This is a genomic window from Clostridium cavendishii DSM 21758, assembly GCF_900141845.1.
In the GTDB taxonomy this organism is placed as follows: Bacteria; Bacillota; Clostridia; order Clostridiales; family Clostridiaceae; genus Clostridium_AG; species Clostridium_AG cavendishii.
Genome location: NZ_FQZB01000005.1, coordinates 346027 through 403697 on the forward strand (window position 1 = coordinate 346027; position 57671 = coordinate 403697).

Here is a 57671-nt window from a genome sequence, read left to right on the forward strand (position 1 = left end):
ATATTTCCTTCTATTTTTATAATTATACTTGGTCCAGCCGTTATAAAAATGATTAATATATTTGTTTAGGAGTGATAAAGGTGGTTAAAAATTTATTATACCAATCAAAAGTTATATCAGAAATATTTATAGCGGATAGCTTTATAAAAAGATTTTTAGGTCTTATGTTTCGTAAAAATCCACACCATGAAGCAATTTTAATTAAACCTTGTAATAGTATTCATACGTTTTTTATGAATTTTGATATTGATGTATTATTCATAAATGAAAACATGGAAGTGATAAAAAAAACAGATGCTCTTAAGCCAGGAAAAGTTGTATTTCCACAAAAAAAATGTAAAATGATTATAGAAGGAAGAGTAGGAATATTTAAAGACATTAAGGTTGGAGAAAAACTTGAAATACTAAGCAATATACAGTGAATATTTATATTAAGATATACTTTACTTATAGTATAAAACTACTTATTAAAATGCTAAAGGCATCTTGGTAAGTAGTTTTTATAATATTAAAAAGTATAACGAGTATTTGGAACTTAATATTAAGATATAGTATAATAAAAATTGTAAATTTAGTTATCAGGAGGAAAAATGGAGATTTTATTGATAGAGGATGATATAAAGTTAAAAAGGTACATTAGTGAATATTTAGAAGCTTATGATTATAGTGTTACTACAATTGAAGACTTTAATACTGTAATGGAGACTGTAAATGAAGTTAGTCCAAATTTAATAGTTTTAGATATTAATTTACCTAAGTTTGATGGTTTTTATTTCTTAAAACTTATAAGAAAATCATATAATACACCTATAATAATACTTTCAGCGAGAAGTGATGAAGGAGAGCAAATACGTGGAATGGAACTTGGTGCTGATGATTATGTAACTAAACCTTTTAGTGTAGGAATTTTACTTGCTAAGATTAATGCTTTATTAAGACGTGTATGTGAATATAGTGAGGTAGAGAATGAATGCCAAGGCGAATTGTTTTTAATTCATGAAAGTATGAAGTTAAAGTATAAAGATCAAATTATAGAGCTTACAAAAAATGAATATAGAATACTAAATATACTGATAAAAAATACTGGAAAAGTTGTTACAAGGGAAGATATGTTAGAAGCTTTATGGGATGATACAGTTTTTGTTGATGATAATACTTTAACAGTCAATATGACAAGGGTTAAAAAGAGATTAAGTGACTTAGGTATAAATAATGTTATTGTAACTAAAAGAGGTGTAGGTTATGTCTTTAATGGAATTGATAGTTAAAGTATTAAAGATAAAAAAGAGAGATTTTATAGCACTTTTTATAAATTCTTCATTGTTAATATTGTTTTATCTTTTGTTATTTGAAAATAGTGAGATAGTATATCCAGTTTTATTAAGTAGTTCAGTAATATTAGTATATTTTATATTTGAAACTATAAATTATAGAAATTTTTTGGAAAAGCTTGAAGATAGTAAGAAAAGTCCTAATTATAGAAATAATAAAGTTAATGCTAATGAGATGGAAATATTAAGTGTAATAAAAGAAATACATAATGACTATCTTAATAGAATATATTCGCTAGATCAAAGCATAAAGGATAGATATACTTTGTTTTCAAAGTGGATTCATAATATGAAGACTTCAATAACTGTAATAGATTTGGCTTGTGAAAAAAGTGCTCTGAATGGAGAAAATAATAAGTGCATGGAAGATATAAAGGAAGAAAATGCTACGCTTAAAAAGAATTTAGAAGAATGTTTAAATATTTTAAGATTAGATGACTTTTCAAGAGATTATATGACAGATTCTTGTAATCTCAGAATGATTATTAATGAAATAGTTAATGCAAAAAAAAGAGATTTTATATATAAAGGGGTATTTCCTAAGGTAGACATAGATGAGAGTATTTATGTTTATACCGATAAAAAATGGTTTTCTTATATGATAGAACAGATAATATCTAATGCTATAAAATATTCTAATGGTCATAGTGGAAGTTCTGTAAATATAAAAACTAATAAAGTTAAAAATAAAATAGAATTGATAATTGAGGATGAAGGCATAGGTATTAGTAAAGAAGATTTACCTAGAGTATTTGATCCATTCTTTACTGGAAATAACGGAAGAAAAGAAAGAAGTGCTACAGGAATAGGACTTTATATGGTAAAAATTATAGCGAATAAACTTGGACATGTTGTTGAAATTGATTCAGAATTAGGAGACAAAACACAGGTTAAAATAATACTTAATAATTAGAGGGTTATTTAAAGCTTTCAAGAATGTAAGATTATGTAAGGTGAATCCATTTCAGTATTACAGAGTCCTTTTTATAATAAGATTATAGTTTGAGTTTATATTTATTAGCTCATAATGTTAATCTTTAAAGAAGAGAGGTATAGTGAAGTGGATATTTTAAGAGTAAATAATTTAACAAAGGTTTATAATTCCTATAAAGGAGCAAAAGAAGTAGTAGCATTGGATGCTATAAGTTTAAACGTTAGTAAAGGTGAGTTTGTTGGTATAATGGGACCAAGTGGAAGTGGCAAAACTACACTACTTAATATACTTTCAGGAGTTGATAAGAGTACTTCGGGAGAGGTGATTATAAGTAATAAAGATATTAGTAAAATGAAAAAGGACGAGTTAGCCTTATTTAGAAGGACTAATATAGGTTATATATTTCAAGATTTTAATTTATTAGATAGTTTAACCTTACAGGAAAATATAGCTCTTCCTCTTATTTTAGATAAGGTAGAACCAAAGGATATTAATAAAAGAGTTCTTAATCTTATGTCTTTTTTTGATATAGAAGATCTAAATAAAAAGTATCCATATCATATTTCAGGAGGTCAGAAACAAAGGGTAGCAGCTGCAAGAGCATTAATTAACAACCCAAGTATAATATTTGCAGATGAACCAACTGGAAATCTTGATTCAAAATCATCTAATAATATAATGCAAACAATAAGTAGAATGAATAAAGAAATTGATAGTACTGTTTTAATGGTAACTCATGATCCATTTGCAGCATCATTTTGTAAGAGAATTATATTTATTAAAGATGGAAAAATAAAAATGGAAATAACATCAAATGGCGACAGGAAAAGGTTTTTTGATAAAATATTAGAGGTTCAAAGTGTTATAGGAGGGGATAACTAATGACTTTCTCTTCTATAATAAGAAAAAATTTTATTCATAATTTTAATAAGTATATTTCTTTTTATTTTGTTAATTCATTGATTGTAGCTATGCTATTTATGTATGGTAGTTTAGCATTTAACAGAATCATATTAGAAAACTCGTATAAAACATCTTTAGATAAGGTTGTAAATACTTCTTTAATGGGACTAATAATATTTTCCATAATTTTCATAACATATACTAATGTAGCTTTTTTGAAAAATAGAGGTAAAGAGTTTGGGATGTATATGACCTTAGGTATGACAACAAAGGACTTAAGTAGACTTATTATAGTGGAGAACTTAGGAATAATGCTATCCGCAGCAGGAACAGGGATTTTGTTTGGAGTACTATTTGGAAGGTTGTTTTATATGGGGCTAAATAAAATATTAAAGATAACTCCAGTTCCTTATGAACTGAATTATAAAAGTTTTTTATTGAGTTTAGGTGTTTTTATATTAATATTTTTAGCTAATGTTATATTCAATATGATTTATATAAGAAGGGTATCTATAATAAATGTTATAAAATCATCAAAGAAAAAGGAAATAGGTAAATCAAATATTATTTTAGGAATAGTAGCATTAATATTATTAGTAGTATCGATTTATTGTGTTCCTAAAACATTATTAAAAGAAATATTTAAGGACCAGCAATATATAATTTGGGTATTTATAAGTTTAACTATAATATGTCCATATATTTTAATAGGCTCTCTTATATCAATAGTAAAAAATATACTAAGTAAGTTTCCTAGGACTTACAATAAAAATATACTTGTACTTTCAAATTTATCACATAGATTTTTAGCATATAAAAATGTTTTATATATGCTTTCATTATTAGTAGCTGGAGCTATGTTTTTTGTAGGTTTTAGTTATTCACTATATACTGCAACTAGGGAATATGTGGAGAAAGATCGCCCATATGATATTTTTTTTGTTGAAACAAATGAGTATAATAAGGTAAAAAAAGATGATGTAGAAGAGGTTATAAAAAAAAATAATGGTGTTGTAAAAGATTATAAAGTATTAGAACAGTTAGCAGTGCCTAGTTTTATAATTGAAGATTCAAAATTATCTTTAAATAGTGGTAAAGATTCTGTTATAAGTGAAACAAATTATAATAAGCATATGGGAACTAATATAGATATTAAGCCTAATGAGGCTATGTATATAACAGTAGTTAATGAAAAAATGGAATTTGAGCAACCAACAGTTATTTTGGCTACAATTAACAAGACGGATTTAGAAAAAGTTAAAAACAATCCAAAAGTCAAAAATAATAAGATAAGTAAAGAAGAGTTTCAAAATATAATAGGACAAACCACGTCTTTATATTTAGATAAGAAAAATATAGAAGTAAAGAAAGGTGTTCCTTTTACAAATTTCGCGTATAATAGTCAATATTTATCGTTAAACGCGCTTGTATTAGATGATGAAGATTATAATAAACTAAAAAATAATTTACCTGCTTCATCAGTGGAAAAAACACATTTATTAAATGTTAAAAATGGTGATGATTCATTTAAAGGGTTAGTAAATTACTTAAGAGATGATAATGGATTAGATTATTCATATTGGAGAGAAGGCACAATTTCAAATGAAACTTTAAAAGGTGAAAGAGGTATTAAAGAGTGTTACAGACCAGTATATAATGAAGAATTAATAAGATTACAGTTAAATAGAAATGGGCTTATATTCTTTACAATGATATTTATAGGTGCATTGTTTGTAATATCTAATGGAGTGGTACTTTATTATAAAGTATTATCAGATATAGATAGTGAAATGGAAAGAATAGAATCATTAAATAGAATAGGTGTCAAAGAAAAAGAACTTAAGTCTACAATAAGTAAAGAATTAGGAATAACCTTCTTTATACCAATGCTTGTAGGTGGAGGACTTGGGACATACTATTTATATGTATTATCTTCTAATACAGGAATAGTAGAGTTATTAATGCAAAAGGCATTTTTAGTTTTAGGATTAGGTGTAATAGTTCAATTTATATTTTATTTAATAAGCAGAGAGAAATATATAAAAGAAGTTATATAAAAATATTTGTTAAAAAGCATACCTTCCTGTGAATTATAACGAGGAAGGTATGTTTTTTAATATTATAAATTTGATTTAATTTTAAATAAATATTGTTTATAAGCGCTTCATTTAAATGATATTTATTAATTAAATATAGGATAAATAAGATTGTTAAAATATAACGTCTTTAGTATCAATTTGTAGAGATATTTTAATGGGGTATCTCTTAGCGTAAGTGTGCTTATACCTAAAAGATTAACTTAATTTAAAATGTAGATTATATATGGTATTTTTGAATAAATTTAATTTGTTTTGGTTAAATTATTAGCATATTGAGTTTTTGAAAGGATTGATATTATGAAAAAGGAGACTATAATAGGCATACCACGAGCTTTTTTATATTTTAAATATAAGTATTTATGGGAAACTTTTTTTAAGGAATTGAACTGTAAAATTTTGATAAGTCCTGAAACAAATAGAAAAATATTAAAAGATGGTATTGCTAATTCAATAGATGAAAGTTGTTTATCTTCTAAGATTTATATGGGGCATGTATATTATTTAATAGATAAAGTTGATTACATATTAGTTCCTAGGATTGTTAACTTTGGTAAAAAGGATGTTGTTTGTACAAAGTTTAATGCATTATATGATATTGTTAATAACACTTTTAGAAATGTGAAATTGTTGGACTACAATATAGACATAGAAGAAAAACAAAGCGAATTTAAAGGTTTTATGAAAATGGGAAGAGCATTAGGGAAGGACTATATAAAAGTATTAAAAGCATATTTAAAAGCTAAAAAAATGGAAGATTATTATAATCATAAGAAAGTTAAAGTTCAGGAAGAATTATTAGAGAATAGTGATAAGTTAAAGATTTTAATAGTTTCACATCCTTACAATATATATGATAAATTAATAGGATATCCGATAATTAAATTTTTAGAAAGTTTTGATGTTGTACCTATATATTCAGATGTGGCTAATAAAGAAGAAGTAATGCAAAGATCAAAGGAAATTTCAAAAACTTTATATTGGATATATAATAAAGAATTAATAGGCGCGATGCAACATTACATAAATAAAATAGATGGAATTATATTTTTATCTACATTTCCTTGTGGGCCTGATTCATTAGTAACAGAGTTGTGTCTTAGAAAAATAAAAGGAATACCTATGACGAATATTATATTAGATGAATTACAGGGGGAGGCAGGAATCTATACAAGGATAGAAAGTTTTATTGACATAATTAAAGAAAGAAATAATAGGAGGAAAATAACTAATGGCAAATAAAGAAAGAATAATTAGTTTTCCACATATAGGTAACTATTATGTTGCAATAGAGTTTTTAATAAAAAATACATTAAATATGAAGATTTTAATACCGCCTCCAATAACAAAAAAAACTATAGAATTAGGTAGTAAATATAGCCCAGATTTTGTTTGTGTACCGTTTAAGTATAATTTAGGAAACTATATAGAAGCTTTAGAGGCTGGAGCAAATTTTTTAGTGCAAGCAGGTGGTGGTTGTAGATTTGGTTACTATGGAGAAACTCAAGAGCAAATTTTAAAAGATATTGGATATGATTTTGAATTTTTAAGTATTTTAAATACAGATGATTTAAGTCCATTTTCTACATATGGGATATTTAAAAATTTAAATCCGAAGCTTTCTTTAAGAAAATTTACATATTATTTTTCATTAACATTTAAAATGGTTGAAGTAATAGATAGCATAGAAGAATATATTAGAGAAAATATAGGGTTTGAAGTTAAGAAAGGAAGCTTTGAAAAATTACAAAAAAATTTTTTAAACGAAATAAAAACAATTAATAATTTTAAAGAGATTAAAAGCTTATATAAAAAATATGATACATTATTTAAAAATGTATCAATTAATAAACCTCAAAATCCAATTAGAGTTGGTATTGTAGGCGAATTGTATACTGTTATGGAACCATATGGCAGCTATTTTATTGAGAAAGAATTGGCTAAAAAAGGAATTGAAATAACAAGATTTATAACAGTAACGTATCTATTTAAAAAACATCCAAAAGCCAAAGATTTAATTAAAAATTCAGGTAAATATTTAAAGTATACAATAGGAGCGGATGGTACTGATAGTGTATCAAAAGCAAAACAACTTGCGGAAGCTGGCTACGATGGAATTATACATTTTAAACCATTTGGCTGTACTCCAGAGGTAAATGCAATGCCAATGTTACAAAATATAAGTAATGATTATAACATGCCAATATTATATTTTAGTTTCGATTCGCAATCATCTGAAACAGGAATAAAAACAAGATTAGAAGCATTTTATGATATGATTTCTATGAAGAGGGAGAAAGAAAAATGCAAAAATGTTATTTAGGAATAGATATAGGTTCTATATCAACAAAAGGTGTAATTATAGATAGCGATGATAATATAATAGCAGAAAAATATATTTGGACAGAAGCTGATCCTATTAATGCTGTTAAAAGATTAATACATGATTTAAAAAAGCAAGTAGAAGGAAAAGATATTAAAGTTAAAGCGGTAGGAACTACAGGGTCAGCAAGAAAGTTAATAGGTACAATTCTTAATGCACAAATTGTTAAAAATGAAATTACAGCACATGCTATAGGAACACTTTCTATTTATCCAGAAGTAAGAACAATTTTTGAAATTGGAGGGCAAGATTCTAAAATTATTTTAGTGCAGGATGGAATAGTTGTTGATTATGCAATGAACACTTTATGTGCCGCAGGAACAGGTTCATTTTTATCGTCTCAAGCTAAACGTTTGGGAGTGAAAGTTGAAGAATTTGGAAAGTTAGCATTAAAGTCAAAGAATCCAACAAAAATAGCTGCTAGATGTACTGTTTTTGCTGAATCAGATTTAGTGCATAAGGCTCAAATAGGTCATAAAAAGGAAGATATTATAGCTGGTTTATGTAGGGCTGTTGTTACAAATTATTTAAACAATGTAGGAAAAGGAAAAGCTATAAAAGCGCCAATAGTATTTCAAGGTGGAGTAAGTAAAAATGTTGGAGTAATAAGAGCATTTGAAGAAGAAACAGAAGAAAAAATATATGTGGATAAATATGGACACTTAATGGGAGCTCTAGGGGTAGCTAAACTTGCTAAAAACTCAGGAAAAGAACAAAATTTTGATTTTGATATAGCAGAAATGAATTTTGAAACCAGAGGAGTTGAATGTGGTAAGTGTGCTAATAATTGTGAGATTATTTGTATTTATAAAAATAACAATTTAATTGATGCTTGGGGAAATAAATGTGATAATGGAGCAGTTGTTTAGTATTCTTTAGAACCACTATAAAATGAGCAAATAGTTATATAGTTAATTATCTATACTTCTAAACATATTTAATGCAACTAATACTCATTGACATGACAAAGTTAATATTACCCAGAATCCAAGATTAAAGTATTTACTTATAGTAATATTTTAATTATAAATATTACTTCACTAAAATAATTGAGTGGTTATAAAATTATATTAAAAAATTTATAAGCAGGATTTTTCCTTGACAATATTTGTACTATAAATATATAATTAATTTAAATTAATATTTAAAGTCTAAGAAGAGGAAAGTAGCTTTAATGGTGATCTCAAGCGAATAGGGGTAGAGTGTAAGCCCTATAGATTATGTTTTAGTGAAGTAGAACCTTGGAGATGCTTTATGAAAGTATATATTATGTATAAGTAATAAAAGCCGTTAAATTCGTTAAGTTATTAAGTGGGTAGAACATTTCTACCAAATTGAGTGGTACCGCGGAACATAGTCCGTCTCTTTGAATAGAGACAGGACTTTATTTTTTTGTATCACATTTTTTAAATTTGTCAAAACTATTTCTAGGAGGAGATATTTATGGATTATAAAATTTTAGTTGCAGAAAGAATTAAAGAACATGTGGATTTAGAATTAGAAGTTATTAGTAAGCTTATTGAAATACCACCAAGACCAGAGATGGGAGATTTCGCTTTTCCATGCTTCCAACTTTCAAAAGTTATGAGAAAAGCACCAAATATTATAGCTACAGAACTTGCATCTCAAATTAATAAAGAAAGCTTTGAAAGAATTGAATGTTTAGGACCATACTTAAACTTTTTCGTAGATAAAGTAGCATTTTCTAAAAATATAATTGAAAAAGTATTATTAGATGGTGATTTATATGGTTCTTCTAAAGATGGAGAAGGTAAAAATGTTGTGGTTGAATATTCTTCACCAAATATTGCAAAGCCATTTCACGTAGGACATTTATTTACAACAGCTATAGGACATTCTTTATATAAAATGTTAAGCTTTGAGGGTTACAATACTACTAGAATAAATCACTTAGGTGATTGGGGAACTCAATTTGGTAAGCTTATATCAGCCTATAAGAGATGGGTTGATGAAGAAGCTTTAGAAAAAGAGCCTATAACTGAACTTTTAAGAATATATGTTAAGTTCCATGATGAAGCTGAAAAAAATCCGGAGCTTGAGGATGAAGGAAGAGCTTATTTTAAAAAGTTAGAACAAGGTGATGAAGAAGCCGTAGCTCTATGGAAGAGATTTAGAAATCTAAGTTTAAAAGAATTCAACAAAATTTATGATCTTTTAGGTGTTGACTTTGATTCTTGGGCTGGGGAAAGCTTCTATAACGATAAAATGGATGACATGGTTAAAGAGCTTGAAACTAAGGGTATACTTACTGAAAGCAATGGTGCAAAGGTAGTAATGCTTGATGAATACAATATGCCACCATGTATAGTGGTAAAATCAGATGGAGCTTCAATTTATGCTACAAGAGATTTAACAGCTGCTATGTATAGAAAGAAGGAATATGACTTCCACAAATGTATTTATGTAGTTGGTAAAGATCAAATACTTCATTTTAATCAAGTATTTAAAACTTTAGAACTTGCAGGACATGAATGGGCAAAGGATTGTGTTCATATACCATTTGGTATAGTTAAGTTTGCTGATAAAAAGCTTTCGACAAGAAAAGGTGATGTAGTTTTACTTGAAGATTTATTAAGTGAAGCAGTGGCTAAAACTTTAGAAACAATAAAGGAAAAAAACCCTAACTTAGAAAATAAAGAAGATGTAGCTAAAAAGATAGGTATAGGAGCTATATTATTTACTTATCTTAAAAATTCAAGAGAAAGAGATATAGTTTTCGATTGGAAGGAAATGCTTAGCTTTGAAGGAGAAACAGGTCCATATGTTCAATATGCTTATGCAAGAGCAAATAGTATACTTTTAAATGCAAAAGATATAACTGGAGAAGCTGATTTTTCAAAATTAACATCAAAAGAAGAATTTGAACTTGCTAAGACTTTAGAAGGACTTAATAAATCAGTTCTATATGCAATAGAAAAGTTAGAACCATCAATTTTAACTAGATATGTTATAGACGTGGCTAAGGCATTCAACAAATTCTACAATGCACATCATGTTCTAAACATAGAAGATGAAGGATTAAAGATTGCAAGATTAAAACTTATAGAAGCCACTTGTCAAGTAATTAAGAACTCTTTAAATCTTATAGGTTTAGATGTAGTAGAAAAGATGTAATAGATATGGAGATTATTAATAGGGTGATAAAATCACCCTTAGATAATATCCTTATAGATAAATATAATCTTCAAAATTCTATATTTTTTGATATAGAGACTACTGGATTTAATAAGGATGTAGATAAGATATTTTCAATATCTATAGGGAGATTTAAGGGGGATTTTTATAAAGCTACTGTTCTTTTTGGACTTGATGAAGAAGAGCTTTTAAAGGAGTTTATAAGATTAAGTAAATCAAAGGATTACTGGTGTTCTTTTAATGGATTGGCATTTGATGAGCCATTTATTTTGAGAAGATTGGAAATTTTGAATCTAAGCTCTATTTTAATTAATGAACATAAGGATTTTTATAGACTTATAGCACCTTACGAAAAAGGATTAAACTTAAAAGGAATGAGTCTAAAAGAAATAGAGTCTCATGTTGGGATATATAGAGAAGATTTGTTAACAGGACAAGAATGTAAAGAAGCATTTTTTGAATATTTAGAAACTAATGCTCAAGAATTAAAAAATAAAATAATGCTTCATAATATAGAAGACGTTTTATATCTTCCGTTGCTTTTTAAACTGTTAGAAGAAATAAAAAGCAGAAAATTAAAAAAGGAAAGCCTAGCATTACCTACTCAAAGATCCTTTATTAAAAAGTTAATAAAAATAAAATCTTTAAATTTATCTCATATAAATTATGAAGAATTATCTAAAAAAGATGCTTCTAGACTTATAAATGAGCTTAATCAAAAAGACTTAAATTATGATAATATAGAAAAAATAATAAAATCCACTATCTAACTAGATAGTGGATTTTATTATTTTTTATTTTTATACTTAGGACAATGAGAAGAACAGCTTCCGCAGTTACATTGTCCCTTAGATGAATTCTTTATATTTTTTAAAATTATAAATATTGCTAAAAGCACTATTAATATTGTTATGAAGATTTCCATTTTAAATCACCTTCTTTTAAAATTAAGGTCTATAGAATTAGAGAACCTAAATTGTAAATTATAAAGGCTACTATCCAAGCTAAAGTAAGTTGGTAAGTTATTGAAAATAAGGTCATCTTGTTTCCGTATTCTTTTTTCATTGCTCCTATAACTGATACGCAAGGTGTATATAAAAGAACAAATGCCATAAAAGCATATGCTGAAATTTGAGTAAAATAATTAGGAAGTACAGTGGATAAATCTCCTAAATAAATAACTTCCATTGTAGATAATACTGTTTCTTTTGCAAGTATTCCAGTCAAAAGTGAAACTGATGCTTGCCAAGTTCCAAAACCTAAAGGTTTAAATACAGGAGCTATAAAACTGCCTATAGAGAATAAAAAGCTATCATTTATATTAGATGTTATTCCATTAAAATTAAAATTTTGTAGAAACCATATTAAAACAGATACTGCGAAAATAACTGTTCCTGCTTTTTTTAAGAAACCTTTTCCCTTATCCCAAGTGTTTTTAATAACATTTTTGGGTTCTGGTAATTTGTATTCAGGTAATTCTATTATAAAAGGTTCTTCATCTTTTTTAAAAATTGTATTTTTAAATAATAAGCCTATTAGAAATGCCATAATTACACCTAAAAAGTATAATGATGCAACAACTAAGCTAGCGTGACCTTTAAAAAATACAGAAGCAAATATAGCATATACAGGAAGTCTAGCATTACAAGACATTAAAGGGACAAGTAATGCTGTAAGCTTTCTGTCTTTTTCGCTTTCTAGTGTCCTAGCAGACATTATAGCTGGAACAGAACATCCAAAGCCAACAACCATTGGTATAAATGCTTTTCCAGATAGACCTACTTTTCTCATAAGTTTATCCATTATGAAAGCAACTCTTGCCATATATCCGCTATCTTCTAATAGACTAATACAAAAGAATAAAGCAAGTATAACTGGTAACAATGCTATTATGCTAAAAACCCCAGCTATTATTCCATTAACTATTAAAGATTTAAACCATGGAGAAGTTCCAGTTAAAAGGTTACTTATAAATGGCGAGAGATTATTAGATACAAATTCCTTTAAAAGATCTGATAGTGGAAGTCCTACCCAGCTAAAGGTAAATTCAAATATAATAATCATTATTAATATAAATAGTGGATATGCTAAAAATGGATTTAAAAATACCTTGTCTATCTTTTCAGATGATTTCAATGAATCAGCGTTTTTATTAGATTTAATTGATGATTTTAGAATACTTTCTATATATCTATAGGTTTCACCTTCATCTTTAAAATCATAATTAATATCATCTTTAAATTTTTCAAAATTATTTGATTTTATAATATTTTGTACTTCAGAAATTCCCGTGCCTTTAGAAGCTACGAGACTAATGACTCTAACCTTAAGCTTTTTTTCAAGCTCGTCTAAATCCAATATAATTCCTTTCTTTTCAGCCACATCAATCATATTAACAACAAGTATTATTGGTTTTTTAAATTTCTTTAGCTGAAAAGTCAAGTATAAATTTCTATCTAAATTAGATGCATCTACGATATTTAAAATGGCATCAACTTGTTCATTTTCTAAAAAATTTTTAGATACTTTTTCTTCATTAGAAAAGGTGTCCATAGCATATATTCCAGGTAAATCTACAATTTTTATATTTTCATAAAAACCTTCTTTTTTTTCTACTGTAACTCCTGCCCAATTACCAACATGTTGATTAGAGCCTGTAAGTTCATTAAATAAAGTGGTTTTTCCTACATTAGGATTACCTAGTAAAGCAATAGTTGTCATTCAAACTCCTCCTGAAAATTAGTTATATTCTACAAAATAACTAGCAATATAATTTGCATATTTGTTTTATTATTTTTAAAATATAACTTATTTTATGAAAATATTTTTTGCGTCATTTTTTCTTATAGCTATATCAAAACCTCTAAGATTTAATACTATAGGATCGCCTAAAGGAGCAAATCTTTTTAATTGAATACTTGTACCTTCTATTAAACCTAAAGAAAGAAGTCTCTTTGCTAAATTTTCGTTTCCTAAAACATTATCTATAGTAGCCCATTCACCTGGTTTTAAATCGCAAATGCACATAATTAACACCTCACATTGAATATCATTATCATTATATAAATAATAACACTTTGTTAAACTAAAGTCAATATGATAAAATTAACATAAAATTATCCAAAGTGAATCTTACAAAGAATTAAAAGTTGAATTTCTTGCCTTTAAATTTATAAAAATTTAAAAATTAAAAACTTTTAATAGTTAGTTAAAAAATAAACAATTCTTGAAAAGAGTAATTATTAATATTTATAATATACTAATAGCAGGAGGTGATTTAAATGAAAAATATAGCAGCATTTTTTGATATAGATGGAACTTTATATCGTGAAGGTCTTATTACTGAAATGTTTAAAAAATTAATAAAATATGAGATTATTCAGCCAGAAAAATGGTATAATGAAGTAAGACCTGAGTTTTTAAAGTGGGATAAGAGAGAAGGTGACTATGACAGTTACTTATTAAAAATGATAGATATTTATATAGAAGCTATAAGAGGAATAAAAAAAGAACATATAGAATTTATAGCATCCAAGGTTATAGAGCAAAAAGGCGAAAGAGTATACACATTTTCTAGAGATAGAATTAAATGGCATAAGGATCAGGGTCATATACTTCTAACTATATCAGGTAGTCCGATAGAGCTTGTAAGTGAAATGGCTAATAAATATGGATTTGATAATTATAGAGGATCAATTTATAAAGTAGATGATATGAATAAATACACTGGGGAAGTGTATCCTATGTGGGATAGTTATAATAAGAATAGAGCAATATCAGAGTTTATTGAAAAGTATGATATAGATATATGTAAAAGCTATGCTTATGGAGATACCTCAGGAGATTTTTCAATGTTTAAAGCTGTTAAAAATCCATTTGCCATTAATCCTACTAAAGAGCTTTTAAATAAAATTCATAATGATATTGATGTTATGAAGAAAATAAATATTATTATTGAAAGAAAAGATGTTATATATTCTTTAGAACCTAATAAATTTCAGATTTTATAGAAAAGAGTGATAAAGTGATTATTAGAGAGAGAGAAGTTTTTGTTGATTCCATAACGGAAGAGTTAGTTTTAAACTTTGAGGGGGTAAAGGATTGCTATAAACAGGCTGTGTTTTTTGATTTAGAACACTATGTATATAAAAAACCTAAATGTGTTGGTGTCTTTGGTGCTTGTTATTATGATAATGAAACATCAAAACTTATGGTAACTCAATATATGATTGAGAATAAAGGAGAAGTTATAGATATATTACATCTAGCTAAAAGGTATTTTAATAGGTTAACAGAAGAGCTGAATAAAAAATACATAGTTACCTTTTCAGGGAATAATGATTTCACAGTTATTAATTACCTCTTTGAAAAATATGGTATAAATTATGATTTTAATCAGCATTTTACATCTATAGATATTCAAAAGATTTATGAACAGACTTTTAAGCAAGGTGTAGGACTTAAGGTTTTAGAAAAGAAATTTGGGATAGAAAGAGAAGGAGAACTTATATCAGGTTCGAATCTTGCTAAAACATTCCATAAAGTATTAAAGGATAGAGAATATTTTGAACGAATGCCAAAAGATAAAATAGAAAAAATTTTGATATATAATGAACAGGATGTAGTTAATTTATTTCATATATATGTACATTGGCAAAATCTTGTAAACAAAGTAGCTGAAGAAGCAAAATTAAATGAAATTGTAGATGAAGAATTAGAAGAAAAAGCTGATGTAAGTTGCATGGCATAAGCCATAAAAGCGACAGGCACTCAAAATTATTTTGAGTGCCTGTCGCTTTTATTAAATATGTTTATTTAGCTTTTGTTATAGAATGGCCATCTGAATTTAATGTTATAGTGCCTTCGTCACTTGTCATATAATATTTTATGCCACTTTTGTTTAAAAGGTTTATAGTTTCTTTATTAGGATGCCCATAATCATTCTTCTTTGCTACACTTATTATTGCTATCTTAGGATTAACAGCATTAAAAAAGTCTTTTGATGTAGAAGTTTTACTACCATGGTGTCCTAGTTTTAGTACATCGGCTTTAACATTTAAATTCTTATCTAAGACTTCCTTTTCTGAAATTCTCTCAGCATCACCTGTAAATAAAAAAGAATTGTTTTTATAAGTAATTTTAATTATAGGAGAATAGTTATTTAAGTTTTCATACTTTTCACTATTTGGAGCAAAAACTTCAAATTTTGTATCAGCTCCAAGATCTATATCAGGTTTAGAGTTACTATTTATAGTGTTGATTTTAAGACCCTTATTTTTTAACTCTGTAATCATATTTTGAAAAGTCTTAGTATTTGTTGTAACCTTTGGAGCATAAAATTTTCCTATATCAAAGGTTTTTATAATATCATCCATTGAACCTATATGGTCTTCGTGAGGATGAGTTGCTATTACATAATCTAGTTTTTTTATATTTAACTCTTTTATATCTTTAATCAATTCATCTTTAGCTTCTGATGTTCCTGCATCTATTAAAAGATTTTTATTATTAACTTGTACTAACATAGAATCACCTTGTCCAACATCAAAATAATGCACAGTTAAGTTTTTGTTATTTAAGGATTTATTAGTATTGGAATTACAAGCTAAAGCTATGGTTGATATAAGTATTAAAATTAAAATTGAATATAATTTTTTCTTCATTTTATTTTCCTTTCTTCTTGGTTAAATAGTTAAATAATTTTAATATTTTACTTAATTAATGTTTTCCTTACTCTCAATCAATTAGAGCTAAAGTTTAGAATGTCATTTAAGTATATTATAGCTTATTTTGTAAGAAATATATATTCTTGAACTTTATTAAAGATACAAGTATAATTATATGTGCTTAAACTTAAATACTCGGAGGTGAAATTAAAGTGAGAATTATCTTAATTGGTTTTATATATGGAGTATATATGATACATTTGTTTTTTGCAGGTGTAGGTATAAGAATGATGACATTTTTCGGAAATGGGAAAAGGGTGGAAGTTTATAAGACTAAAAAATTTTTAAATTGGGCAAAGTTTACTGTCAACATATTAGGGCTTAGGGTAACTTATGAGGGGCAGGATAATATACCAGATGAAACTTGTGTTTTCATAGGAAATCATCAGAGTATTTTAGATATACCAGTACTTATTTGTGGTGCTAATAGAAGAATAGGATTTATAGCTAAAAAAGAACTTTTGAAAGTTCCTATTTTAGGATTTTGGTTTAAAATAGTTCATTGCGTTCCTATTGATAGGGAAAATGTAAGGGAAGCAATTAAAGCTATAAATGAAGGTGTGGAAAATTTGAAGAATGGACATTCTATGGCTATATTTCCAGAAGGAACCAGGTCAAAAGATGGGAATATAAATGAATTTAAAAAAGGGAGCTTAAAGTTAGCAACTAAAGCTAATGTTCCAGTAATTCCTGTTACAATAGACGGTGCATTTAGAGCTTATGAAGAAAAAAAGAAATTTAAGAGTGCAGATATAAAGGTTATGTTCGGTAAACCTATATACCCACAAAATCTCTCTAAAGAAGAGATTAAAGACTTATCTAAAATAGTACATGATGAAATAGCAAACAATTTAAATAAGTTATAGTAATAAGGCACTATCTTTGTAGATAGTGCCTTTTATTTTATATATTTTTTAAAATCAAATATAAATTGAAAATTACTAAAGAAGATAATAGTAGGTTTGGAAATGCATAAATTTAGTAATATAAACTTCAAAAAGAAGTGATAAACTAATAATAATAAATAATAATTAAGGAAATATAAAGTTTTTAATGAAAAAGTTTTTAGAAAAATGAAAAAAAAAATTTCTAAAATTGCAAATGTGTGTTATAATTTAATGGTAATGAATGTAAAAATAAAAGGGGGCAATAGTACATGAAGAAATCATTTTCTATGAGTAATGATAAGGTTACTATTAATTTTACAACAAAATATTGTGAAAGCTATGAAACTTTGTTGAATAGTGAAGGATTTAAAAGAATTTTAAATTCATATTTAACTAGATCAATCAATAGAAATAATCATAATTTTAAATTTTTAGCTTCAAGTTTGGGGTCTGAAGATAAGAATTTTATAATGAATGAGCTTACAGTAATATTTAAGCTTTTAACTGTTATGGAACTTAAGGAAATAATGGATTCCAATGAAAATGCAAAGAAGCTTTTAGAAAATAAAGAGGCGTTTATAAGTGTAGTAGAAGATCTTTATTCATATTGGAGAAGACTTGAAAGATACACTGTTATTTATAATAATAGAATAAAAGAAGGAATAGCAGCAGTTTCTTTTGTGGAAGCTAACATTCATTTTTGTAATCTTATTTTAAGTCTTTATAGAAGAGTAGAAAAAAATGTTTTGGGACATATGCCTAATGTATTCAGGCAATTACCAGCTGGTGGAAATGCTTGTTTGCTACTAAGCAATGTTATTTGGCCAATACCTAAAGAGTATGAATCATTAGAAGACATACCATTTGTAGATAGTATATCATTAGAAACTCCTTTTATAACTTATCCTAAGAAAAATACACGAGATGGTATGTTTAAAGAAGTTTTTGAAAATCCATTAGATAAAGCTACAATAAATAAGGATCATTGGTTTTGTTATCCTGCAAAAGTGGGCGAGCTTTTAGCTTATATATTTTTCCATAGAGATTTCATGGATCATGGTATAACTTTAAGTAATTTATTTGAAATGGCTAAGGTTGAGGAATATAGAGGAAGAAAGCCAGATATAGTATATGTATTTGGTGGGAAAGAACGTGATGGCGAGCTTAAAACAGTTTTTTATGATGATTTAAAAAATGATATTATGTTAGGGTATGTAAATCACCATGAAAGGATTGACTATTTTGGATATATGAAGAAAATGATACTAACTCTTCATAATCTAATTATGATAAAAAGAGGGTATTTACCTATACATGGAGCAATGGTAAATATAATACTTAAAAATGGAAAAGAAGCTAATGTGATAATAATGGGCGATAGTGGAGCAGGTAAGTCAGAAAGTCTTGAAGCCTTTAGAGCTTTAAGTGAAGAATATGTAAGTGATATGACTGTAGTTTTTGATGATATGGGAACTATAAAGTTAAAAGAAGATGGAATTTATGGTTATGGCACAGAGATTGGAGCTTTTGTAAGACTTGATGATTTAGATCAAGGATATGCTTTTAAAGAAATAGATAGAAGTATTTTTATGAATCCAGATAAAACTAATGCAAGGCTTGTTATGCCTGTAGCTAGCTACAATGAAATAGTTAAGGGGTATAAAGTAAATTTATTTTTATATGCAAATAATTATGAGGAAGTTAAAGAAGGATTAAAGGCTATAGAATATTTTGATAATGTGAAAGATGCTATAGAAGTATTTAAAGATGGCACAAGAATGGCTAAAGGAACCACCACTGAAAAGGGATTAGTTAAATCGTACTTTGCAAATCCTTTCGGACCAGCTCAAAAACAAAAGGAGACTGATAAGCTTTTAAATTACTATTTTGGGAAAATGTTTGAAAACAATGTTAAAGTTGGACAAATTAAAACTAGCTTAGCTATAGTTGGGTTAGAAAAGGATGGTCCTAAAAATGCAGCTTTAGAATTATTTGATATTATTAAAAATTTATAAAATAAAAAATAAGGTGAGATTTTCTCACCTTATTTTCTTTCATCTAATTTAATTATATCTGAAATCTCATCAATTACATCATCCTTGTTTTTTAATAATTCTAATCTCATAGAGTCTCTTATTTGAATAAATTTATCTTTCATTTGTCTAACAATCTTATCAAGAATTAAAGTACTTAGAGATGGAAAGGCTTGAAGTAGCCTTTTATGATTGAAATTCAAATTATTATAGTAATTATTATATTTTATTACTAAATCCTTCACTCCTACTGTTGGAAAATCAAGCTTATCTATGGTTTTTTCTTTAGTTATTGCTAAAAGAGTAGCATACCTATTTTTTAGTTCATTAGTTATTTTTGATAATTCTATAATTATAGGTTTAAGTTTGATTAAGGATTTAAGTGTAAATATTAAGTCAATCATCAAAATAGATAATATTATTACAAGTATAATATTTGAAGTTTCTATACTTAATAATGAAATAGCATAGTTTATAATTGGATGAATAATTTTTATTAAAATTGTAGTAGCTATTCCCCACATTATAGAAAAATGGAGACAAATTCTTCCATGAAGGTTAAAGGGATCTTCAGTATAGTCCCACCATTTTGATTTGAAGACTTTTTCTAAAAAGAAACCAGTAACATATTCCAAAAATGAGGTTATAATAGTAGCAAATAAAAAAAGCAAGAAAATATTATCCTTTACTGAATTAGTCAAAACTATTATACAAACTAAACTTCCGCCATAAATTGGACAAATAGGACCGAATAAGAAACCTCTGTTTACGAAAACTTTTCTGTTATGATAGGCATAACAGATTTCGGCTATCCATCCTAAAAAAGAATATATAAAAAAGAAAAAAATTATCATATAAAATGGAATTCCTAAAATAGTAAATCTAAACATAATACCTCCTGTGTTTAATAGTACTATATCATTATATAAAATATTTTAGTATTCATATATACAAAATAGAAAAATTTATATAAAATTAAGGATTTTTAATATAAAATTAAGATTATATTAAGATTATAAAGATAAAAGTTAAATTCCCTCCTAATTTAGAAGGGGAATTTAACCTTTTTTAATTATTCCATGTCTTTTGTTCTATCTTTCGCTAAGAATGAGATAGAATATAAACCGGCTAAACCAACTAGGGCATATATAATTCTACTCATAAGCATAGTATAATCACCAAACATAGCTTCAACAAGATTGAATTGGAAGAAGCCTATTAATCCCCAATTGACAGCGCCTATAATTACAAGTATAAGTGCAGTAATATCTAGTGCTCTCATAAAGTTACACTTCCTTTCATAAAGTTACAAAACTTATTATTTCCAATCTTTAATTTAATATACATATAATAAAAGCTATAAAAAAAGATGCTTTAAAGCATCCTTTTTTATAGCTGAATATTTCTATCAATTGGTTGAGATAATGAAATAAAAGTATCCGTTTTTTTGATTCCTTGAATTACATTTATTTTATTCATAAGTAAATCTTGAAGATCCGTTATGTTTTTGCATATAACTTTAGCGAATACTGAATATTCTCCGGTTATTAAATGAAGTTCAACGACCTCTTTAATTTTTGAAAGCTCTTCAAAAACTGATGTATATGAAGATGTTTTGTCAACATGGATACCTACAAAACAACATACATCATAACCCAATTTTGAAAGATTTAATAGGATTCTAGTTCCTTTTATAATCCCTAAATCTTCCATCTTTTTCATTCTTACATGAATAGTTCCACCAGAAACATGACAAATTCTTGCTATTTCTAGATATGGGGTTCTACAATCTTTTATTAGTATGTCTAATATTTGTAAATCTAGCTCGTCTAATTGAGTTGTATTAATTAAAGACATAAACTCACCTCTTATGTTTATAAATTTATAAAAACTTCCTTTTCTATTTTATCAAAAACTAATGTATATTTCTAGTAAAAAATAAAAAAAAAATAAATTGTTTTTTATTTTTTTAGCATATTAATAAAAATGTTTAAAAGTAATGATTTAAACTTTACAAAATTCATATATTTTCTTGAAATTATTAAAAAATTAAATTAATATATAATTATAGGTTATAAAGGGGGGATTTAACATGCAAATATTTTGGGTAATCGCAAGTATTGTAATATTTGTAGTATTAGTATTTCAAGTTTTTCAATTATTAAATAAACATATATTTAATAGAATTAGAATAAACAAATGGATATTATTAGCGATTTCATTAGGGCTTTTAGTTTTTCAATTTGTTTATAAACCTACAAATTATTGGGAAAGATATGCTTTATCAGCTGTAATTGTTATTTTCTTTTTATGGTTTTTAGAAATTAAACAATTTGGAAATCCAAAACAAGAACAAAAAGTTGTTATAAAATCTAAAGCAAAACCTAATAGAATTAAAAATATAAATAAAAATAAAAAAGCTCCCTAAGGAGTTTTTTTTATTTTATAAAAATAGGAGAACTTAAAGCTTCTTTTTTATCGTCTAGAAAAACTTTTATTATATACCATGAATTAAATTTATTTAATTTCAATTGATACATGTATTTTATTTTTTTTAAGTTTATATCACAAATCTCATGGATAACCTTTCCTCCATTTGATATTATTTGAATCGTATTTATGATTCTTTTGCTATCTTCAGCGTAAACATAAAAATTCAATTCATCAAATGAATTTCTATCTATACTTTCTCCCATAAAAACTGAATTTATAGTAAAATATAATTTTAAAGTTCTAGATTCAGTGGCGTAGGTTCTATGTTTTTTGAAGGCATCTATTATTGATATAGTATCTAGATTATTTGCAATTAAACCAGTTAAATTTTCACTTTCACCAAAGTTTATTCTATGATTATCCTCTGAATTAATAGCTCCTAACTTAAAACCTTTATCAAGTAAATTATAGTAATATTTATCATGCCTTGAATATTTATGAGGCGGGGAACCATTTCCCACTTCTATGGTTTTTAAATATTCATTTAAATATGGACTTATGGGAAGTTTTTCTATAGATTTATGAGGATGATTAATTGATACTATAGCTGAACCATCAGCTATGAGCCAAAGTAATAAACTATTTATATTATTAACTATACCCGTAAAATATGTTTTAGGATTTAGTATGTTTAAATCGCCAAAAGGTTCTGATCTAGTTTCGAAACCAGGGATTGCTACAAAATCTTCGTTTTTTTTGTTGAACTTCTCAATGCTTCTAATTAAAAATCTCCATTTTGTTATAACTGTTTCTTTGTCTAAAATATTATCATATAAATAACCATTGTGATCGGTTATTATCATGAAGTTTAATCCTTGTCTTTTGCCGTATTCTAATGCTTCATAGGGTGTACCTCTTCCAGTTGATAAAATTGTATGACAATGAGGTATTCCATAAAAAAAATTTAGATTATTAAAATCTAGTCCCAAAGGATTTGGTCTTCTCTTTTTTTTGCCCAATATAAATATACCTCTCAAAAGTGTTATTACTATATAATATTACTTAATAAGTTAAATGTTGAAGAATTATATAATAATTTTTAATATATTTAAACTTTAGTTTGTATAAAATACTTTGAGTATGATAAAATGATAGGTAGTATTTTTAAGAGGTGATACATATGATTTTAGAGTTTTTAAACAAAACACCTAAAATAGATAGTGACGTATTTATTGCTCCTTCTTCAGATATAATAGGAGATATTGAGATAGAAAAAGATGCTAGTATATGGTTTGGTGCAGTCTTGAGAGGAGATGTTAATAAAATAAAAATCTCCAGGGGAGTAAATGTACAAGATAATTCAGTAATTCATGTAGATGAAGATTATGAAGTTTTCATAGGTGAAAATGCAACAATAGGGCATAATGCTATAATACACGGAGCTACAATAGGCAATAACAGTTTAATAGGAATGGGTGCTATTATATTGAATGGTGCTAAAATAGGTAAAAATTCAATAATAGCTGCTGGAAGTTTAGTACCTCAAAATAAGGAAATACCTGATGGTGTTTTATGTATGGGAAGTCCTGCTAAGGTGGTAAGAAATCTTTCAATGGACGAAGTGGAAAAAATAGCTAATTCAGCTAAACACTATATTAAAATATCAAAAAAATATACAATTAAATCTTAGGAGGAATTATGAAAGTAAATTTAAGAAATGTAAAATTAGGAGATTTTAATCTTTTAAAGATAGTTAGAAAAGCAGATTTTGGATATTATTTGGATGCAAAAACAGGTAACACAAATGATGATATATTACTTCCAAATGGAAGTATAGAAGGAAAAAATCTAAGTATAGGTGATGAAGTAAATGCATTTATATATAGAGATTCAAAGGATAGAGTAATAGCAACATTGAAAGCACCACTTGCTAAAGTTGGGGAAGTTGCTTATTTAAAAGTAACTTCAAATACTAAAATAGGATCATTTGCAGATTTTGGTCTGGAAAAAGATATATTAATACCTTTAAGAGAACAAAAATATAGGTTAGATGAAGGTCAAAAATATCTTTTGTACATTTATGAAGATAAAACTGGTAGGCTTGCAGCTACAACAGATATAGATAAATACTTAGAAGAACTAGAAATAAATCAAGGTGAAAAGATATCTGGTATAGTATATGGATTCCAAACAAATGGTTCTTTAAGAGTTGCTATAGATGGAAAATATAAGGGTGTTGTACTTAAAAATGAATATTTTACAAATTTCAAGATAGGAGATAAGGTAGAAGGTGTTGTAAAAAGAATTTATGATGATGGTATAGTAGGTATAAGACTTAGAGCTACAAAATTAGAGGAGAGAAGTGAACTGCAGAAAAAGATAGTTAAATATTTAGAGGAGAATGATGGAGTTATGAAGTTTAATGATAAGTCTTCTCCAGAAAGTATAAAAGAACAATTTAATACATCAAAAAATTATTTTAAAATAGCTTTAGGTGGATTAATGAAGCAAGACGTAATATCACAGGATGAATTTGGCACTAAACTAAAATAATTGAAAAATTATTAAATAAATATAATAAAAATATTAAGAGAGTAGTCTTCTATATTTGTTATAATTTAGCAAGCTTTAGGGTATTCTAAGTTAGTAATAGATACTAGGAGGCTTTTTTATGAAAAAAATAAATAAAATAATAATAATTTTTATAATATTAATGTTTTCTTTTGGAAAAACAACTTATTCTGTGGCAGAAAATCCTGTTAAAGTTAGTTTTATAGGATTAGATAATATTAATAGTGTTTTAATAAAGGGGCATAATAGTAATGTGCTTATAGATACTGGTGACTATGATGATATAAATGTATTAGAGAAATATTTTAAAGGTGAAGGAATAGATTCGTTAGACTTAATAATAATAACAAGTTGTAATTCTAAATATTATGGAGGTTTAAAAAAACTTTTAGATGATGTTAAAGTTAAGCATGTTATTATACCTAAGTATTTTATAGATTGTGAATCAAATTTAGAATTACAAGAAACTTTGAAATCTAAAAGTGTACAATTTACTCCTGTGAGTTCTGGATTTATTTATAATCATGAAACTATAAATCTTGAAGTTATAAGTCCTAGTGAAAAATCATTTAAGGATAAGGATAATACTTTAGCTATAAAAGGTATTATAGATGAAGTTTCATACCTATTTTTAAACAATGTCAGCAATAATACAATCAAGAATATCATTAATTCAAAAGAAACACAGGAAGCTAAAGTTATAAATATAAGTGCAGATGAAGAGTTAGAAGGAATTTATAAAAAACTTATGAAAAGAGCTAGGCCTTTTGATATAATTGTAGGAGAAAATATAAATAATTATTCAAAGGTAAATTTTAAAAATGCTGTTGGTAAAAGATATAACACCTATTTCTTTAAAGATTTTAAAGTTGTTACAGTTAATAGACAACTTGGAAATAAATCTTTAAAAACTATTTTAAATAATAATTTTTGATTTTAAAGCCGTTATTTATTTGGTATAATGTGAATATAAACGGAGGTGTATTGAAATGGAGATTTCTAGAATAAAGACAAAGGCGCCTATAACAAGAGAAGATAAGAAGGTGGATTTAAAAAAAGATTTTTCTCAAAGTTTTAATCATGCAAGAGATAGGAAGTCAGAAGAACAGCTAAAAAAAATGATAGATGACATAAAGAAAAAAGGAAATAGATTAGTAGTCACTAAATGTTATGCTGATGTGAGGGCTTATAAAAGGATGATAAAAGAATACTTGGAAAATATTTTGAGTTATATGTATGATATAAAAAAGGATGTTAGTTTTTGGCAGACTCAATATTTTGTTACTGTTGATACTATAGATTTAAAATTAGAAGAATTAACACAAATCCTTTTAAAAGAGGAAAAAGATAATTTAAATATAGCAGCAACTATTGATGAAATACAAGGATTAATAGTTGATATATACAGATAAAAAGCTTGGTTAGACTTTTTAATAGTTCTAACCAAGCTTTTTATAATTTAGATCATATAGTTTCTAATTAATTCTTTTTTACCATTGACCAGGGTAAGCTACTATGTGTAAAGTTACAGGCCTTCGTCCCCAATTTAAACATTGAGACTCTGTATCCATAAAAAGATCTATTATATTTCCTTTTATAGCACCACCTGTATCAGAAGCTATAGCAAATCCATATTCGGGAATGTAAACTTTTGAACCTAACGGAATAACTTTAGGGTCTACTGCTATAGTGCTTAATCCACCAACAACTCTAACTGGTTTAAGACCCATAGCAGTTGTACCGTCACCATAATATGCTGTTGCAACCATTTGATAAGTTGCCTTAAAAGTTTTATTATCTACAACTAAAGGTTCTGAAGGATTAAAGTTTGTATTTAAGGAATTAAGCTTAGAAATTCCAGAAGTTATAGCAGAGTTTACAGTATCTTTTACAGACTGAGTATTTAATTGAGGCAATAAATCTTTTAGATTTCTTACAGAAGCTTTAATATCTTCAGTAGTTGAAGATTGGTTGTTAATTATTATTATTGGATGAGAAATTAATATTTCTTCATTTTCTTTAATTATTTTAGCTACATTTTCTTTTTCAGCATTTAGTCTTTCGATTAAATCATTTTGTCGTTCTTGCTTTTCTTTAGTATCCTTTATATCTTTTTCAATATCAAATTGAAGCTTTAAAATATCTTTTTCATTTTTAGCTAAATTATCTACTTCATCAGCAAGTTTATCTTTATCTTTATTTAATTTATCTATTAATTTATTATCTATTTCTATAATTTTAGAAATAGCTTTAATATTAGCAAGAACTGTAGAAAAATTTTTACTAGTAACAAGTACATATAAATAGTTATTGTATGTACCTGATTTATATATTTCACAGATACGAGTATCTAAAATTGCTTGTTCTTTATCAATCTCGTTTCTAGAACGATTTAAATTTTCTTGAGTTGTTTTTATTTTTTCTTTTAATTTTTTTACTTTCTCGGTAGTTTCATTTTTTTCCTTAATTAATTTTTCTATCTGAGTATTAAGTGATGCTATTTCAGAGTTATATTCTTTAATCTTAGAATCTAATTGTTTGTAAATAACAACATTTTCACTTATATTTTTTTTCTCTTCAGTATTAGAAGATTTTTCATCAGATAAAGCTATAAAACTATTACTTATAAATAAAGTAACAGCAATAAAAAATGATAAAAATTTCTTTTTCATAAAATATACCTCTTCTAGCTAACTTTTTTTTACAATTTATATTATTATATCATAATTATTAAATTATGTAATCTTTAATTTGAATCATCAAAACTAAATTATACCTTTGATAAATATATTATAAAATTTAGAATATTATTATGTATATTTTAAATTTGAAAAAATTTTTATACTATTGGCTAAAATATAAACTGTCTGTATATATTAGTATAAAGCTTTATATACTATGTTTAAATTGCTAGTGGATATTGGACTTAAAGAGCTAGAGGTAAGGTTCACAGAAGCTTCTAATACTGAATATACATTTATAGGTGCTTTTCCATAAATGCTTTAATTAGCACAATAAATAATTAAAAAACTCACCTCATATAGAATTTTATGAGGTGAGTTTTTATTATTTTAGAGTTTTAGTTAATTTAGAAGCTTTTCCTAGATAATTATTTAGTTTGTATTTATAACTTTTCTTATTTTTATTATGTACGCTGAGTGCAGTTATACCTACAGCGCTAAGAGCTAAAGCAGCAGTTATACCTGAGTAAATAGCAATCTTTTTCTTTTGACTTTTACTCTTACAACAGCAAGCTTTTTTATCTTCTCCTTTTATGAAATCTTTGATTGCTTCAGACATTTGTTTTAAATTACTACTTTCATGGTTTTCATGAAATTTAGAATGAGAATAATTATGTTGCATATAATCTTTATTATTTCTTGGTTTTGGCATTTTGATATTTTTCATTATAAATTTTAGTTCTTTATCTAAATTTACGCCTACATTATGTTTCATATTATCACCTCTATATATATTATTTACAGAAAAATATATATTATTTCAAAAATTCTATTGAAAATTAATGAAATATTTACTATTTATAAAGACGAATATAAAATTGATAATAAAAACAATTTATATATAGTGTTAAGTTTAGTTGTATAATTTGAAAAAAAACTCTATCTATATTATAGTATAAGATAGAGTTTATTTATTTTGGAATAATTTTTGAAAATTTATTTATTTCAAAAATAAATGGACAAGCATATTGAGAATGTATGTTAAATTTTTTGGGGGGAAAATAATAAATGGAAACGGAATATTTATATAATTCAAAAGGAGATTGGATAGGTTTTAAAGTAGATAAATACATATTTGATGATTATTCTAATTGGATTGGATGGTTACCTTGGGAAGATAATGATGTTGTTAGCGTTAAAGGAAAATATTTAGGAACAATAGTTGATGATAGATTATTTTTTATCAAATCCAAAAATCATAAGAAATCGTATGATTTTCCGGGATATCCACCTTATGAGGATTTGAAACCGTATCCACCTTCAGTATCAATGGTTTTTTTACCAGATGAAGCTAAAGATATAAAAACTAGAAAACTTGCTAATCTATAAATTTATAGTAAACGTTTCTAGTATAATTAAGTTCAAATTTGATAAAATAATATTAATAATTTGGAGGTGATTTTTATGGAAAATAATAAAGAAAAAATAGGCAGATTACCAAAAAATATTAATAAAGAAGTAATAGAACCTAATTCTAATGCTAAAACTATAAGTAAGTTAATAAAAGAATCAGGTGCAGTTGTAGGGTATGAATTATCAAATGGAGAACAAATATCTAAAGATGAAGCAATATCTCAAACTAGAAGAGGTGAAATAGCTGGTGTAGCTATTGCAACTAGAAAAGGTGAAGAATATTTAAGATCTTTGCCTGATGATAATGAAAATAATAACTTAAGTAGTTTACCGACAGCTAATAAATAAATCAGAAATTAAAAAAAGAAACTAGTTGTAGATAATGTTTAGAAAAAAGAAATTGTATCAAAATAATTTTTGATATAGATTTAAGAAAGAGGATAAAAAATCCTCTTTTTTTATTTTATATTTATGTTATAAAAAATTATAAATAAAGTAATATTTATATATTTTTTATTAAAAGAAGGATTTAAAACGAAAATATAGAATTTAAATAAAAATATAGAATTTAAATAAAAAAATTAAGTATGTAAATTTTGGGAGGTAAGATGAAAATAGAAAATAAAAAAGTTTTAGATGAAGTAAGAAGTATTGTTTTGTCATTATTTGGAACATTAATTTTAGTTGTTACATTAAATACTAAAGTTTTTGCAAATGTAACTGTAGAACAATGTTCAATGGAAAATACATTAATAGGTGGTGATACATTAATATTAAATAAACTTTGTTTTAAACCTAAACAAGGTGATATTGTTGTTTTTTTAAATAAAATTCAAAAAAGTAGTTTTTTTGATGACTTTAGAATTTATTTTACTGATTTGAAGGAAAGAAAGAATGAGAAAAATAATAAAACAAATGTAAGGTTTATAAAAAGAGTAATAGGTGTAGAAAATGATGAAATAGATATTAAAGATGGATTTGTATATGTAAATGGCAAAAAGTTAAAAGAAGAATATATAAAAACTGAGACAATACCAAGAGAAATTAAATTTCCTTTAAGAGTACCTAAAAATCAAATTTTTGTATTAGGTGACAATAGGGAAGTGAGTAGTGATAGTAGAGATTTTGGTTGTATTTCTTTAAATCAATTAGAAGGCAAGGCTGTTTTTAGATTAACTCCTTTAAAAAAGTCAGGGTTTTTAAAGTAATAAAAAGTAGCGTAAAAGCTACTTTTTTATTGCAAAAAATTATTTTGTAAGCATTTTTATTAATATATCTATTATAGCTTTATTTTTTTTAAGATTATCTACATAATCGGCTACGTGAGTTTTATAATATTCAATACCCCTATCCGTTATTTTATATAATTTTTTTGCTCTCTTATTTAAAAATTCATCACCTTCCCATTCACTTATAACATAGCCTCTTTCTTCTAAATCATAAAGAGTTTCATAAACAGTACTAGATGAAATTGAAAAAGGAAGGGGGGAATTATTAAAGGCGTTTTTAAAATTGTCCATAACTTTATTTCCAAAAATAACTTTGCCTTCTGATAGTTCCTTTAATATATAAAATACATATATTTGTTTTGTATTTACAACATTTCTAGGGGCTATTATCCTATTTCTAGCTTGGCTCATTTTTGCACCTCCGAAACATATGTTTTCTTAAATTATACTATATAATTTTCAATAATAAAACTATAAATATAATTAAAGTTAGCAATTTTTGATGAACAATATTTTTTAGGATGTTTAAGAATTTGATTTTTTTATAAACAATGAAGATTTAATTAACAAAAATGCCAATACTTGAATAATATGTATTAAGATTATAGAGATATAATCAAATCTACTAAGGAAATAGGAGTGATATACATGTCACATCATAGAAGAAATAATTGTTGTTGTAATTCTTGTAATAGGTGCAATTGCTGTAATTCTTGCAATAATTGTTTAGGCGGTTGTGGGTTAAATTGTTTTGACGGTTGTGGATTTGGTAATGGATGCGGCTGTGGTTGTGGAGGTTTTAATAATCCATTATTATGGTTACTATTACTAGGTGGCGGCTGTAGATTTTAGTTTTTGACTAAAAGCTCTAGTTTTTTCTAGGGCTTTTAATTTTTCTTTTATTTTAAAATAGGAAATTTTTTATTACCTGAAGTTTATATACTAAGTGAAAAAATCTATAAGGTTACTTTGCTTTGCTATTGAAACTTTAAAATATTTTATTTAAAATTAATGGTACTGATTAAATTGTACTTAGGAGTGATAGTTGATGGAAGAAAGATTACAAAAATATATGGCTAGATGTGGAGTTGCATCTAGAAGAAAATGTGAAGAATTAATTATACAAGGTAATGTTAAGGTTAATGGGAAAGTGGTTACTGAGTTAGGTGTTAAAGTTTTAGAAGACAGGGATGAGATTACATATAATAATTTAGTTATAAGACCAGAGGAAGAATTAGTTTATATTATGCTAAATAAACCAGAAGGTTATATTACGTCAAATAGTGATGAAAGAGGCAGAAAAACAATCTTAGATTTAGTAAATATAGATAAAAGGATATTTCCTATTGGAAGGTTGGATTATGATAGTTCAGGACTTTTGCTTTTGACCAATGATGGTGAAATATATAATAAGGTTATACATCCTAGGGTTAATTTAAACAAAACTTATATAGCCTTAGTTAAAGGAATATTTACAGAAGATGAAATTAAAAAATTCAAAACAGGTGTAGATATTGGTGGATATATAACATCTGATGCAGATATAAAAACATTAGAAAGGTATAAAGAGAGCTCTAAGATATTGGTAACTATTCATGAAGGGAAGAATAGACAAATAAGGAAGATGTGTTCTGCTTTAAAGCATGAAGTTGTAAGTTTAAAAAGAATTTCAATAGGAGATTTAGAATTAGGTGATTTACAGAAAGGAAGTTGGCGATTTTTAAGTAAAGATGAAGTTTTTTATTTAAATAATTTATAATTTGATGAATGGATACTTCTTATAAATTGCAAAATGATATTAGTATAAGACCTTTTAAAATTTATAATTTAGCATATATGAGGATTTTATCTTTGAAATCAATTAAAGAGTAATATTTAGTGATTGAAAAATGAATATTTGCTTGAATAGAACTTCATTTAGTGGTAAAATGAAATAAATATTTCATTTTAGGATTAGTATCAAGGAAGGAAAGTTAAATGGATAATAATAAGGATTTGATGAAGCTTATTCAAAATAAATTCTCGAGGCTTAGCAAAGGACAAAAACTTATAGCAGAATATATTTTAAAAAATTACGATAAGGCAGCTTTTATGACAGCAGCAAAACTAGGAATAAGTGTTGGGGTTAGTGAATCTACGGTTGTTAGATTTGCAAATGAATTAGGATTTAGTGGGTATCCCAAACTTCAAAAGGCACTTCAAGAGCTTATAAAGAACAAGCTTACTACAGTGCAACGTTTAGAACTTTCAAATGATTATATAAGCGAAGAAAATGCATTAAAGGGAGTTCTAAAAGCTGATATTGAAAATATAAGAGCTACACTTGAAAAGATAAATCACAAAACTTTTGAAGAAGTAGTGAATAAAATATTTACATCTAAAAGAATATATATTATAGGACTTAGAAGCTCAACAGCGCTTGCAGAATTTTTAGGGTTTTATTTAAATTTAATACTTGAAAATGTAAAAGTTGTGGGACATGGTATGAGTGATATATTTGAACAGATGATAAGCGTTGGTGAAGATGACTTAGTAATAGGTATAGGTTTCCCAAGATATGCTACAAAAACTATAGATGCATTAGAATTTGCTCAAAGTAGAAATTCACAAGTGGTTGCAATTACAGATAGTTTGCTTTCCCCACTTGCAACTAAAGCAGATTTTACATTAATAGCTCAAAGTAATATGGCTTCATTTGTTGATTCTTTAGTTGCACCATTAAGTGTTATAAATGCACTTATAATTGCAGTAGGAATGAGAGAAAAAGATAAAATAACTACAACATTTAATGCATTAGAAGAAATCTGGAAAGATTATAATGTTTATTCATATAATTTGAACAATATAGAAGATAGATAGAAGCATATGCTTCTATTTTTTTTGTTTATATTAATAAAATAAAAATTATTTATACTAATATTTTTAAAAATTATAATAGAATAATATCTATAATAATTGATACTGTTATATTATTGCATTTAATAGGTTAACTCTTATTTGACAAATGTAAATTATGTGTATATTATTATGTTGGTTTAATATGTTTAAGGAGCTGATTTAATGGCTAAAGTTATTGTTATTGGTGCAGGTCCCGCGGGGATGATGGCAGCAATTTCTGCTGCAAACAAACATCAAGTAATTTTACTTGATAGCAATGATAGATTAGGTAAAAAATTATTTATAACAGGAAAAGGTAGATGTAATGTTACAAATGGAAAAGATATAGGAGATTTTTTTGATAACATACCAGGAAATCCTCACTTTTTATATAGTGCATTATATACATATACAAATTTGGATGTAATGAAATTTTTTGAAGATCGTAATGTTAAGCTTAAGGTAGAGCGAGGGGATAGGGTTTTTCCACTTTCAGATAAATCTTCAGATATAATTTCAGCATTATCTAAAGAGTTAGCGAATAAAAAGGTTGATGTTAGATTAAGAAGCAAAGTAAAATCTTTTGCTTTAGAAAATAATAAGATAACATCAATAATTCTCGAAGATGAAAGTAAAGTTGTTGGCGACTATTTTATACTTTGTACTGGAGGAAAATCTTACCCACTTACAGGTTCAACAGGAGAAGGGTTTATTATGAGTAAGGCAGTAGGACATAATATAATTACTCCAAAACCTTCTTTAGTACCAATTGAGCTCAGGGAAGAATGGATTAAATCACTTCAAGGTTTATCTCTTAAAAATGTGGAACTTAAAATAAAGGAAAATGGTAAAGTTAAACACAAAGGCTTTGGAGAAATGATTTTTACTCATTTTGGAATATCAGGTCCATTAGTTTTAAGTGCTAGTAGATTTATAAAAGAAGGAAAATCTTATTCTATATCTATAGATTTAAAACCAGCTTTAGAAATAGCAGAGCTTGATAAGAGAGTTCAAAAGGATTTTTCCAATAACTTGAATAAAGATTTTAAAAATTCTTTAGATGATTTATTACCAAAAAAGCTTATAGAAACAATAATAAAATTATCTAATATAGAAGAAAGTAAAAAAGTAAATTCTATAACTAAAGAAGAAAGAAGAAATTTGGTTAACTTACTTAAGAATTTAGAACTTTCAGTTAAGGGATTAAGACCAATAGAAGAGGCAATAGTTACTGCTGGAGGTATAGATGTAAGAGAAATAGATCCATCTACTATGAAGTCAAAAATTATAGATAACCTTTCTTTTGCTGGGGAGGTTATGGATGTAGATGCTTTTACAGGTGGCTATAATGTACAAATTGCTCTATCTACAGGATATTTAGCTGGAGAAAAAATAACGGATTAACATTATTAATTAAAAATAATTATTAGCTGAAATAAGAAAATTATGTTATAATGGATTTAAATTTTAAAGAAACCCATAGAAAGGTGTGATATTAATGAGAATTTCAGTAGCTATAGATGGACCTGCAGGTGCTGGAAAAAGCACTATTGCTAAAATTGTTGCTAAAAACTTTAATCTTATGTATATAAATACTGGTTCTATGTATAGAGCAGTTACACTAAAATCAGTTGAGGCTAATATAGAACCTGAAGATATTCAAAAAGTTTTAAAAATAGTAGATAATATGGAAATGCATTTTGAAAATGATGAACTGATTTTAAATGGCGAAAATATAAATGATAAAATAACAACTCCTGAAATTAGCAACAAAGTTTCAGCTTATGCTTCAATTAAGGAAGTTAGAGCAAAACTTGTACTTCTTATGCAAGAAATGTCTAAAAAATATGATGTCATAATGGATGGTAGAGATATAGGAACTGTTGTTCTTAAAGATGCTACTCATAAGTTTTTTCTAACAGCAAGTCCAGAAGAGCGTGCTGAAAGAAGATATAAAGAACTTATAAATAAAGGTTTAGAAGTAAACTATGAAGAAATCTTAAAGGATATCATTAGAAGAGATTATCTAGATACTAACCGTGAAGCTGATCCTCTAAGGAAGGCGGAAGATGCTATAGAAATTGATACAACTGGTCTTAATATACAAGAAGTAGTTGATAATATTTGTAAGCATATTAAGTAAAATATATATTACAATAGAGGTAGATTCTATTTTAATCTTATTTAAACTCATTTAAAATATGGTAGATTTTTATTCTCCATTTTTTAAGGTAACGTTATGAATTGCTATAGGGGAATTTGAAAATTAGTTATAAGCTAAAATAATTTATATGTAGAGGGCAAAATTATGAGAAAAGTAGAATTAGCAGAACATGCTGGATTTTGTTTTGGAGTGAAAAGGGCAGTTGATGAATCTGTAAAAACTCAAAAACAATATAACAAAAAGATATATACTTTAGGACCACTTATTCATAATAATGATATGGTTAAATTCTTAGAAAAAAACAATATTTTTGCAATAAATTTAGAGGATGTAGAAAAACTAGAAGCTGGTGAGGTTATAGTAATTAGATCTCATGGGGTTAGAGAAAGTACAATAAAATACTTAGAGGATAAAGGAATGATAGTTGTTAATGCTACTTGTCCTTTTGTTACTAACATACAAATCAAGGCAAATAAACATTCAAAGGATGGTTATAAGATTATTATTATAGGTGATGAAAATCATCCAGAAGTTCAAGGAGTTAATGGTTGGTGTGATGATTCAGCCTTAATAACCATGAATGGAGAGTTTGATTTTAAAATTCCGAATAAAGTGTGTGTAGTTTGCCAAACTACACAAAAAAAAGAGATTTGGACTAAAACAATAAATAAAATATCAGAAAATGCTAAGGAAATATTAGCTTTTAACACTATTTGTTCAGCAACAGAGGTTAGACAAAAAAGTGCTGATGATATATCAAAAAAAGTTGATGTTATGATAGTTGTTGGTGGAAAAGAAAGCTCTAATACTATAAAGCTTTATGAGATTTGTAAGAAAAATTGTGAACGTAGCTATCATATAGAAAATGTAAATGAACTTGATATGAATTGGCTATATAAAGATGATTTAGTTGTTGGGGTCACAGCAGGAGCTTCTACTCCAGATTGGATAATAAAAGAAGTAATAAAAAAAATTCAAATTAATTAATTATAAGGTATATTATTTTATTTTTTAAAATTTTAACCTATAAAGCAGTGCCTATATCTTATGTTACATAGTAATTAAAGATATAGGCTAATTTATTATTTTATTATGATTTATAAATATAAATTAATAAAGGTAAGAAAATATTAATCGATTTATTTATATATGGTTAAATTATATAGGGCACCTTTTTATTGAAAAAATTTCCATTTTATAATATAATTTAATCATGACAAAGTGGGGTAGTGGTATGATTAATATTAGAAAATTTTCCTTAATAGATTTTATAAAAATTTCAAATGTGTCGGATAATTATATAGCTGATTATTTTAACAATTTAGTTGGAAAAAAATCTATGTTAGAAAAATTAATGGCTGTTGAAAATATTTTGCTTCTATTAGAAGAAAAAGAAATAAAAGGTTTTATTAAGCTTGAAAATTATTATGATGATATATATATACTTAAAGATGTATATATCAACAATTTATTAAAAAAAAATATAGATAAGATTAAAATATTAAAGATTCTTAGTGCAAGTAAAATTATCTACGAAGAAAGTTTGCAAGATAATTTTTTTTATGAACTTTCTGTCCTTGGATTTAGAAGTGTGAACAAAACTATATTTATGTCAATTAACTTAAATAATTTTAATTTAGATATAGATAGTTCTTATGATAAAAGTATAAAATTATTTATAAAGGGTAAAGATGAAAAAATAAGATGTATCCTTCAAAATCAAATTTTTAATGAAGAAGGAAGAATACCTTTAAGTGTTGATGATATATTTTGGGACGAAAAACAAGTTTATTATTTAGAAGATATGAATTACTTTATATTTGATAAAGAGATTCCTGTAGGATATGGACAAATAATTTTTAATGATAATAAATATATTTTATGCAATTTTGGTATCTTGAAAGAATATAGAAATAAAGGGCTCGGAAAAAGACTTTTAACCTCTTTGCTTAAAATTGCAAAAGCAAAGAATATGGAAACTATATATATAAAAGTCTTAGATAAGAATGTACATGCTATTTCACTATATAAAAGCATTGGATTTACCGTTGAGTCAATTATAGAGAATTTCGAATTAAAATAGAAAATAATATTCTTAATAAAAAGTAGGTGAAATTATGAGAAAATGTGGTGGGATGCCTTACCAGTGAAGTATTCTTCACAGAAAGGCTGTGATTTTATTGAGTAGAAGTTATAAAAAAGTTTGCTGTTGTCCAGATAAGAATTCTAAATTTGGAAAACGCATGGCGAATAGAAAAGTGAGAATTTACAAAGGAACTATTGCAAATGGAAAGTCACATAGAAAACTTTATTGTTCATGGGATATTAGAGATTATGTATTTAGACATACTTTTGAAGAGTATAAAAGAAATTTCTATGGTAAAAGTAAAACAGAAAAAGAACTATACAGATCATGGTATAAATATTATAAAGCCAAATAAAAAAGTAGCAAATATGCTACTTTTTTTATTTTAATCGTAAATTAGAATCTAATGAGTTTCTAAATATTCATTAAGAGCTAGCATTAGAATTTTAGTTGCTTTTTTTAAAGTTTCTTTATTTACACAATAAGATATTCTTATTTCATTTCTGCCAAGTCCTTCAGTTGCGTAAAAACCTGCTGCTGGAGCTACAACAATACTTTCATTATTATAGCTGAAGCTTTCTAAAAGCCATATCGCAAAATCATCTGCATCTTTTATAGGTAGTCTTACTATTATATAAAAAGCACCTTGTGGCCTATATAAAGTTAAATTAGGTATAGATTTTAGTCCATTATATAATATATTTCTTCTTTCTTCATATTCATCATGAACTTTTTCTAAATAACATTTAGGAGTTTTTAGAAGAGCTATAGCAGATATTTGTTCTAATGTAGGTGAACAAAGACGTGCTTGACATAATTTAAGAATGTTATTCATAACGTCTAAATTTTTTGAAGCTACAAGTCCGATTCTAGCACCACAAGCACTATAACGCTTAGAAATACTATCTATTAATATAATTCTATTATGAATTTTTTGAAGCTTCATACAAGAAATGAATTCTATATTATCATAAACAAACTCTCTATAAACCTCATCTACTATAAGAAATAAATCATATTCTTCTACAATTTCTTCAAGTATTTTAAGCTCTTCTAAAGTATAAACCCTACCTGTTGGATTTCCAGGATTAGCTATCATTATAGCTTTAGTTTTACTATTTATATGTTTTGTTATTTCTTCTTTTTTAGGTAATTTAAAAGCTTCTTCAACTTTTGTTAAAAATGGTATAACCTCTACATTACTCATTTCGCAAAAACTATTGTAATTTGTATAAAATGGCTCTGGAATTAATATATTTTCTCCATTATCACAAATAGTTGTTATTATATATTGAATAGCTTCACTTCCCCCATTAGTAATTACTATCTCATTTTCTTCAAAGCTTATATTTAAACTTTTGTAATAATTAATAAATTCTTGTATAAGTTTTGAATTCCCCTGGGAATTTGAATAAGCTAAGGTTTTTTCATTAAACCTTTTTATAGCTTCAAAAAACTCTTTAGGAGTTTCAATGTCTGGTTGTCCTATATTTAACTTATGAAGAGTAATACCTCTTCTTTCAGCCGAATCTACATAATGCTGCAATTTTCTAATAGGAGAATATTGCATTTTTAGTATTCTGTTTGATAATTTCATAGCCCCATCCCCTTTTTTTAATTATAGTAATGAATCAGTTGGAATAATAGATGTTTTTGTACTCCAAGTATCATTTGTAAAATGATTTTTATAGTAGGATCTATCACATAGATTATTACTACTATATGATTCATTAGTTAAATCTGTTTGTTCATCTTCTTCTTTTTTTGCTTTTAAATCATACATTTTTATCCCTCCTTCTTAAGTATAGTATCTTCGAAAGAGAGACTTTTTATTAAAAATTAAATGTTAAATTTAAGAAAAGAAAAATATATTACCATAATTATGAAACTTAAACTATTCAATGTCAACGTCCACTTATAAGTTTTTTAGAGATGATAGTGGTATTATATAAAAATTAGTCAACAAATCAAATTTATTATAAAAGTAATATAGATTAATCTTACCAAAGAACTATTTATATGTTATAATCCATTATTGATAATAATTGTTTTTAAGTATATAAGGTACTTTAAAAAAAGTTATAAATTATATATAATAAGGTAATAAAGATATTATACAAAAGGAGTAGAGTTAATGAAGGATAAAAATTTAAAATATTACATAGAAACATATGGTTGCCAAATGAATGAAGAAGACTCAGAAAAATTATCAGGTATGCTTAAAAGAATAGGATATAAACCATGTGAAAGTAAAGAAGAAGCTTCAATTATTATATTTAATACATGTTGCGTAAGAGAAAATGCTGAAAACAAAGTTTTTGGAAATTTAGGACATTTAAAAGCAGCTAAAGAAAAAAATCCTAATCTAATAATAGCTGTTTGTGGCTGTATGATGCAACAAAAAGGAATGGCTGATAAATTATTAAAAACATACCCATATGTTGACATAATATTTGGAACTCATAATGCATATAAATTCCCAGAGTATTTAAATAGAGTACTTCAAGGTGGAGTTCAAGTAAAAGAAATTGTAAATAAAGAAGAAAAAATAGTTGAAGGAATACCAGTTGATAGAAAAAGTGATATTAAAGCCTTTGTTACAATTATGTATGGTTGTAATAATTTTTGTTCTTATTGCGTAGTTCCTTTTGTTAGAGGTAGAGAAAGAAGCAGAAAACCTGAGGACATAGAAAATGAGATAAAAGAACTTGTAAGTAAGGGATATAAAGAGGTTACTCTTCTTGGACAAAATGTTAATTCTTATGGTTTAGGATTAGAAGAAGAGATAAACTTTGCAAAATTACTTAGAAGATTAGATAAAATAGATGGCCTTGAAAGAATTAGATTCATGTCTTCACATCCAAAAGATTTAACGGATGAAGTTATAATGGCTGTTAAAGAATGTGATAAAGTTTGTGAACAAATCCACTTACCAGTACAAAGCGGGTCTTCAAGAGTTCTTGAAGCTATGAATAGAAAATATACAAGAGAACAATATTTAGAGCTAGTTAGAAAGATAAAAGCCGAAATACCAGATGTAGGTTTTACAACTGATATTATAGTTGGTTTCCCGGGAGAAACAGATGAAGAGGCTGATGAAACAGTAAGTCTTATAAAAGAAGTTGAATATGATTCAGCATTTACATTTATATATTCAAGAAGAAATCATACACCGGCTGACAGAATGGAAGATCAAATAGATGAAAAAGTTAAGCATGAAAGATTCAATAAGCTAGTTACTGAAATGAATGATATAATATCTAGAAAGAATGCAGAATACATGGATAAAGTTGTTGAAGTTTTAGTTGAAGGAACTAGCAAAAATGATGAAACTAAACTTACTGGAAGAACGAGAAATGGAAAGCTTGTAAATTTCATAGGTTGCAAAGATTCTATAGGTAAATTAGTTAATGTTAAGATAACTAAACCACAAGCATTTTCTCTTTATGGAGAACAAATTTAAAGCTCTTTTTATAAGAACTTTTTAAAGGTATAAGAAAACATAAAATTATTTATATTTTGAGTAAAAATTAGCTGTTTTATATAGTAAAATTATAGTTTCTTTACCTTTATTACAAGAGTGGGCTTATATAAATTTTCTACTATTTTGAGCCCTAAAAAAGGGTAGAATAAGAGAATTTATATGCTCACTTTTTAAATTTAAGGAGGATTATTATGGCTTTAACTCCCATGATGAGGCAATATTTTGAAGTAAAAGAAAATTATAAAGATTGTATTTTGTTTTTTAGATTAGGTGATTTCTATGAAATGTTCTTTGAAGATGCTGAAACAGCAGCTAAAGAACTAGAACTTGTACTTACAGGAAGGGATTGTGGGCTCGAAAATAGGGCACCTATGTGTGGAATACCATTCCATGCGGCTAATAATTATATAGGAAGACTTATAAGTAAAGGCTATAAGGTAGCTATTTGCGAACAAGTAGAAGATCCAGCCTTAGCTAAAGGAATTGTAAAAAGAGATGTTATAAAGGTAATAACTCCAGGAACGTATATAGACTCTAGTTTTTTAGAGGAAAGCAAGAACAACTATATTATGAGTATATCAATAAATAGCTCTCTGAACATATGTTCAGTAGCTCTGTCTGATATATCTACTGGTGAATTTTTAACTACTGAATTTAAATTTTCATGGAATACAATATTTGATGAAATAGCAAAATTTGCTCCAAATGAAATAATTATAAGTAAAAGTACGTCTGAAGATGACTTGAAAAATTTGAGAAATTACTCTAAAGCACTTTTAACAACCAGAGACGAAATTTATTTTGAAGAAGATTTTAGTAATACTTTAAAAGAGTATTTTAAAGATTATAGTGGAGAGTTGTCTGAAATTCAAGAAAGTGCTGCGGGTTCACTTATGAAATACATAAATGAAACTCAGAAAATATCTTTAAGTAATATAAATAAAATTACTGTTTATAATATATTTGACTACATGACTATAGATAACAATACAAGACGTAATCTAGAGCTTACAGAAAGTCTTTATGGTAAAGGCAAACAAGGATCTCTACTTCATGTTATGGATAAAACAGAAACTTCTATGGGAAGTAGGAATCTTAGAAAATGGATAGAACAACCATTATTAAATAAGAAACACATAGAAGACAGATTAGATGCTGTTTCAGAACTAACAAATAATCTATTATTAAAGGAAGAACTTAAGACTAATCTTAAGGATATTTATGATATAGAAAGAATATTAGGGAAGGTTTCAAATAAGAATGTAAATGCTAAAGATTTAATATCGTTAAAAGTATCATTAAGTAAAATTCCTGATATAAAAAGAAGTATTAAAGATTCAAGCTCTAAGCTTTTAAAATACTATTATAATAATATAGATGAACTATCTGATTTACATGAGCTTTTAGATAAAGCTATTCTGGATGATCCAGGCTTAACTATTAAGGATGGTAATATCATTAAGGATGGTTATAATGAATCAGTAGATGAGTTAAGAGTGGCTAAAAAGAGCGGAAAACAATGGATTTCTGATTTAGAAAATAGAGAAAGAGATTTTACAGGAATTAGATCTTTAAAGGTTGGGTATAATAAAGTATTTGGTTATTATATAGAAATATCAAAAGCTAATTATTCTTCTATTCCAGAAGGAAGATATATAAGAAAGCAAACATTATCAAATGCTGAAAGATATATAACTGAAGAACTTAAGACAATGGAAGATAAAATACTAGGCGCTGAAGAAAAGTTAATTTCACTTGAATATGAATTATTTAATGAAATTAGAGATCTTGTAGATAAAGAAATTGATAGACTTCAAAATACAGCAAGACAAATAGCTGAATTAGACTCAATAGCTTGTTTTGCAACATTAGCCCTTGAAAATAATTATGTAAAACCAACTATAAATACTGAAGGTTTTATAGACATAAAAGAAGGAAGACACCCTGTTGTAGAAAAGGTTATTCCAAATGGTGAGTTTATATCAAATAACACTTTAGTAAATAAAGATGATAAACAACTTTTACTTATAACAGGACCTAATATGGCAGGTAAATCTACTTATATGAGACAGGTAGCCTTAATTACATTAATGGCTCAAATGGGTTCTTTTGTACCTGCAGAAAGTGCTAATATAAGCATAGTTGATAAGATATTTACTAGAATAGGTGCATCGGATGACTTAGCAGGGGGGAAATCTACCTTCATGGTTGAGATGTGGGAAGTATCTAACATACTTAATAATGCAACTAAGGATAGTTTAGTATTATTAGATGAGGTTGGAAGGGGAACTAGTACTTACGATGGATTAAGCATAGCTTGGTCAGTTATAGAATATATTTGTAAGTCAGAAAACCTTAGATGTAAAACTTTATTTGCAACGCACTATCATGAGCTTACAAAGCTTGAAAATGAGTTAAGAGGTGTTAAAAATTATTCTGTTGCAGTAAAGGAATTAGATAATACTATAGTATTCCTTAGAAAGATAATCGAAGGCGGTGCAGATCAATCTTATGGTATTGAGGTTGCGAAGCTTGCAGGCTTACCTAAGAAAGTTATTGATAGAGCTAAGGATATATTAAAACACTTAGAAAATGAAAATGTGGCAGATACAAAGAAAATAGCTATTGAAAATAAAGAAGTTTTGGAAGAAGTGGCTACGGATATAAAAGAAGATGTAGAAGAGGTATATATAAACAATCATAAAACTAATAAGAAAAAACATAATCATGCTCAAGACAGTTTACAAATGGATTTTAGTTTAATTGCAAAAGAGAATTTAGTAAATGATATAGCTAAGCTTGATATTTTAAGCATGAATCCTATGGAGGCTATGAATAAACTATATACCATTGTAAGTGAAGCTAAGAAGCTTAAGGATTAGTTAATAAGGAGATGGTATAACTATGGGAAGAATAAATATTTTAGACCAGATTACTTCAAATAAAATAGCAGCAGGAGAAGTTGTAGAAAGACCTTCTTCTGTTGTGAAAGAACTTGTTGAAAATAGTATAGATGCTGGAGCTAAAAATATAATAGTAGAGGTATTAGATGGTGGGGAAAGTTTAATACGTATTATAGATGATGGCATTGGTATACATAGTGAGGATATGGAAAAAGCTTTTATGCCACATGCAACAAGTAAGATAAACAATGTAGAAGATATATATAAAATAAGTACATTAGGCTTTAGGGGAGAAGCTCTTGCGAGTATAGCCTCTGTAGCAAAAGTGCTCCTTAAAACAAAATTTAAGGAAGATGAATTTGGAAGTGAAATATATATAGAAGCGGGTGAAATAAAGCATAAGAGAGAAGCTGCTATAAATAAAGGAACATTAATAGAAGTTAGAGATATATTTTATAATGTACCTGCTAGAAAAAAGTTCTTAAAATCTATTTCTAGAGAAGGAGCTTTAATAAATGATATAGTAAGTAGAATTGCTTTAAGTAATCCTGATATATCATTTAAACTTTATAACAATAATAAGAGTATACTCCATACCTTTGGTAATGGTAATCTATTAGATACTATAAGATGTTTATACGGAAAGCAAATAAGTGAAAATTTATTATATTTTGAGCATCATACAGATGCTATTTCTGTTTTTGGTTATATAGGTAGAGAAGAAATAAGTAGAGGTTCTAGAAATAATCAATCTATTTTTGTAAACAATAGATATATAAAGAACAAACTTATAACTGTTGCAGCTGAAAATGCTTTTAAATCTTTTAGTACAGTTAATAAGTATCCTTTTTTTACTATATTTTTAGAAGTGTATCCTGAATTTGTAGATGTAAATATACATCCAACTAAAGCAGAAATTAAATTTAATGATGATAGGCAAGTTTTTAAAATAGTGTTTGATAATATCCATAACGTATTAAGAAAGGATATAGCAGATTCATTTTTAGTTGCAGAAAATTCTTCTGAAAATATTCAAGATGAATATAAAGTAGAAGAGATTACGTTTAATTATAATGCAATTAAGCCGGATTATAAGGAAGACTATAATAATGTAAAATCAAATAATGAAGAATTTAAGACTTATTCACCTTCTCCAGAAATAATTAATTCTTTTAATTTAAAAGAAGAAGAGGAAAAAGCTTTTCCAAAAATAATAGAGAAGGAAGTAGTATCTATACCCGTAGAACTTAAGAATGAAATTTATAATAGATATAATACTGATGATAAATTTAACAATATTAATAACGTTAATTTAGAGAACTCTAATAATATTAAGAAAGAGATAACTACGAATATTGAAGAGGATATAGATAAGCCTATTAAAATTCCTAAATTTCCAAAATTAAAGGTTATAGGACAATTTAACAATACTTATATATTAGGAGAATATGAATCTATACTATATTTAATAGATCAACATGCAGCCCATGAAAAAATTTTATTTGAAGAATATTTAAAAGCTATTGAAAATAAAGAAATCGTGGTTCAAACATTATTGATTCCTATAACTTTGGAATTATCTCTAGATGATTTTTCCTATTATGAAGAAAATAAAAATGTCTTCGATAATGCAGGGTTTATAATAGAAGACTTTGGATCTAATTCTATAAGACTTATTGAAGTTCCGTACTTTTTAGATAAGTTAAATCCTAAAGAATTATTCTTAAGTATATTAGATAATTTGAAATCATTAGGTTCTGGTAAGACTACTGAAGTTAAATATAATAAGATAGCTACTATGGCTTGCAAGGCGGCTGTGAAGGCAAATGATGTATTAAGTTATAATGAGATGGAAGCATTAATAGAAAGACTTAGATTTATAGATGATCCTTTTAATTGTCCTCATGGAAGACCAACTATAGTTAAGTTTACAAGCTATGAGTTAGATAAGAAGTTTAGAAGAATTGTGTAGGAGAATTTTATGAAAAAAAATATACTTGTTATTGCGGGACCTACATCTGTTGGGAAAACAGATATATCTATTAAAATTGCAAAAAAATTAAATGGAGAAATAATTTCTACCGATTCTATGCAAATTTATAAAGAAATGAATATAGGATCAGCAAAGATATCAAAGGAAGAAATGAATGACGTTCCTCATCATCTTATAGATATAATTGCTCCAGAAGAGGAATTTTCGGTATCTGAATATAGAGAATTGTGTCTAAAAGCTATTTCTGATATTCATAATAGAGGAAAACTACCTATATTGGTAGGTGGTACTGGACTTTATATAGATTCTGTAACATGTAATATGAACTTCACAGAAAGTGAAAAAGATGATGAATACAGAGACTATCTTTGGGCATTAGCCGAAAAAGAAGGTAATGAAAAATTACACAGTTTATTAAAAGAAATAGATCCTAAGAGTTATGAAAATATTCATATGAACAATAGAAAACGTGTAATACGTGCCTTAGAGGTATACAAAACCACAGGAAAGCCTTTTAGTTCATATAATGAGGTGAATAAAAAGTATGATGTTCCATATAATATATTTTATTATGTATTAAATATGGATAGGGTTTCTCTATATGAAAGAATAAATCACAGAGTAGATTTGATGCTTGAAAAAGGCCTTTTAGAAGAGGTTATAGCATTGAAAAAATCTGGCCTTACACCTAGTATGCAATCTATGCAAGGAATAGGTTATAAGGAGCTTATGTATTATTTAGAAGGCTCTATACCTTTAGAGAAAGCAATAGAAATGATAAAACAAGGAACAAGAAATTATGCTAAAAGACAGTTAACCTGGTTTAGAAGAGATAAGAGAGCTGTATTTTTAGATAAAGACATTTTAAGTGAAGAGGAAATTATAGATAAAATAACTAATGACATTATGAATTCTTAGGTTTATAATTAAATTATTATAAAAACTTTTATATGGTTTGGAGGGTTAATAATGAATAATAAGTCAACAAACAACTTGCAAGACATTTTCTTAAATAATGCTAGAAAGGGAAAAATAGCAGTTGTTATATATTTAACAAACGGATTCCAATTAAAAGGATATGTTAAAGGTTTTGATAGCTTTACTGTAGTATTAGATTCTGATGGTAAACAAATGCTAGTTTACAAGCATGCTATTACAACAGTAACTCCAGCAAAACCTATATTATTTAATAGTACACAAGTTGATGACAATTAAATATTAATACATAGGCAAACATTAATGTTTGCCTAATTTTTTTCACTATGTTAATATATTCTATGTTATAAGATTTTAAGGAGGTGTAACTAATTCAAAATGTTTTCTAAATTTTTGAATTAGTAATTAATATGTTAAAAGAAACTAATGAATTATTAAAAAATGTATATAAAATAAGTGATAGAACTTTAGAGTTATATAATAAAGCTATTTTGGATGTTGAAGAAGAGTTTAAAAAATATGATGAAATAAGAGAATTAAATCAAACTAAAGTGTTACATGCTTTGCAAGAGGAAAGAATTTCAGATACACACTTTACAAACTCTTCAGGTTATGGATATGGTGATATAGGTAGAGATTCTTTAGATCTAGTTTATGCTAGAATCTTTAATACAGAGAGTGCTTTGGTGAGACCGCATTTTGTAAATGGAACTCATGCTATAGGAGCAGCTTTAATGGGTAACTTAAGACCTAATGATACTATGCTTGCCATTACAGGCAAACCATATGATACTTTACATAATATTATAGGAATAAGCGGAGAGGAAAATATAGGTTCTTTAAGAGAGTATGGTGTTAAATATAAACAAATTGATTTACTGAACGGAAAGGTAGATTTTGATAAAGTTAAAGAAGCTTTAGAATCAGATAAATCTATAAAACTTGTACATCTTCAAAGATCTACAGGATATGGATGGAGAAATTCATTTTTAGTAGATGAACTAGGAGAGGTTATAAGTTTTGTAAAAGCTATAAGACAAGATGTTTTAGTATTTGTAGATAACTGTTACGGTGAATTTATAGATACAAAAGAACCAACAGATGTAGGTGCAGATTTAATAGCAGGTTCATTGATAAAAAATATAGGTGGTGGTATAGCACCAACTGGTGGTTATATAGCTGGGAAAAAAGAATATGTTGAACAAGCTGCTTACAGATTAACTATTCCTGGTATAGGAGGAGAGTGCGGCTCAACCTTTGGCGTTATGAGACAGCTTTATCAGGGGTTATTCTTGGCTCCACATATTGCTATGGAAGCTGTAAAAGGGGCTATTTTCTGTGCTAGAATAATGGAACTTGCGGGTTTTGAAGTGCTTCCAAAGTATAATGAAAAGAGGAGCGATATAATTCAAGCTATAAAATTCAATGATAAAGATAAAGTTATAAACTTTTGCAAGGGAATACAAAAAGGATCTCCTATAGATTCATTTGTAGAATGTGAACCATGGGATATGCCAGGTTATACAGATCAAGTTATAATGGCAGCAGGAGCTTTTGTACAAGGTTCTTCTATAGAACTTTCGGCGGACGCGCCAATAAGACCTCCTTATATAGCATACCTTCAAGGTGGACTTACTTTTGACCATGCTAAAATAGGTATACTTATAGCTCTTGATAAAGTTTTTAAGTAAATATTATGTAAAGTAAAAACATATAGATTTTTAAAGATTATATAAGTAATGTATATTGATAATGAATAAAACTAGGTGCACAGATATGTACACCTAGTTTTTAATATGATCTATAAAGACCTACTAATTTACCTAAAACAGAGCAGTTATCTACTAGTATAGGACCCATTGTTTTATTCTCTGGTTGTAATCTTATATGATCTTTTTCTTTAAAAAATCTTTTTAAAGTAGCCTCGTTTTCTATAAGAGCAACAATTATATCTCCATTATTAGCTGTTTGAGCTTGCTCTATAATAGCTAAATCTCCATCATTTATACCAGCTTCAATCATACTTTCGCCAGAAACTTTTAATATAAAAAGATCTCTATCATGTTTTATATAATCACTTGGAATAGGAAAAATATCTTCTACATTTTCCGTTGCTAATATAGGAAGTCCAGCGGTTATATTACCTATTATAGGGATATTTAATAATTCTTTTTTATTTGTAGAGAATTCTATTATTTCAAGAGCTCTTGGTTTTGTAGGATCCCTTTTTATTAGACCTTTTTTCTCTAATCTTTTTAAATGGCCGTGAACTGTTGAAGTTGAACTTAAACCTACAGCATCACAAATCTCTCTAACTGAAGGGGGATAACCCTTGGATTCGGTGTGTGCTTTTAAAAACTCATAAACTTCTTTTTGCTTATCTTTTATAATTTCACCCATTTTATACACCTCGCTATTCTTGTTTTATTATATCATATAATTGCGCTAACATCAAACTTATGTTCTAGTATTATAAAATTTGCTTATCCTTGTTACCTCTGCTATAATTGATTAGAAAACTATAAGAGAAGGTGAATTATATGAATATTTGTATTTTTGACAAAAACAAGGAATGTAATACATATAAAAATTGTGATAATTGCGATTTAGCATCTAAAAAGATTTTTGACGAATGTTTAAAATCTTTGGATTTAAATAGTGTAGATATAGAAGCTGTAAATATTGAAGGTATTTCTAAAGAAGTAGAGGAGAATGAACTGCTTTTAAGAGATAGCATGACTGAAGATTCAGAAGAAAGTTTGGAATTAGATAAAAAACTAGAAATAGAATTCGAGAATAATATTAATTTTGAAGGTGATGTTAACGGATTTGATATGAAAAAATTCAATGAAGAATTCAAGTTAACAGATGAAAATGGCGATGCTTGGGAACATATAGAGTACATAGATGATCTTCAAGATTTGCTTTTAGATAAAGAAGCAGTTGAAAAATATTCTGTAGAAGAATTCCCAGGTTTAATAAGAATAAATAGAGCAGCATTAGAAGAAGATATGAATCAATAGACTTAAAAGAAGTAGAGGAGAGTGCCCTCTACTTTTTTTAAGTCTATTGATATATAGAAAGCTAAATAAAATAATTCGTAAACTTAATTATTTTATTTAGCTTTTAACTTTACATAATATTTGTTATGTAATTTATTTTATATTTGCAAGCGGGTTAGAACTTACAGCGTCTCTTAAAGTTTCATCATCAACGTGAGTGTAAATTTGAGTTGTAGAGATGTTTTCATGTCCTAAAATACTTTGAAGACTTCTAATATCTACATTACCATGCTTGTACATCAATGTAGCAGCTGTATGTCTAAGTTTATGGGGAGTGCATTTAACATCAGTTATTCCAGCGTTTTTTATATGTTTCTTAACTAAAATTTCTACAGTACGCTTATCAATTGGCTTATTTCTGTTAGATAAAAATAAAATGTTTTTATATTCATTAGGAACTTGACTCGTATCTCTAATATTTAAATAATTAGAAATAGCATTCAAAGTAGCATTATTAAGATATACAGTTCTTTCTTTATCACCTTTACCTATTATTGTTAATGTATCACCTTTGATTTTATCTAATCTTATATTACAAAGTTCAGAAAGTCTTAATCCACAATTTAAAAACACAGTTAATATACAGTAATCTCTAAAATAATTTTTATTCTTTTTATCTAAAGATTTAAGGAGAGTTATACTTTGGTCAAGAGTTAAATAAATAGGGTGACGTTTATTTATTTTTGGACTTTCTAAATCTAAAGTAGGGTTCTCATCTATTATTTTAGCTTTGGTGCTTAAAAATTTAAAATAAGATTTTAATGTAGCTACCTTGCGAGCTCTTGCGTAACTTTCATTTTCTCTTTGTTTTTCTAGAAAAGACATAAATGCATAAAGATCTGTGAGTCTTATGGTTCTAATAAAACTATTATCTATATCACTTAAATCAACTTCATTAAAATCTATGTCTCTAGGACAATATCCTTTATATATTTTCATAAATCTATAGAAAATTATCAAGTCTATTCTGTAACCATCTATAGTATTAGTTGATTTTCCTTTAATAGTTTGTAAATAATTCAAAAAATCATCAACACTTTGAGGAAGTGCTTTATTTTCGGCTATTGGTTTAATATCATATATCATAAAATCATCCTTAAAATATAATAAATTCTAGAAAAGCATGAAAAGATGCTTTCTATAGGATAATTATACTATATAATATCTAAAATTACCATAATAATTTCGCTAAATGTATATTTAGCGAAATTATTATTAAGCTTCAAATAGTTTTAAAAAGCAACAAATTAATTAGTTTTCATTTAAATGTAAAAATAAGTATTTTATTACCGAAAACCCCCTTTTCTATTTCTACAAAAAAATCATTTTTAGAATCTTATAATTCGACCATAATCAAGTTTAATTCATTTTGAAAATATTTTTATCAAATAAAAGCATATACTGTCTAAAGCTAAAAATTATAAAATATTTTGCTATACATAAATTTTGCATAAATATATCCACAATTTTGTTATTAATTACGATATTGCTATGAATTAACATTTGCACAAGTTTATACACAGAATTATACGGTGATTAAATTTTTGATTTTTATAGTTAGATATTTTATTTAGCGCTATTTATAAATATAAGTTGATTTGGTATAATAAGGAGAATTGAATTTATAATATAATAAAGGAGACTTTAAAATGAGAGATATATCAAAAGACAAAGGGAAAATTTTTAGACACTTTAAGGGAGATTTATATCTTTTAGAGGATTTTGTAACTCATTCAGAAACTCAAGAAAAAATGGTTCTTTATAGAGCCTTATATGGAAGTTGTGGTTTATTTGTAAGACCATACTCTATGTTTATTGAAGAAGTTCCAGAAGATAAAGTTAACCCTACTCTACAAAAATATAGATTTGAACTTTTTGAAGTTAAAAGTGTCAAATAAGCGAGAATATATATTAATCATTATTAATATATGATAAGTTTTTAAAATTATGAAAGGCGTGTTTGGAATTTATGAATAATCTATTTAAATATAATCTGACAATCGACAAAAAAGAAGCTATGGTAAACATAACTGAATATGTTAATGAAGCTGTGTTGAAAAGTAATATTAAGAATGGAATAGTTGTAGTCTACTCCCCTCATACTACAGCAGGAATCACAATAAACGAAAACACTGATCCTGATGTTGTTACGGATATGCTTTACGGTTTTGAAAAAAACTTTCCAACAAAAGATAGAATTTATAGACACTATGAAGGAAATTCCCATGCACATTTAAAAACATCATCTGTAGGCGCGTCTCAATCAATAATATTAAATAAAGGCGAACTTATACTCGGAACATGGCAAGCAATTTATTTCTGTGAATTTGATGGGCCTAGAACTAGAAACTTTTTTGTTAAGGTATTAGAAGGATAAGAAAAACCTCCATAAATTAAATGTTTATGGAGGTTTTTTAGATCGAATCTTTTGAATTATTTACTATACCAATAAAATTTAATTTTGAAAATAAACTATTATTTAAATTCTTTTTATAAAAAAATAGTTAATTTTTTCAATTAACTATTCTCAACGTTTCCATTTGTTTTTCTTTTTAGAAATAGGCTTTATAGATTGTTGTAATGGTTCTTGGAATAAAGCATCATTTAATGTTATTGATAAACATGCAGCCACTCCAAAACCATAAATTCCTGCTTTTAATATATCATTAATAAATAAAAGTATTAATAATATCACTATTCCGCTTAAAACTTTACATAAATTTTTTCTTTTTAACTTATTTGTATAAGTTTGTATTTTGTTAAATAACTCTGAACTAATACTTAACATATTAAATATTGTATTAAATACAAAAAAAGAAACTACAACAACAACTAGTGTTATAAAAAATTGCATTTTATCTCCCCCTCTTTAACTGCGTGAAAACATATTCATATTATAACATAATAAATCTTTTATAACAACTAAGTAAATAAATAGAAACCTCTTAATTAATAAGAGGTTTCTTCTGTCTATTTAACTTTAAAATTCCACTCACCTTTTTGTATTATATTTAAAGCATTTATGTTAAAGTCAATATTTTCCGATAGCTTTTCTTTTAAATTAAGATCTTTTTCTTCAAAAGTATAAGTATATACAGATGAACCTTCGTTAGTATGACCTCCGTAATTTTTTCCTCTACATCTTATATCTGAAATTTTAGCATCAGTATTGCCAAAATCAATATCAACATCATCAATGTCTTCATTACTTCCGCAAGACCCTATTATAGACTTAGCTAAATAAAATACTGAATTCATATAAAAATCCACTATAGCTTCCATGGATTTTTTATTACCCTTTTTAACCTTTGCAAAATGTTTATTTATTATATCTTCCAAAGCTGTCCCTCCCATTTTTATACCTTACTAGCTAGTAAATTTTTTACTCTTCACTTATTAATACAACTTATTTTTAAAATTCCTCACATAATTTTAAGTGAAAGTCAAAATTTTAATTTTGTATCTCGAACTTACTACTTGGTAATTTTAATATTTGGTTGATTTAGTCATTTGAACTTACTCCGTAAGAGCACTTCTATGAATAATAATTAATATGAGCTTCGTTTTAAAATAAATTTAAAACCCCCATAAGTTTAACTTATGGGAGTATTTTTACTTAAACCCTATATTGTTTTTGATACACCAAGACTTTGCAAGTTCTATAAAAAAATTATCCTTAAAGTCAAACCATTCATTAGAACCTAATACTGTATCAAATTTACTTCTGATTTTAGAAATATCAGTATTTGTTTCTAATTCTTTATTTATTTCAGCTTTTAAATCATTTTCTAAGGTGTTAACATAGCTTTTTAAAACAGCTAAATCATCAAACTCATCCTTTTCAGGTAGTTCTATATAATCATCATTATTCTCTACGATATCATATGCTATTTCTACTGCTCCCTGTTGCCATTCCGGGAATGTATCTACAGGGACTTTAGTTTTCGCAGCTACTAACTCTCTGTAAACTAGAGATATTACATCTCCATTCTTTTTATTATAATAAGCGCCACCCTTTTCATCTAAAAAGTCCATAGCATATAATATATCTTCTAATATTACGTTCATAAATTAATCTCCTTTTAAATCAGAACGAAGCTTAAGTATTTCTTCATCCTTCTCTTGTATTACTTTTTTATATTTAATATCTAAATCCTTTAAATTTTTGCTAAGTAAATTAATAAGCGAAGCCATTTCATCTGCACTACCAGCAATTCTATTAAAAAGTAATAGATTAGAGGCTAAAACCTCTGGAATTTCTTTATGTGAATATCTAAGCTTATGATCTATTTCACCATAGCCTTCTTCAAAAATAGTTCTAACTTGTATTTCAGCTATAACTTTTTGGCTAGTTGGATAAAATTCTATAAGGTAATGAACAGAACGATAACCTGACTTTCTTGATTTAATTTCTATTCCTAATTCCTCGAAGCAACTTGTGTCATCTCCATCTCTTATATTAGCGGTTATTTCTATGACTTTCCAAGTATTTAATATAAATTTATGAATAGTTTCCCATTCTTCTTTAAATATATGTATAGCTCTAATACCTATTAAATCATTAATCTCTTCCTTGTAATTATCTACTGAGAACTTAAAATCTTCACCGTATTTTTCTTTTCTATCAGAAGTTTTTCTTATAATCTTTTCTATTAATCTCTCTGGATTCTTAACTCTAGATTTTACAGAGTGAATTTTAGGATGAGTTCTTAAAATAGTTGAAATAAATTCAGCTTGCGTTTCATAATTATCCCTAACTTTAAGAAAATCAGCATATATAGCATCTAATGCTTCTACGCTTATATTATTTTCGGATATTTCTCCACTTTCAAAAGGATATTTTTTCAAAAACCCTTGAAGATTAAATTTTTTATCCATACCTTCACTCCTATATATAAATTATTCCACTTTTATAGCATTATTAACCTTAGAATTATCTTTTTTATCTAATGACCCAGTATATTTTAAATTTTCTATAATACAATTTTTTTGAAGTACTATATTTTTACCTATAACTTTTTTAGCTTTAATATTAGTTAATACTATATCCTCACCTTCTATAGTATCGATTTCTAAATCATTAGAACCACTTGTAAACCTAGAAAAGATACCATTTAAAAGATTAATATTTATGGTTTCCCCTTTTATAAACTTTATATTACTATTTTTATTTAATCTTAAATCTATTTTTCCAGCATCTAAAGTTTCTATTCCAATTTGTCCAGAAGCAGTAATAGTTTTGGCTTTAACTTCAGTAGCGCCTGTATATTTTCCATCTGATATAAAATTTGTACATGTTACACTTCCTGAGCCAACAAGGGTTCCGTTTAAAGTAAAGTCTCTAAATTTAATATCACCATTTATTTTACTTTCTCCAACTATTTTAATTGTATTGCCACTAATATCACCATTAACAGTAGTAACACCTTTTAAATCCATTTCCCTTGTCTTTACATTCCCGTGTATTTCAGTTTCGCCTGTACAAAAAATTTTAGTTGCTTTTACATCCCCATTTAATATGGCGTTATACTCCATTTCTAAATAGTTATATTCTCCTTCAGATTCAAAAGTAGAAAATTGAAGTTTGGCGCTATTTATCTTCTTATATTTTCTCTCAGTATTTATATTTTCATTAACCATTATTTTTCCCCCTATAAATTCACCCATAGTATATTTTATATTATTCGATATATATTTTAACATAAAATATATAAAAAGACATCCATTATTTTCTATGGATGTCTTCTGAAATTTTAACTATTCATTTATTAAATAAAGTAATGTAACTACAGCTATATTTTTATAAATAAAAAATTTTAAGGATTAAGATTATTAAGGTTAATTATTGAAAAATGTAATTTGTTCATTACACTCTTCTGTTAGTGAGGATATAGATAAACCTATAAGCCTTATAGGTTCATTCAATTCTAAACTAAGTAGAATTCTTAACCCCTCTAAATAAATCTCCTCTTCATTATTTATATAATTATTTAATGTTTTACTCTTTGTATGATTCTCAAAGTGTGAAGTTTTAAGTTTTAATGTTATAGTTCTTCCTTTTAAGTTCTTTCTTTTAAGTAAAGATGAAATTCTACTTGAAAAGTATTCTAAATATACTTTAAGCTCTTCCTTATTATCAGTATCTTGCTTTAAGGTGGTTTCTTTACCTATTGATTTTCTTTCCCGTGTAATTATGACTTCCCTATTATCAATTCCTCTAATTCTTTCATAAATTTCAAGTCCAAATTTCCCAAAATACTCTACAAATAATTCTTTAGGAAGTTCTAAAAGTTCTTCTATCTTAAATATTCCTATATTATTTAGTCTATTTACAGCCTTAAATCCTAAACCATGTACTTTATTTATTGCAAGGGGTTTTAAGATTTCAGGAACCATATCTTCAGTGATAATTTTAAGTCCATTTGGTTTATTCCAATCTGAAGCGAGTTTTGCCAAAAATTTATTATATGATACGCCAACTGATATATTAAGTCCAAGATTTTTTTTTACCTTTGCTTTTATACTTAAAGCTATTTTTACTGGATCCTCTTCTAAATCAGTAACATCTAGATATGCCTCGTCTATACTAACACCTTCTACTTTATCTGTAAAAGAATATAATATTTCAAAAATCTTAAGTGATATTTCTTTATATCTATAAATTCTTGGTGTAATAAAAATTCCATTAGGACATTTATTTCTAGCAATAAATACAGGCATAGCAGATTTTACTCCATATTTTCTGGCTTCATAAGAGCAAGTAGATACAACTCCACGTTCAGAAGTACCACCTACTATTACAGGTTTTCCTTTTAAACTTATATCATCCATAATTTCAACAGATGCAAAAAAAGCATCCATATCTACATGTAATATGTTTCTTTCCATATAAACCTCACATAAAAATTTAAAATATATTTATAGTATACACTAAATTTAACAATAAGAACATATGTTTTAGCTGCGTATTTTTATCATTTTTATCAAAAAAGCACTCTAAATATTCATAATTTAGAATGCTTTTTTGATAAAGTTTACCTTTTAATCAAATACAATATGAGGTTTACTATAAGTGGTATAAATGAAAATATTAAAGCTACTATTAAAAATACAGAGATAAATATATTAAATACTAAAATCTTAGAATAAATATAATGTATATTAAAGTTAGCTAAATTTAATATTATGCTTAATATAAGCGAAAAAGTATAAATAGCTATAAGTCCACTAATACCTCCCTTAATATCAGCTTTGCTTAATGCCATATGAGATGCTATAGATATTATAATAAATAAAAATATCCAAAAGTTTATTGTTTTCAAATTATTAGTATTAAAAATATCTTTTACAACTTCATTAAATATAGATTTAAATATATCAAAGAAGCTTTCTTCCCCTCCAATATGCACCAACTTAGTTTCATTAAGCAAGAAGTTATAAAGTTTATTAAAGCTATCAGACAAAAATATTTTCATAGTTAAAAACATAGTTAATGAACCAAATACTAATGGTCCAATTGCTATAAAGAAGTTACCTATATTTTGATATAAGCTATTCTTATTAAAACTATGTTTTACATAGCCTAAAACACCGTCTTGCTTGCAAGCTTTTGGTCTTAGCAGCTTAACTTCAGTAACAGTGTGTCCAAAAATTATACACATAAGGAAATGTCCAATTTCATGAATTGGAGTTCCTATAAGCCCTGTGATAAGTACACCTTTAAATCCAATGGCTCGTTGAATAAAATAGCTTGCTCTTTTTTCGATTAGTCCAATTATAAATCCAAAGCCTACTATTATGCCTAAAGTATATACAACTTGAATAATACTTATTTTAAGTATATCAAAAACTATACTTTTCATTTGTAATCATCCTTCCATTTTTAAAATCCATAATATATATTATCATATATTTTCTTTTTATTTGTTAATAATTTATGACTATTAAAATTGAAAGCACTTATAACCAAGCCATAAAAACTATATTATTATAAATATATATGAATTAAACATAAATGGTGATTATAATTTAGTAAGTTTTTTACTTTAGACTTACAGTTATTGTTTACTAGTTATCTTTTTATCAACTCTAGAATTATAAAGTATACCTATAGTTATAATGATAGCACCAATTATCTTATTTGTTGATACTGTTTTAAGTAATATATAATCAATAATTATACCTGCTACTATTTGGCCTATGAAAAATAATAATGTACTATATACTACTGGTATTTTAGGTACTATTCTATTTGAAGAATAAACTACTGAAACACCTACAACACCACCTAAAAATATATAAAAAGGCATTTTACTAAAGTCATTTAAGCTTAGTTGCATTTTATTACCTATAAAAATTACAACAATACTAGTAGTAACTAATCCAACAAA

The 57671-nt window shown here is 26.5% G+C and carries 63 protein-coding genes and 1 other annotated feature (2 of these 64 only partly in view); of the genes, 40 read left to right on the plus strand and 23 right to left on the minus strand.

The annotated features are described in order from the left end of the window. The 11 genes from BUB01_RS05475 to BUB01_RS05525 all read left to right on the plus strand — a co-directional run. Positions 1–69, plus strand: the end of a protein-coding gene (locus BUB01_RS05475) for a type II secretion system F family protein (RefSeq protein ID WP_072985676.1). Its footprint begins 846 nt before the window's first position; only the last 69 of its 915 coding nucleotides appear in the window; its start codon lies beyond the left edge, outside the window; the stop codon is at positions 67–69. Positions 70–80: 11 nt separating this feature from the next. Then, entirely contained in the window at positions 81–422 is a 342-nt protein-coding gene (locus BUB01_RS05480) for a DUF192 domain-containing protein (protein WP_072985677.1), read from the plus strand. Between the two features lie 168 nt (positions 423–590). Further along, positions 591–1268: a response regulator transcription factor gene (locus BUB01_RS05485; RefSeq protein ID WP_072985678.1), complete on the plus strand. Its 678-nt coding sequence runs from the start codon at positions 591–593 to the stop codon at positions 1266–1268. Beyond that, positions 1243–2244 carry a sensor histidine kinase gene (locus BUB01_RS05490; protein WP_072985679.1) on the plus strand — a complete coding sequence of 334 codons (1002 nt, stop codon included), beginning with the start codon at positions 1243–1245 and terminating at the stop codon, positions 2242–2244. The genes BUB01_RS05485 and BUB01_RS05490 overlap by 26 nt, the downstream gene beginning before the upstream one ends. A 147-nt stretch (positions 2245–2391) precedes the next feature. Beyond that, entirely contained in the window at positions 2392–3147 is a 756-nt protein-coding gene (locus BUB01_RS05495) for an ABC transporter ATP-binding protein (protein ID WP_143152454.1), read from the plus strand. Further along, on the plus strand, positions 3147–5225 hold the full coding sequence (locus tag BUB01_RS05500) for an FtsX-like permease family protein (RefSeq protein WP_072985681.1): 2079 nt from the start codon (positions 3147–3149) through the stop codon (positions 5223–5225). The genes BUB01_RS05495 and BUB01_RS05500 overlap by 1 nt, the downstream gene beginning before the upstream one ends. 339 nt (positions 5226–5564) lie before the next feature. Continuing rightward, on the plus strand, positions 5565–6506 hold the full coding sequence (locus BUB01_RS05505; RefSeq protein ID WP_072985682.1) for an acyl-CoA dehydratase activase-related protein: 942 nt from the start codon (positions 5565–5567) through the stop codon (positions 6504–6506). Next, complete coding sequence (locus BUB01_RS05510; RefSeq protein ID WP_072985683.1) at positions 6496–7587, plus strand: 2-hydroxyacyl-CoA dehydratase; 1092 nt, start codon at positions 6496–6498, stop codon at positions 7585–7587. The genes BUB01_RS05505 and BUB01_RS05510 overlap by 11 nt, the downstream gene beginning before the upstream one ends. Next, a complete protein-coding gene (locus tag BUB01_RS05515) occupies positions 7569–8516 on the plus strand; it encodes an acyl-CoA dehydratase activase (RefSeq protein ID WP_072985684.1) in 948 nt (315 codons plus the stop codon). Before BUB01_RS05510 ends, BUB01_RS05515 begins: the two co-directional genes overlap by 19 nt. A 275-nt stretch (positions 8517–8791) precedes the next feature. Next, positions 8792–9016: a binding site (T-box leader), on the plus strand. A 74-nt stretch (positions 9017–9090) separates the two neighbouring features. Then, complete coding sequence (gene argS, locus BUB01_RS05520) at positions 9091–10782, plus strand: arginine--tRNA ligase (protein WP_072985685.1); 1692 nt, start codon at positions 9091–9093, stop codon at positions 10780–10782. 5 nt (positions 10783–10787) lie between these two features. Continuing rightward, a complete protein-coding gene (locus BUB01_RS05525) occupies positions 10788–11573 on the plus strand; it encodes a ribonuclease H-like domain-containing protein (RefSeq protein WP_084108393.1) in 786 nt (261 codons plus the stop codon). A 17-nt stretch (positions 11574–11590) separates the two neighbouring features. Here the strand turns inward: BUB01_RS05525 and BUB01_RS05530 are convergent, their stop codons facing one another. The 3 genes from BUB01_RS05530 to BUB01_RS05540 all read right to left on the minus strand — a co-directional run bounded on the left by BUB01_RS05530 (position 11591) and on the right by BUB01_RS05540 (position 13830). After that, positions 11591–11728, minus strand: coding sequence for a FeoB-associated Cys-rich membrane protein (locus BUB01_RS05530; RefSeq protein ID WP_072985687.1), 138 nt, complete (start codon positions 11726–11728; stop codon positions 11591–11593). A gap of 29 nt (positions 11729–11757) precedes the next feature. Then, on the minus strand, positions 11758–13524 hold the full coding sequence (gene feoB, locus BUB01_RS05535) for a ferrous iron transport protein B (RefSeq protein WP_072985688.1): 1767 nt from the start codon (positions 13522–13524) through the stop codon (positions 11758–11760). A gap of 87 nt (positions 13525–13611) precedes the next feature. Then, complete coding sequence (locus BUB01_RS05540; protein ID WP_072985689.1) at positions 13612–13830, minus strand: FeoA family protein; 219 nt, start codon at positions 13828–13830, stop codon at positions 13612–13614. Positions 13831–14084: 254 nt separating this feature from the next. Between BUB01_RS05540 and BUB01_RS05545 the strand changes: the two genes are divergently transcribed. Next, positions 14085–14813, plus strand: coding sequence for an HAD-IB family hydrolase (locus tag BUB01_RS05545; protein ID WP_072985690.1), 729 nt, complete (start codon positions 14085–14087; stop codon positions 14811–14813). A 14-nt stretch (positions 14814–14827) separates the two neighbouring features. Further along, complete coding sequence (locus BUB01_RS05550) at positions 14828–15553, plus strand: ribonuclease H-like domain-containing protein (RefSeq protein ID WP_072985691.1); 726 nt, start codon at positions 14828–14830, stop codon at positions 15551–15553. A gap of 61 nt (positions 15554–15614) precedes the next feature. On the opposite strand, the gene BUB01_RS05555 is transcribed toward BUB01_RS05550, so the two are convergent. Continuing rightward, positions 15615–16466: a ComEC/Rec2 family competence protein gene (locus BUB01_RS05555; protein WP_072985692.1), complete on the minus strand. Its 852-nt coding sequence runs from the start codon at positions 16464–16466 to the stop codon at positions 15615–15617. 215 nt (positions 16467–16681) lie between these two features. Here BUB01_RS05555 and BUB01_RS05560 point away from each other — a divergent pair, with 215 nt between their 5' ends. Both BUB01_RS05560 and BUB01_RS05565 read left to right on the plus strand, forming a co-directional pair. Continuing rightward, positions 16682–17395, plus strand: coding sequence for a lysophospholipid acyltransferase family protein (locus BUB01_RS05560; RefSeq protein WP_242958367.1), 714 nt, complete (start codon positions 16682–16684; stop codon positions 17393–17395). A 290-nt stretch (positions 17396–17685) separates the two neighbouring features. Continuing rightward, positions 17686–19431, plus strand: coding sequence for a phosphoenolpyruvate carboxykinase (locus BUB01_RS05565; protein ID WP_072985693.1), 1746 nt, complete (start codon positions 17686–17688; stop codon positions 19429–19431). 29 nt (positions 19432–19460) lie between these two features. Here BUB01_RS05565 and BUB01_RS05570 read toward each other — a convergent pair whose 3' ends face one another. The 3 genes from BUB01_RS05570 to BUB01_RS05580 form a co-directional block, all read right to left on the minus strand. Then, positions 19461–20339: a putative ABC transporter permease gene (locus BUB01_RS05570; RefSeq protein WP_072985694.1), complete on the minus strand. Its 879-nt coding sequence runs from the start codon at positions 20337–20339 to the stop codon at positions 19461–19463. A gap of 182 nt (positions 20340–20521) precedes the next feature. After that, a complete protein-coding gene (locus BUB01_RS05575; protein ID WP_072985695.1) occupies positions 20522–20731 on the minus strand; it encodes a DUF378 domain-containing protein in 210 nt (69 codons plus the stop codon). A gap of 107 nt (positions 20732–20838) precedes the next feature. Continuing rightward, complete coding sequence (locus BUB01_RS05580) at positions 20839–21306, minus strand: Lrp/AsnC ligand binding domain-containing protein (protein ID WP_072985696.1); 468 nt, start codon at positions 21304–21306, stop codon at positions 20839–20841. A gap of 235 nt (positions 21307–21541) precedes the next feature. On the opposite strand from BUB01_RS05580, the gene BUB01_RS05585 reads away from it, so the two are divergent. Next, the gene (locus BUB01_RS05585; RefSeq protein ID WP_072985697.1) at positions 21542–21877 is read left to right on the plus strand and encodes a hypothetical protein; all 336 of its coding nucleotides are present in this window, start codon (positions 21542–21544) and stop codon (positions 21875–21877) included. Between the two features lie 10 nt (positions 21878–21887). On the opposite strand, the gene BUB01_RS05590 is transcribed toward BUB01_RS05585, so the two are convergent. Next, positions 21888–22901, minus strand: a complete 1014-nt coding sequence (locus BUB01_RS05590; RefSeq protein ID WP_072985698.1) for a CehA/McbA family metallohydrolase — start codon at positions 22899–22901, stop codon at positions 21888–21890. 161 nt (positions 22902–23062) lie between these two features. Between BUB01_RS05590 and BUB01_RS05595 the strand changes: the two genes are divergently transcribed. The 4 genes from BUB01_RS05595 (at position 23063) to BUB01_RS05610 (ending at position 25865) form a co-directional block, all read left to right on the plus strand. Further along, a complete protein-coding gene (locus BUB01_RS05595) occupies positions 23063–23572 on the plus strand; it encodes a gamma carbonic anhydrase family protein (protein WP_072985699.1) in 510 nt (169 codons plus the stop codon). Positions 23573–23580: 8 nt separating this feature from the next. Continuing rightward, positions 23581–24435 (plus strand): CvfB family protein, encoded by an 855-nt coding sequence (locus tag BUB01_RS05600; RefSeq protein WP_072985700.1) that lies wholly within the window; start codon positions 23581–23583, stop codon positions 24433–24435. Positions 24436–24553: 118 nt separating this feature from the next. Further along, complete coding sequence (locus tag BUB01_RS05605; protein ID WP_072985701.1) at positions 24554–25387, plus strand: MBL fold metallo-hydrolase; 834 nt, start codon at positions 24554–24556, stop codon at positions 25385–25387. Positions 25388–25442: 55 nt separating this feature from the next. Then, on the plus strand, positions 25443–25865 hold the full coding sequence (locus BUB01_RS05610) for a YaaR family protein (protein WP_072985702.1): 423 nt from the start codon (positions 25443–25445) through the stop codon (positions 25863–25865). A 78-nt stretch (positions 25866–25943) separates the two neighbouring features. Here BUB01_RS05610 and BUB01_RS23645 read toward each other — a convergent pair whose 3' ends face one another. After that, positions 25944–27125 carry a 3D domain-containing protein gene (locus BUB01_RS23645; RefSeq protein ID WP_072985703.1) on the minus strand — a complete coding sequence of 394 codons (1182 nt, stop codon included), beginning with the start codon at positions 27123–27125 and terminating at the stop codon, positions 25944–25946. A gap of 394 nt (positions 27126–27519) precedes the next feature. Beyond that, positions 27520–27909, minus strand: coding sequence for a hypothetical protein (locus tag BUB01_RS05620; RefSeq protein ID WP_072985704.1), 390 nt, complete (start codon positions 27907–27909; stop codon positions 27520–27522). 293 nt (positions 27910–28202) lie between these two features. On the opposite strand from BUB01_RS05620, the gene BUB01_RS05625 reads away from it, so the two are divergent. The 3 genes from BUB01_RS05625 to lepB all read left to right on the plus strand — a co-directional run bounded on the left by BUB01_RS05625 (position 28203) and on the right by lepB (position 29755). Further along, positions 28203–28523 (plus strand): hypothetical protein, encoded by a 321-nt coding sequence (locus BUB01_RS05625; RefSeq protein WP_072985705.1) that lies wholly within the window; start codon positions 28203–28205, stop codon positions 28521–28523. 75 nt (positions 28524–28598) lie between these two features. Further along, entirely contained in the window at positions 28599–28895 is a 297-nt protein-coding gene (locus tag BUB01_RS05630; RefSeq protein WP_072985706.1) for a DUF3892 domain-containing protein, read from the plus strand. Positions 28896–29155: 260 nt separating this feature from the next. Further along, the gene (gene lepB / locus BUB01_RS05635; RefSeq protein ID WP_084108396.1) at positions 29156–29755 is read left to right on the plus strand and encodes a signal peptidase I; all 600 of its coding nucleotides are present in this window, start codon (positions 29156–29158) and stop codon (positions 29753–29755) included. Between the two features lie 39 nt (positions 29756–29794). Here the strand turns inward: lepB and BUB01_RS05640 are convergent, their stop codons facing one another. Continuing rightward, complete coding sequence (locus tag BUB01_RS05640; RefSeq protein WP_072985707.1) at positions 29795–30187, minus strand: PadR family transcriptional regulator; 393 nt, start codon at positions 30185–30187, stop codon at positions 29795–29797. Positions 30188–30424: 237 nt separating this feature from the next. Between BUB01_RS05640 and BUB01_RS05645 the strand changes: the two genes are divergently transcribed. The 8 genes from BUB01_RS05645 to BUB01_RS05680 all read left to right on the plus strand — a co-directional run bounded on the left by BUB01_RS05645 (position 30425) and on the right by BUB01_RS05680 (position 37258). Beyond that, the gene (locus tag BUB01_RS05645) at positions 30425–30628 is read left to right on the plus strand and encodes a hypothetical protein (RefSeq protein WP_072985708.1); all 204 of its coding nucleotides are present in this window, start codon (positions 30425–30427) and stop codon (positions 30626–30628) included. Between the two features lie 196 nt (positions 30629–30824). After that, positions 30825–31535, plus strand: coding sequence for a pseudouridine synthase (locus BUB01_RS05650; RefSeq protein WP_072985709.1), 711 nt, complete (start codon positions 30825–30827; stop codon positions 31533–31535). Positions 31536–31753: 218 nt separating this feature from the next. Beyond that, the gene (locus BUB01_RS05655; RefSeq protein WP_072985710.1) at positions 31754–32635 is read left to right on the plus strand and encodes a MurR/RpiR family transcriptional regulator; all 882 of its coding nucleotides are present in this window, start codon (positions 31754–31756) and stop codon (positions 32633–32635) included. Between the two features lie 201 nt (positions 32636–32836). Next, a complete protein-coding gene (locus BUB01_RS05660; RefSeq protein ID WP_072985711.1) occupies positions 32837–34057 on the plus strand; it encodes a BaiN/RdsA family NAD(P)/FAD-dependent oxidoreductase in 1221 nt (406 codons plus the stop codon). A 94-nt stretch (positions 34058–34151) separates the two neighbouring features. Further along, the gene (gene cmk, locus BUB01_RS05665; RefSeq protein ID WP_072985712.1) at positions 34152–34796 is read left to right on the plus strand and encodes a (d)CMP kinase; all 645 of its coding nucleotides are present in this window, start codon (positions 34152–34154) and stop codon (positions 34794–34796) included. Positions 34797–34958: 162 nt separating this feature from the next. After that, positions 34959–35804, plus strand: coding sequence for a 4-hydroxy-3-methylbut-2-enyl diphosphate reductase (locus BUB01_RS05670; RefSeq protein ID WP_072985713.1), 846 nt, complete (start codon positions 34959–34961; stop codon positions 35802–35804). 247 nt (positions 35805–36051) lie between these two features. After that, positions 36052–36900: a GNAT family N-acetyltransferase gene (locus BUB01_RS05675; protein ID WP_072985714.1), complete on the plus strand. Its 849-nt coding sequence runs from the start codon at positions 36052–36054 to the stop codon at positions 36898–36900. A 97-nt stretch (positions 36901–36997) separates the two neighbouring features. Beyond that, positions 36998–37258, plus strand: coding sequence for a hypothetical protein (locus BUB01_RS05680; RefSeq protein ID WP_072985715.1), 261 nt, complete (start codon positions 36998–37000; stop codon positions 37256–37258). A gap of 48 nt (positions 37259–37306) precedes the next feature. Here BUB01_RS05680 and BUB01_RS05685 read toward each other — a convergent pair whose 3' ends face one another. Both BUB01_RS05685 and BUB01_RS23115 read right to left on the minus strand, forming a co-directional pair. After that, positions 37307–38500 (minus strand): pyridoxal phosphate-dependent aminotransferase, encoded by a 1194-nt coding sequence (locus BUB01_RS05685; protein ID WP_072985716.1) that lies wholly within the window; start codon positions 38498–38500, stop codon positions 37307–37309. A gap of 21 nt (positions 38501–38521) precedes the next feature. Beyond that, a complete protein-coding gene (locus BUB01_RS23115) occupies positions 38522–38686 on the minus strand; it encodes a hypothetical protein (RefSeq protein WP_159433209.1) in 165 nt (54 codons plus the stop codon). Positions 38687–39037: 351 nt separating this feature from the next. Here BUB01_RS23115 and miaB point away from each other — a divergent pair, with 351 nt between their 5' ends. The 6 genes from miaB (at position 39038) to BUB01_RS05715 (ending at position 47910) form a co-directional block, all read left to right on the plus strand. Continuing rightward, complete coding sequence (gene miaB, locus BUB01_RS05690; RefSeq protein WP_072985717.1) at positions 39038–40366, plus strand: tRNA (N6-isopentenyl adenosine(37)-C2)-methylthiotransferase MiaB; 1329 nt, start codon at positions 39038–39040, stop codon at positions 40364–40366. A 212-nt stretch (positions 40367–40578) separates the two neighbouring features. Then, complete coding sequence (gene mutS / locus BUB01_RS05695; RefSeq protein ID WP_072985718.1) at positions 40579–43269, plus strand: DNA mismatch repair protein MutS; 2691 nt, start codon at positions 40579–40581, stop codon at positions 43267–43269. A gap of 22 nt (positions 43270–43291) precedes the next feature. Beyond that, positions 43292–45262, plus strand: coding sequence for a DNA mismatch repair endonuclease MutL (gene mutL, locus BUB01_RS05700; RefSeq protein ID WP_072985719.1), 1971 nt, complete (start codon positions 43292–43294; stop codon positions 45260–45262). A 9-nt stretch (positions 45263–45271) separates the two neighbouring features. Next, positions 45272–46201 (plus strand): tRNA (adenosine(37)-N6)-dimethylallyltransferase MiaA, encoded by a 930-nt coding sequence (gene miaA, locus BUB01_RS05705; protein ID WP_072985720.1) that lies wholly within the window; start codon positions 45272–45274, stop codon positions 46199–46201. Between the two features lie 51 nt (positions 46202–46252). Further along, positions 46253–46498, plus strand: a complete 246-nt coding sequence (gene hfq, locus BUB01_RS05710; RefSeq protein ID WP_072985721.1) for an RNA chaperone Hfq — start codon at positions 46253–46255, stop codon at positions 46496–46498. A gap of 131 nt (positions 46499–46629) precedes the next feature. Next, a complete protein-coding gene (locus tag BUB01_RS05715) occupies positions 46630–47910 on the plus strand; it encodes a methionine gamma-lyase family protein (protein ID WP_072985722.1) in 1281 nt (426 codons plus the stop codon). A gap of 100 nt (positions 47911–48010) precedes the next feature. On the opposite strand, the gene lexA is transcribed toward BUB01_RS05715, so the two are convergent. Then, the gene (lexA, locus tag BUB01_RS05720; RefSeq protein ID WP_072985723.1) at positions 48011–48619 is read right to left on the minus strand and encodes a transcriptional repressor LexA; all 609 of its coding nucleotides are present in this window, start codon (positions 48617–48619) and stop codon (positions 48011–48013) included. A 140-nt stretch (positions 48620–48759) separates the two neighbouring features. Between lexA and BUB01_RS05725 the strand changes: the two genes are divergently transcribed. Then, entirely contained in the window at positions 48760–49242 is a 483-nt protein-coding gene (locus tag BUB01_RS05725) for a hypothetical protein (protein ID WP_072985724.1), read from the plus strand. Between the two features lie 132 nt (positions 49243–49374). Here BUB01_RS05725 and BUB01_RS05730 read toward each other — a convergent pair whose 3' ends face one another. Beyond that, the gene (locus BUB01_RS05730) at positions 49375–50367 is read right to left on the minus strand and encodes a tyrosine recombinase XerC (protein WP_072985725.1); all 993 of its coding nucleotides are present in this window, start codon (positions 50365–50367) and stop codon (positions 49375–49377) included. A gap of 563 nt (positions 50368–50930) precedes the next feature. On the opposite strand from BUB01_RS05730, the gene BUB01_RS05735 reads away from it, so the two are divergent. After that, positions 50931–51179, plus strand: a complete 249-nt coding sequence (locus BUB01_RS05735) for a DUF1653 domain-containing protein (protein WP_072985726.1) — start codon at positions 50931–50933, stop codon at positions 51177–51179. 71 nt (positions 51180–51250) lie between these two features. Next, positions 51251–51658: a secondary thiamine-phosphate synthase enzyme YjbQ gene (locus BUB01_RS05740; RefSeq protein WP_072985727.1), complete on the plus strand. Its 408-nt coding sequence runs from the start codon at positions 51251–51253 to the stop codon at positions 51656–51658. Between the two features lie 150 nt (positions 51659–51808). Here the strand turns inward: BUB01_RS05740 and BUB01_RS05745 are convergent, their stop codons facing one another. The 8 genes from BUB01_RS05745 to BUB01_RS05780 all read right to left on the minus strand — a co-directional run. Beyond that, complete coding sequence (locus tag BUB01_RS05745; RefSeq protein ID WP_072985728.1) at positions 51809–52135, minus strand: hypothetical protein; 327 nt, start codon at positions 52133–52135, stop codon at positions 51809–51811. A gap of 116 nt (positions 52136–52251) precedes the next feature. Further along, positions 52252–52620, minus strand: coding sequence for a hypothetical protein (locus tag BUB01_RS05750; protein ID WP_072985729.1), 369 nt, complete (start codon positions 52618–52620; stop codon positions 52252–52254). A gap of 273 nt (positions 52621–52893) precedes the next feature. Further along, the gene (locus tag BUB01_RS05755) at positions 52894–53349 is read right to left on the minus strand and encodes a hypothetical protein (RefSeq protein ID WP_072985730.1); all 456 of its coding nucleotides are present in this window, start codon (positions 53347–53349) and stop codon (positions 52894–52896) included. A gap of 3 nt (positions 53350–53352) precedes the next feature. Beyond that, entirely contained in the window at positions 53353–54159 is an 807-nt protein-coding gene (locus BUB01_RS05760; protein WP_072985731.1) for a RelA/SpoT domain-containing protein, read from the minus strand. 21 nt (positions 54160–54180) lie between these two features. Continuing rightward, positions 54181–54921 (minus strand): hypothetical protein, encoded by a 741-nt coding sequence (locus tag BUB01_RS05765; protein WP_072985732.1) that lies wholly within the window; start codon positions 54919–54921, stop codon positions 54181–54183. A gap of 198 nt (positions 54922–55119) precedes the next feature. Beyond that, entirely contained in the window at positions 55120–56169 is a 1050-nt protein-coding gene (locus tag BUB01_RS05770; RefSeq protein ID WP_072985733.1) for a DNA polymerase IV, read from the minus strand. Between the two features lie 146 nt (positions 56170–56315). Continuing rightward, the gene (locus BUB01_RS05775; RefSeq protein ID WP_072985734.1) at positions 56316–57143 is read right to left on the minus strand and encodes a hypothetical protein; all 828 of its coding nucleotides are present in this window, start codon (positions 57141–57143) and stop codon (positions 56316–56318) included. 195 nt (positions 57144–57338) lie between these two features. Beyond that, positions 57339–57671, minus strand: the 3' portion of a protein-coding gene (locus BUB01_RS05780) for a DMT family transporter (RefSeq protein ID WP_072985735.1). The gene runs 114 nt beyond the window's last position; 333 of the gene's 447 nt are visible here — the last part of the coding sequence; its start codon lies off the right edge, out of view; its stop codon occupies positions 57339–57341.

Excerpts from the sequence above, each read along its gene's own strand:
- BUB01_RS05485 (WP_072985678.1), top strand. The coding sequence starts at position 591 with ATGGAGATTTTATTGATAGAGGATGATATAAAGTTAAAAAGGTACATT.
- BUB01_RS05490 (WP_072985679.1), top strand. The coding sequence starts at position 1,243 with ATGTCTTTAATGGAATTGATAGTTAAAGTATTAAAGATAAAAAAGAGA.
- BUB01_RS05500 (WP_072985681.1), top strand. The coding sequence starts at position 3,147 with ATGACTTTCTCTTCTATAATAAGAAAAAATTTTATTCATAATTTTAAT.
- BUB01_RS05505 (WP_072985682.1), top strand. The coding sequence starts at position 5,565 with ATGAAAAAGGAGACTATAATAGGCATACCACGAGCTTTTTTATATTTT.
- BUB01_RS05510 (WP_072985683.1), top strand. The coding sequence starts at position 6,496 with ATGGCAAATAAAGAAAGAATAATTAGTTTTCCACATATAGGTAACTAT.
- BUB01_RS05515 (WP_072985684.1), top strand. The coding sequence starts at position 7,569 with ATGCAAAAATGTTATTTAGGAATAGATATAGGTTCTATATCAACAAAA.
- argS (WP_072985685.1), top strand. The coding sequence starts at position 9,091 with ATGGATTATAAAATTTTAGTTGCAGAAAGAATTAAAGAACATGTGGAT.
- BUB01_RS05525 (WP_084108393.1), top strand. The coding sequence starts at position 10,788 with ATGGAGATTATTAATAGGGTGATAAAATCACCCTTAGATAATATCCTT.
- BUB01_RS05530 (WP_072985687.1), bottom strand. The coding sequence starts at position 11,728 with ATGGAAATCTTCATAACAATATTAATAGTGCTTTTAGCAATATTTATA.
- feoB (WP_072985688.1), bottom strand. The coding sequence starts at position 13,524 with ATGACAACTATTGCTTTACTAGGTAATCCTAATGTAGGAAAAACCACT.
- BUB01_RS05540 (WP_072985689.1), bottom strand. The coding sequence starts at position 13,830 with ATGTGCATTTGCGATTTAAAACCAGGTGAATGGGCTACTATAGATAAT.
- BUB01_RS05545 (WP_072985690.1), top strand. The coding sequence starts at position 14,085 with ATGAAAAATATAGCAGCATTTTTTGATATAGATGGAACTTTATATCGT.
- BUB01_RS05555 (WP_072985692.1), bottom strand. The coding sequence starts at position 16,466 with ATGAAGAAAAAATTATATTCAATTTTAATTTTAATACTTATATCAACC.
- BUB01_RS05565 (WP_072985693.1), top strand. The coding sequence starts at position 17,686 with ATGAAGAAATCATTTTCTATGAGTAATGATAAGGTTACTATTAATTTT.
- BUB01_RS05570 (WP_072985694.1), bottom strand. The coding sequence starts at position 20,339 with ATGTTTAGATTTACTATTTTAGGAATTCCATTTTATATGATAATTTTT.
- BUB01_RS05575 (WP_072985695.1), bottom strand. The coding sequence starts at position 20,731 with ATGAGAGCACTAGATATTACTGCACTTATACTTGTAATTATAGGCGCT.
- BUB01_RS05580 (WP_072985696.1), bottom strand. The coding sequence starts at position 21,306 with ATGTCTTTAATTAATACAACTCAATTAGACGAGCTAGATTTACAAATA.
- BUB01_RS05585 (WP_072985697.1), top strand. The coding sequence starts at position 21,542 with ATGCAAATATTTTGGGTAATCGCAAGTATTGTAATATTTGTAGTATTA.
- BUB01_RS05595 (WP_072985699.1), top strand. The coding sequence starts at position 23,063 with ATGATTTTAGAGTTTTTAAACAAAACACCTAAAATAGATAGTGACGTA.
- BUB01_RS05600 (WP_072985700.1), top strand. The coding sequence starts at position 23,581 with ATGAAAGTAAATTTAAGAAATGTAAAATTAGGAGATTTTAATCTTTTA.
- BUB01_RS05605 (WP_072985701.1), top strand. The coding sequence starts at position 24,554 with ATGAAAAAAATAAATAAAATAATAATAATTTTTATAATATTAATGTTT.
- BUB01_RS05610 (WP_072985702.1), top strand. The coding sequence starts at position 25,443 with ATGGAGATTTCTAGAATAAAGACAAAGGCGCCTATAACAAGAGAAGAT.
- BUB01_RS23645 (WP_072985703.1), bottom strand. The coding sequence starts at position 27,125 with ATGAAAAAGAAATTTTTATCATTTTTTATTGCTGTTACTTTATTTATA.
- BUB01_RS05620 (WP_072985704.1), bottom strand. The coding sequence starts at position 27,909 with ATGAAACATAATGTAGGCGTAAATTTAGATAAAGAACTAAAATTTATA.
- BUB01_RS05625 (WP_072985705.1), top strand. The coding sequence starts at position 28,203 with ATGGAAACGGAATATTTATATAATTCAAAAGGAGATTGGATAGGTTTT.
- BUB01_RS05630 (WP_072985706.1), top strand. The coding sequence starts at position 28,599 with ATGGAAAATAATAAAGAAAAAATAGGCAGATTACCAAAAAATATTAAT.
- lepB (WP_084108396.1), top strand. The coding sequence starts at position 29,156 with ATGAAAATAGAAAATAAAAAAGTTTTAGATGAAGTAAGAAGTATTGTT.
- BUB01_RS05640 (WP_072985707.1), bottom strand. The coding sequence starts at position 30,187 with ATGAGCCAAGCTAGAAATAGGATAATAGCCCCTAGAAATGTTGTAAAT.
- BUB01_RS05645 (WP_072985708.1), top strand. The coding sequence starts at position 30,425 with ATGTCACATCATAGAAGAAATAATTGTTGTTGTAATTCTTGTAATAGG.
- BUB01_RS05650 (WP_072985709.1), top strand. The coding sequence starts at position 30,825 with ATGGAAGAAAGATTACAAAAATATATGGCTAGATGTGGAGTTGCATCT.
- BUB01_RS05655 (WP_072985710.1), top strand. The coding sequence starts at position 31,754 with ATGGATAATAATAAGGATTTGATGAAGCTTATTCAAAATAAATTCTCG.
- BUB01_RS05660 (WP_072985711.1), top strand. The coding sequence starts at position 32,837 with ATGGCTAAAGTTATTGTTATTGGTGCAGGTCCCGCGGGGATGATGGCA.
- cmk (WP_072985712.1), top strand. The coding sequence starts at position 34,152 with ATGAGAATTTCAGTAGCTATAGATGGACCTGCAGGTGCTGGAAAAAGC.
- BUB01_RS05675 (WP_072985714.1), top strand. The coding sequence starts at position 36,052 with ATGATTAATATTAGAAAATTTTCCTTAATAGATTTTATAAAAATTTCA.
- BUB01_RS05685 (WP_072985716.1), bottom strand. The coding sequence starts at position 38,500 with ATGAAATTATCAAACAGAATACTAAAAATGCAATATTCTCCTATTAGA.
- BUB01_RS23115 (WP_159433209.1), bottom strand. The coding sequence starts at position 38,686 with ATGTATGATTTAAAAGCAAAAAAAGAAGAAGATGAACAAACAGATTTA.
- miaB (WP_072985717.1), top strand. The coding sequence starts at position 39,038 with ATGAAGGATAAAAATTTAAAATATTACATAGAAACATATGGTTGCCAA.
- mutS (WP_072985718.1), top strand. The coding sequence starts at position 40,579 with ATGGCTTTAACTCCCATGATGAGGCAATATTTTGAAGTAAAAGAAAAT.
- mutL (WP_072985719.1), top strand. The coding sequence starts at position 43,292 with ATGGGAAGAATAAATATTTTAGACCAGATTACTTCAAATAAAATAGCA.
- miaA (WP_072985720.1), top strand. The coding sequence starts at position 45,272 with ATGAAAAAAAATATACTTGTTATTGCGGGACCTACATCTGTTGGGAAA.
- hfq (WP_072985721.1), top strand. The coding sequence starts at position 46,253 with ATGAATAATAAGTCAACAAACAACTTGCAAGACATTTTCTTAAATAAT.
- BUB01_RS05715 (WP_072985722.1), top strand. The coding sequence starts at position 46,630 with ATGTTAAAAGAAACTAATGAATTATTAAAAAATGTATATAAAATAAGT.
- lexA (WP_072985723.1), bottom strand. The coding sequence starts at position 48,619 with ATGGGTGAAATTATAAAAGATAAGCAAAAAGAAGTTTATGAGTTTTTA.
- BUB01_RS05725 (WP_072985724.1), top strand. The coding sequence starts at position 48,760 with ATGAATATTTGTATTTTTGACAAAAACAAGGAATGTAATACATATAAA.
- BUB01_RS05730 (WP_072985725.1), bottom strand. The coding sequence starts at position 50,367 with ATGATATATGATATTAAACCAATAGCCGAAAATAAAGCACTTCCTCAA.
- BUB01_RS05735 (WP_072985726.1), top strand. The coding sequence starts at position 50,931 with ATGAGAGATATATCAAAAGACAAAGGGAAAATTTTTAGACACTTTAAG.
- BUB01_RS05740 (WP_072985727.1), top strand. The coding sequence starts at position 51,251 with ATGAATAATCTATTTAAATATAATCTGACAATCGACAAAAAAGAAGCT.
- BUB01_RS05745 (WP_072985728.1), bottom strand. The coding sequence starts at position 52,135 with ATGCAATTTTTTATAACACTAGTTGTTGTTGTAGTTTCTTTTTTTGTA.
- BUB01_RS05755 (WP_072985730.1), bottom strand. The coding sequence starts at position 53,349 with ATGAACGTAATATTAGAAGATATATTATATGCTATGGACTTTTTAGAT.
- BUB01_RS05760 (WP_072985731.1), bottom strand. The coding sequence starts at position 54,159 with ATGGATAAAAAATTTAATCTTCAAGGGTTTTTGAAAAAATATCCTTTT.
- BUB01_RS05765 (WP_072985732.1), bottom strand. The coding sequence starts at position 54,921 with ATGGTTAATGAAAATATAAATACTGAGAGAAAATATAAGAAGATAAAT.
- BUB01_RS05770 (WP_072985733.1), bottom strand. The coding sequence starts at position 56,169 with ATGGAAAGAAACATATTACATGTAGATATGGATGCTTTTTTTGCATCT.
- BUB01_RS05775 (WP_072985734.1), bottom strand. The coding sequence starts at position 57,143 with ATGAAAAGTATAGTTTTTGATATACTTAAAATAAGTATTATTCAAGTT.